At 30.8% G+C, this 42,701-nt stretch carries 35 protein-coding genes; 19 read left to right on the top strand and 16 right to left on the bottom strand.

Annotated features, from left to right (window positions below; translation table 11 throughout):
* Positions 1-685 precede the first annotated feature (685 nt).
* The gene (locus tag B3I31_RS12025; protein WP_280050222.1) at positions 686-1,078 is read left to right on the top strand and encodes a DoxX family protein; all 393 of its coding nucleotides are present in this window, start codon (positions 686-688) and stop codon (positions 1,076-1,078) included.
* Positions 1,079-1,261: 183 nt separating this feature from the next.
* Positions 1,262-2,254 (top strand): OmpA family protein, encoded by a 993-nt coding sequence (locus B3I31_RS12020; protein ID WP_291069913.1) that lies wholly within the window; start codon positions 1,262-1,264, stop codon positions 2,252-2,254.
* A gap of 209 nt (positions 2,255-2,463) precedes the next feature.
* Here B3I31_RS12020 and B3I31_RS12015 read toward each other — a convergent pair whose 3' ends face one another.
* Positions 2,464-4,659 carry a B12-binding domain-containing radical SAM protein gene (locus B3I31_RS12015; protein ID WP_291088068.1) on the bottom strand — a complete coding sequence of 732 codons (2,196 nt, stop codon included), beginning with the start codon at positions 4,657-4,659 and terminating at the stop codon, positions 2,464-2,466.
* Between the two features lie 59 nt (positions 4,660-4,718).
* Entirely contained in the window at positions 4,719-5,669 is a 951-nt protein-coding gene (locus B3I31_RS12010; RefSeq protein ID WP_291053306.1) for a M20/M25/M40 family metallo-hydrolase, read from the bottom strand.
* Between the two features lie 221 nt (positions 5,670-5,890).
* Here B3I31_RS12010 and B3I31_RS12005 point away from each other — a divergent pair, with 221 nt between their 5' ends.
* The 5 genes from B3I31_RS12005 to B3I31_RS11985 all read left to right on the top strand — a co-directional run bounded on the left by B3I31_RS12005 (position 5,891) and on the right by B3I31_RS11985 (position 9,389).
* On the top strand, positions 5,891-6,454 hold the full coding sequence (locus B3I31_RS12005; RefSeq protein WP_291058767.1) for an RNA polymerase sigma factor: 564 nt from the start codon (positions 5,891-5,893) through the stop codon (positions 6,452-6,454).
* Positions 6,447-7,274, top strand: a complete 828-nt coding sequence (locus B3I31_RS12000; RefSeq protein WP_291053312.1) for a hypothetical protein — start codon at positions 6,447-6,449, stop codon at positions 7,272-7,274. Before B3I31_RS12005 ends, B3I31_RS12000 begins: the two co-directional genes overlap by 8 nt.
* Before the next feature lie 22 nt (positions 7,275-7,296).
* Positions 7,297-8,106, top strand: a complete 810-nt coding sequence (locus B3I31_RS11995; protein WP_038330640.1) for a hypothetical protein — start codon at positions 7,297-7,299, stop codon at positions 8,104-8,106.
* Entirely contained in the window at positions 8,103-8,828 is a 726-nt protein-coding gene (locus B3I31_RS11990; RefSeq protein ID WP_291053315.1) for a hypothetical protein, read from the top strand. Before B3I31_RS11995 ends, B3I31_RS11990 begins: the two co-directional genes overlap by 4 nt.
* 96 nt (positions 8,829-8,924) lie before the next feature.
* On the top strand, positions 8,925-9,389 hold the full coding sequence (locus tag B3I31_RS11985; RefSeq protein ID WP_221855763.1) for an OsmC family protein: 465 nt from the start codon (positions 8,925-8,927) through the stop codon (positions 9,387-9,389).
* A gap of 41 nt (positions 9,390-9,430) precedes the next feature.
* On the opposite strand, the gene uvrA is transcribed toward B3I31_RS11985, so the two are convergent.
* A complete protein-coding gene (uvrA, locus tag B3I31_RS11980; protein WP_291058772.1) occupies positions 9,431-12,232 on the bottom strand; it encodes an excinuclease ABC subunit UvrA in 2,802 nt (933 codons plus the stop codon).
* A gap of 151 nt (positions 12,233-12,383) precedes the next feature.
* Complete coding sequence (locus B3I31_RS11975; RefSeq protein WP_291058774.1) at positions 12,384-12,722, bottom strand: hypothetical protein; 339 nt, start codon at positions 12,720-12,722, stop codon at positions 12,384-12,386.
* 154 nt (positions 12,723-12,876) lie between these two features.
* On the opposite strand from B3I31_RS11975, the gene B3I31_RS11970 reads away from it, so the two are divergent.
* Together B3I31_RS11970 and B3I31_RS11965 are read left to right on the top strand one after the other, a co-directional pair.
* Entirely contained in the window at positions 12,877-13,851 is a 975-nt protein-coding gene (locus B3I31_RS11970; protein WP_291058776.1) for a bile acid:sodium symporter family protein, read from the top strand.
* An 85-nt stretch (positions 13,852-13,936) separates the two neighbouring features.
* The gene (locus tag B3I31_RS11965; RefSeq protein ID WP_291078377.1) at positions 13,937-14,923 is read left to right on the top strand and encodes a DUF3810 family protein; all 987 of its coding nucleotides are present in this window, start codon (positions 13,937-13,939) and stop codon (positions 14,921-14,923) included.
* Between the two features lie 32 nt (positions 14,924-14,955).
* Here the strand turns inward: B3I31_RS11965 and B3I31_RS11960 are convergent, their stop codons facing one another.
* Both B3I31_RS11960 and pepT read right to left on the bottom strand, forming a co-directional pair.
* Positions 14,956-15,624 carry a head GIN domain-containing protein gene (locus B3I31_RS11960; protein WP_291058778.1) on the bottom strand — a complete coding sequence of 223 codons (669 nt, stop codon included), beginning with the start codon at positions 15,622-15,624 and terminating at the stop codon, positions 14,956-14,958.
* A gap of 88 nt (positions 15,625-15,712) precedes the next feature.
* A complete protein-coding gene (pepT, locus tag B3I31_RS11955) occupies positions 15,713-16,954 on the bottom strand; it encodes a peptidase T (protein ID WP_115000674.1) in 1,242 nt (413 codons plus the stop codon).
* A 64-nt stretch (positions 16,955-17,018) separates the two neighbouring features.
* On the opposite strand from pepT, the gene B3I31_RS11950 reads away from it, so the two are divergent.
* Positions 17,019-17,885 carry a hydroxymethylglutaryl-CoA lyase gene (locus B3I31_RS11950; protein ID WP_125350348.1) on the top strand — a complete coding sequence of 289 codons (867 nt, stop codon included), beginning with the start codon at positions 17,019-17,021 and terminating at the stop codon, positions 17,883-17,885.
* A gap of 136 nt (positions 17,886-18,021) precedes the next feature.
* Positions 18,022-19,392 carry a peptidylprolyl isomerase gene (locus B3I31_RS11945; RefSeq protein ID WP_286485166.1) on the top strand — a complete coding sequence of 457 codons (1,371 nt, stop codon included), beginning with the start codon at positions 18,022-18,024 and terminating at the stop codon, positions 19,390-19,392.
* 60 nt (positions 19,393-19,452) lie between these two features.
* Here B3I31_RS11945 and B3I31_RS11940 read toward each other — a convergent pair whose 3' ends face one another.
* Positions 19,453-19,995: a lipocalin family protein gene (locus B3I31_RS11940; RefSeq protein ID WP_291046588.1), complete on the bottom strand. Its 543-nt coding sequence runs from the start codon at positions 19,993-19,995 to the stop codon at positions 19,453-19,455.
* Positions 19,996-20,120: 125 nt separating this feature from the next.
* Here B3I31_RS11940 and B3I31_RS11935 point away from each other — a divergent pair, with 125 nt between their 5' ends.
* From B3I31_RS11935 to B3I31_RS11920, 4 genes are read left to right on the top strand one after another with little or no spacing between them, the layout of a single operon-like run.
* Positions 20,121-20,393 carry a DUF2089 family protein gene (locus tag B3I31_RS11935; protein ID WP_038331614.1) on the top strand — a complete coding sequence of 91 codons (273 nt, stop codon included), beginning with the start codon at positions 20,121-20,123 and terminating at the stop codon, positions 20,391-20,393.
* Positions 20,386-20,865, top strand: coding sequence for a PH domain-containing protein (locus B3I31_RS11930; RefSeq protein WP_291053330.1), 480 nt, complete (start codon positions 20,386-20,388; stop codon positions 20,863-20,865). Before B3I31_RS11935 ends, B3I31_RS11930 begins: the two co-directional genes overlap by 8 nt.
* A complete protein-coding gene (locus B3I31_RS11925; protein WP_291053334.1) occupies positions 20,846-21,442 on the top strand; it encodes a hypothetical protein in 597 nt (198 codons plus the stop codon). Before B3I31_RS11930 ends, B3I31_RS11925 begins: the two co-directional genes overlap by 20 nt.
* Positions 21,439-22,365 carry an alpha/beta hydrolase gene (locus tag B3I31_RS11920; protein WP_291046572.1) on the top strand — a complete coding sequence of 309 codons (927 nt, stop codon included), beginning with the start codon at positions 21,439-21,441 and terminating at the stop codon, positions 22,363-22,365. Before B3I31_RS11925 ends, B3I31_RS11920 begins: the two co-directional genes overlap by 4 nt.
* A gap of 374 nt (positions 22,366-22,739) precedes the next feature.
* Here the strand turns inward: B3I31_RS11920 and B3I31_RS11915 are convergent, their stop codons facing one another.
* From B3I31_RS11915 to lipB, 9 genes are all read right to left on the bottom strand, one after another.
* The gene (locus tag B3I31_RS11915) at positions 22,740-23,591 is read right to left on the bottom strand and encodes a carboxylesterase family protein (protein WP_125350343.1); all 852 of its coding nucleotides are present in this window, start codon (positions 23,589-23,591) and stop codon (positions 22,740-22,742) included.
* 103 nt (positions 23,592-23,694) lie between these two features.
* Entirely contained in the window at positions 23,695-25,149 is a 1,455-nt protein-coding gene (locus tag B3I31_RS11910; protein ID WP_221855164.1) for a glycoside hydrolase family 30 protein, read from the bottom strand.
* 5 nt (positions 25,150-25,154) lie between these two features.
* Positions 25,155-25,994, bottom strand: coding sequence for an endonuclease/exonuclease/phosphatase family protein (locus B3I31_RS11905; protein ID WP_221855166.1), 840 nt, complete (start codon positions 25,992-25,994; stop codon positions 25,155-25,157).
* A 93-nt stretch (positions 25,995-26,087) separates the two neighbouring features.
* Entirely contained in the window at positions 26,088-28,334 is a 2,247-nt protein-coding gene (bglX, locus tag B3I31_RS11900) for a beta-glucosidase BglX (RefSeq protein WP_221855167.1), read from the bottom strand.
* Positions 28,335-28,344: 10 nt separating this feature from the next.
* Positions 28,345-29,685: a glucoamylase family protein gene (locus B3I31_RS11895; protein ID WP_221855170.1), complete on the bottom strand. Its 1,341-nt coding sequence runs from the start codon at positions 29,683-29,685 to the stop codon at positions 28,345-28,347.
* Positions 29,685-31,118, bottom strand: a complete 1,434-nt coding sequence (locus B3I31_RS11890; protein ID WP_286495499.1) for a RagB/SusD family nutrient uptake outer membrane protein — start codon at positions 31,116-31,118, stop codon at positions 29,685-29,687. The genes B3I31_RS11895 and B3I31_RS11890 overlap by 1 nt, the downstream gene beginning before the upstream one ends.
* A 19-nt stretch (positions 31,119-31,137) precedes the next feature.
* On the bottom strand, positions 31,138-34,068 hold the full coding sequence (locus B3I31_RS11885; protein ID WP_291046557.1) for a SusC/RagA family TonB-linked outer membrane protein: 2,931 nt from the start codon (positions 34,066-34,068) through the stop codon (positions 31,138-31,140).
* A 178-nt stretch (positions 34,069-34,246) separates the two neighbouring features.
* Entirely contained in the window at positions 34,247-36,964 is a 2,718-nt protein-coding gene (locus tag B3I31_RS11880) for a helix-turn-helix and ligand-binding sensor domain-containing protein (RefSeq protein ID WP_291069938.1), read from the bottom strand.
* A 60-nt stretch (positions 36,965-37,024) separates the two neighbouring features.
* Positions 37,025-37,738 (bottom strand): lipoyl(octanoyl) transferase LipB, encoded by a 714-nt coding sequence (lipB, locus tag B3I31_RS11875; protein WP_125350693.1) that lies wholly within the window; start codon positions 37,736-37,738, stop codon positions 37,025-37,027.
* A gap of 147 nt (positions 37,739-37,885) precedes the next feature.
* On the opposite strand from lipB, the gene B3I31_RS11870 reads away from it, so the two are divergent.
* From B3I31_RS11870 to B3I31_RS11855, 4 genes are all read left to right on the top strand, one after another.
* Positions 37,886-38,506, top strand: coding sequence for a hypothetical protein (locus tag B3I31_RS11870; RefSeq protein ID WP_125350692.1), 621 nt, complete (start codon positions 37,886-37,888; stop codon positions 38,504-38,506).
* A 196-nt stretch (positions 38,507-38,702) separates the two neighbouring features.
* Positions 38,703-40,871, top strand: a complete 2,169-nt coding sequence (locus B3I31_RS11865; RefSeq protein WP_291071330.1) for a S46 family peptidase — start codon at positions 38,703-38,705, stop codon at positions 40,869-40,871.
* A 145-nt stretch (positions 40,872-41,016) separates the two neighbouring features.
* Positions 41,017-42,165: an AI-2E family transporter gene (locus B3I31_RS11860; RefSeq protein ID WP_291046547.1), complete on the top strand. Its 1,149-nt coding sequence runs from the start codon at positions 41,017-41,019 to the stop codon at positions 42,163-42,165.
* Positions 42,166-42,198: 33 nt separating this feature from the next.
* Positions 42,199-42,630 carry a hypothetical protein gene (locus tag B3I31_RS11855; protein WP_219034573.1) on the top strand — a complete coding sequence of 144 codons (432 nt, stop codon included), beginning with the start codon at positions 42,199-42,201 and terminating at the stop codon, positions 42,628-42,630.
* Positions 42,631-42,701: the final 71 nt, after the last annotated feature.

Below are 42,701 nucleotides of genomic sequence, written 5' to 3'. Positions count from 1 at the left end.
TTCATTTTTGTCTTGACACAAAAACGAACCAAAAAAGTCAAGTCTGTGCTTACAAGTCGGTCAATAACGGCTACTCGCTAAATGCTTTAGAACATTCGCATATGAAATGCGAACATAAATCATTTTTAACGCTCTTTACGCCGAATTGACACTCGACTTTTCAGCAATGACGATTTATAAATTCATTGTAAAAAAAGGATTTTGAATATTGAAAAAGGAGTTAAAAATCCGACGATTTAGAATCGAAATGTTTTAATCATAGTAAATAAATCGATATTTTTCAGTTTACTGAACTATACAATTTCTAAAATAAAAAAAACTATGTTTCTATTGTGGTTAGAAAATTAGAGGATTCGGTTCGACACTTCGACACTTCGTAAACTCAGTAACAAGTTTCAATACTCACATCAAATACCGTCACTTCGAGTGATTTTCGAAATGTAATGTAGAAAATTATATCAAGAAGTTAAACGTTTTAAAACAATTTTCATCTTATTCTTCAACATAATAAATGTGACAGCAAGAAAGAAAAAAACGTAAAAAGTTAAGCGTAAAACATAATAAATTAATTCCCTATAAATTTCAAATAAAAAATCTTGATTTTTCACCTATTCAAAACCCATTAAGTGTTAGTTGTACGATTTTTGATTCATTATTGAATAATAACATTCTAAAAATGAATACCATGAAAAATAACACGACACAAAACATCGCACGATATACCTTAGGAGCTTTTTTGATTGGAGCAGGAATTGCTCACTTAACTATAGCTAGAAAAGAATTCAAGACACAAGTACCAAATTGGGTTCCTTTACCCAAAGATGACACAGTTGTGTATTCGGGAATTGCAGAAATAGCCTTGGGTAGTACGATTGTTTTAGCTCCAGATAGTAAAAAAGAAATAGTTGGAAAAATAGCAGCTTGTTTTTTTGGGGCTGTTTTTCCTGGAAACTGGGCTCAATATAAAAACAAAAGAGATGGTTTTGGATTGGATACAGATCAAAAAAGATTAGCACGATTATTCATGCAACCTTTACTAATTATATGGGCTTTGAAATCGACTAAAAATACTAAATAACTTGTTTGAAGTAACCAACTTACGACAATTGAATTATATTAAACAAATTTGAATGAAAGAGGATGACTTTTAATAAAGATCTAAATAGAAGATTAAAATAATTACGTAAATAAATAACTGTATGATAATAATTTATAGTATTTTTATCTCAAATAATACTATAAAATTAATATTTGAACAGCGATGAATAAACTATTTATTGTAGCGATTGCAGCTACTTTGATTGTTTCTTGTAACAACAAAACAGAAGAAAAGAAAACGGATAATGTTATAGTAGATACTAATCAAAAACAAGAAAATACGATTGCTGATAATGGATTTGACATCAGCAAAATTCCATTTTCAACAGCTGATATTGGAGATTTTCCTTTCATAAATCTTCCGCAAGGTTTAAAAGAAATGAACAAACCTTTGGTAAAACAATTTGACATATGTTTTTTTCCTATTAACGGTGTTATGACACCTTTTGAAGGAAAGTTGTATAAAACTTTTGTTTCACCTAAACAAGGAGAAGAATTTTCGCAACATTTCTTTGAAAAAAGTATGGCTGATTATTTACAATCTATCGGGGCTGTTAAAGTGTTTGATGGTGAAATAACCAAAGAAGAATATGAGCGTTACAATAAACAAGATCCGAATAAAGGAGGCGAAGGTGATATGGGATACGCTGGACAAAATATGAAGTTTTGGGTATTACGTACAAAAGATAAAGGAAATGTATATATACAATACCTTTCTAACAATGCTGGTGCTTCGCTTAATGTACTACAAGAAACAGACTTTAAGCAAACTATCACCAAAGTAACAGCAGACGAAATTGCTGAGGATTTGACTAAGAATGGAAAATCTATTTTATATATTAATTTTGATGTTGATCAAGCAAAAATCACGCAAGAAGGTGATGAGATTGTGACTGAAATTGCAAATGCCTTAAAGAAAGATAACACATTAAAAATATCAATTGAAGGGCATACTGATAATTCTGGCGACGCTAAGCATAACAAAAAACTATCTAATGATCGTGCAAATGCTGTAATGCAAAAACTAATTGCTTTAGGTATTGATAAAACACGTTTATCTGCTATAGGATACGGAGCTGAAAAACCATTGGTAGCAAATGATACAGAAGAAAATAAAGCTAAAAATAGACGTGTAGAGTTGGTTAAAGTAAAGTAAAATCTATATATGTTTTAATTTTATTAAACATGAAAAATATTGATACTAATCCGTAGTACATTATTAAAAAAAGTTGCTCCAAACATTATAGAAACTAAAGAACTAGATTCTATACTAAAGAATGTTTAATTCTGATGGTTCTTTAAAATCATTAAATACAAATTCATATCTACCAAAAAAACCTTGAATAATTCAAGGTTTTTTTATGTTTAAACAATCAGTAAAACTGTTTCTTTTAATTTTTCGGCTTGTTTTGAATAAATAAAAATCTCAAAATCGGTTTGTATTTTTTCTTCAAAACTTTGTTTCATTTGTTGATAAGAAACTGCTTTTGGACTTTCTTTCAAGTATTGAACAAAATCAACCAACCATTCGCCAATCTCTTTGTCTACAACAATTTCAAGATAATCTTGTTTGGTATGAAATTGTAAAACAGCATTATCAAAAGTTTTTCCTTTTTTGGTTTTCGTTACAAATTCTATTTGTGGCTTACCTCCTAACCAAACCACTTTTTGCGTTGGTTTATACGTTACAAAAGTTTCATTATTCAAAACTGTTTCGATATAATTTGGTTGAATTGAGGTTCTCGGAACTTTAAAATCAAACCATTCATTCAGTGATAATTCAAAACCAACACCATGCATATAGTTAAACAATGATTTCTTTAATCCATACGAGAACTGATCATGAATTAAACCTGATTTTTCCTCGTGAATCATATCATTATTCGCAAAAGTTCCTAATTCAGTACTATGGTTAATTACTTCATATTTTTCTGGGTTCAACCCAACTGGGCTATGCGCTGTCATCGCAAATTGATGCCAAAATCCTGATTGAAGAATTCCTAATTCGAACATTTGACGCACCATTTCCAAACTATCAATCGTTTCTTGCTTTGTTTGTGTCGGAAAACCATACATCAAATATGCATGTACCATAATTCCAGCTTCGGTAAAATTTCGATTTACAACCGCAACTTGCTCCACTGTTACACCTTTATCAATCAATTTCAACAATCGATCCGAAGCGACTTCTAAACCTCCAGAAACCGCAATACAACCCGAAGCTTTCAACAATCGACACAAATCATATGTAAAACTTTTCTCGAATCTTATATTTGTCCACCATGTTACGGTCAATTTTCTTCGAAGAATTTCTAACGCAACTTCTCGCATTAATGCTGGTGGAGCAGCTTCGTCCACAAAATGGAAACCTGTATTTTGAGTTGTTTCAATCAACTCTTCCATTCGGTCAACAATTTGTTTTGCAGCAATTGGTTCATAAATTTTGATATAATCTAACGAAATATCGCAAAACGTACATTTCCCCCAATAACAACCATGCGCCATTGTCAGCTTATTCCAACGCCCATCACTCCACAAACGATGCATTGGATTAACCACTTCGATGACAGAAATATATTGATCTAATTTGATATCCGTATAATCTGGTGTTCCCACTTCGCTAAATTTATAATCGCGAACAGTTTGATTATTGATATAAGAAACTTGATTATTTTGAAGTGTAAAAGTTCTTTTTAACTCTGAAACTTCAACTTCATTGTTGATATATTTTAACAATTGCTCAGTTGGTGCTTCACCATCATCTAATGTAATAAAATCGAAGAACTCAAATACTCGTGAATCGCTTAAAGAGCGCAATTCTGTATTTGGAAAACCTCCACCCATGTCCACAACAATTTCAGGATAATTTGCTTTAATATATTGCGCACAACGGAAAGCCGAATATAAATTTCCTGGAAAAGGAACCGAAAAACCAATCATTTTTGGAATCGTTTTCTGAATTAATTTCTCTAATTCCGAAAGTGTAATTTTATCAATATAAGTTGGGTCTTTCTGTAATTCTTGATACAATTCATCAAAAGAATTTGCCGATCTTCCTAAACGTTCAGCATAACGAGAAAAACCAAAATTTTCATCAACAGCCTCAATGATTAAATCCGATAAATCTTCTAAATATAGCGTTGCCAAATGCTTCGCTTTATCTTGAAAAGACATCGAACCAAAAGCCCATTCCAAATCTTCAACTTCTGCAAAACGAGAAGCTTCTGGTAAATATCCATCTTGAATAATTGAATCAGCTAAGGTCGAATTTTTTCCTTGTAAAAATCGGATAACAGGATCAATAGTTGCGATATATTCGTCGCTTAACATCACCATTCTTTTACTATTATCACCTAATTCAATCTCTTGATTTTGAATAAATTCAAATAAATTAATTAAACCTTTTCTTGAAAATAATTGTAAGATAACATCTAAACCTAAATCAGCTTGAAAAGTTGAATATGAAAGTGTGTTTAGAAATCCTTTTAAATAAACTGTTCCAGGATATGGTGTATTTAATTGCGTAAAAGGTGGTGTGATTAATAAAAGATCCGTTTTCAATCGTTGAAATTTGTTGCAAAAATACGGATTGAAAAAAAATAATTTTAGATTTTCATCAATTATTTTTCAGTTTTATCAGTGCTTCTAAACGGCATCGTTTCAATTTTGAAACTTCCTTCAATCACAGCTTTTTCGAGATTAAGAATTCCTTTCAACGATTCATAATCTACTTTATCTGCATCGTCAGTTGGTTTATGATAATCGTCGTGACCGCCTGTATGGAAAAATAAAACTGGAATATCTTTCTCATAAAACGAAGTTTGATCCGAACCGCCTCTACCTTCATAACCTGTATAAAATTTAACAAAATCAGTCGGATTAATTTCATTAAAAATTATTTCGAAAGTTGGAGAAGTTCCATAACCTATAATTGAAACGCCAGATTCTTTGTTCAAACGACCAATCATATCCATGTTTAACATCCAATGCACTTTCGATAAATCATACGTTGGATGTTTCACAAAATAACGTGACCCTACCAAACCTAATTCCTCTGCACCAAAAGCAATGAATAGAAAATTAACAGGTTCTGTCACTTTATTTTTACTGTAAAATCTTGCCAATTCTAACAAACCAGCAACGCCAGAAACGTTATCATCAGCACCATTGTGAATCATTCCATAACTATCTTTCGCCAAAGAACTTCCTTGCTTTCCTTCTCCCAAATGGTCGTAATGTGCACCAATCACAATCGTTTTCTCCGCTTTATTATCTAAAAAAGCAATCACATTTTTTGCAGAACGAATACTGTCAACAACTTTTACTTTTTTTACCTTCGCCTCAAATCCTTGAAAATATCCATCTTCTCCTAAAGGTTGAAGTTTATATTTTTTGAATTCTTTTGCAATATATTTTGCAGCTTTCAAATTTTCTTCACTTCCAGTTCCTCTTCCTTTCATTTTGTCATCAGCCAAAAAATAAACGTGTTTTTTAAGATTTTTGACTTCAATTTCTTGCGCAAAAGACTTGGCTCCTACAACCAAAGATAAGATGATAACTATTTTTTTCATATTCAATTTCGACTAACTCTGTGTCTAACAAAAATAGAAAAATAATCAAGAATATAGATGAATAGGATAATTTTAGAAATTTAATTTTACTTATTATCACTGAAAATCAGGGTGAATAATTCAATAATTGTTAAATTTCAAAAACTTTTTTAAAAATTGATGCAACATTCAAAAACTTGCTGCGTCTATACAATAGAAACAACAATGAAACCTTGAAAATTTTGGAGAAAGAAAATTTTTCAATAAATGATAAACAACTATTAGATTGGTGCGAATCTGGTGTAGAGGCTGGCTATACTCAGCTCTATCATCGCTATTCGAAATCAGTTTACAATTCTGTTTATCGTTTGGTCACAGAAGTTTCTGATGCGGAAGATTTAACACAAGAAATTTTTATTTCACTTTTCTCTGATATTCAAAAGTTGAAAAACATCGAAAATTTAGGTGCTTGGTTCAGTAGGGTTGCGATTAATAAATCAATTTCACATTTACGAAAAAACAAAGTTTATTTTTCTGATGTTGATGGAGCAAATATTATTGATAACAGCGAAGAAAGCATGGAAGAAAAACAAATGTTGGATGGTAAAATTGAAGAATTGCAACAAGCAATTGAAGAATTACCAACGGATACAAGAACAATTGTGAATCTATTTCTGTTCGAAGACATGCCGCAAGAAGACATTGCTCAACTTTTGGGATTGAGCCACAACACGGTGAGAAGTAAATATCATCGTGCAAAAAAGAAAATTTACGAAACCTTACAACAAACCGTTTGCAATGAATGATTCTTTAAAAAAACATATCGAAAAAAACAGAGAAGCCTTTGAAAACAAAGAACCTTCTGCAGAATTATGGAAAAGAATTCAGGCTGAGATTCCTAAACAGGAAGAAAAAACTTTGGTAATTGAACAGCCTAAGAAATGGAGAATTCAAAATTGGAGTATTGCTGCTTCTGCGCTTGTTTTATTGAGTGTTGGTGGATATTTTTTATTAAAAAATGATCAAGTAAATTCACCAAAAACAATTGAAATTGTAAAAGAAAAGCAGGTTAAAAAAGTAGAAGAAATTCAACCAGAAATTGTTCATCCAACTGAAATTAAAACTGAACAAAATAAAAAAGAAATTCAGTTTGTAACAATTCAGAAAGAGAAAAAAGTTGAAAAAATTGTTCAACCAAAAGAAGAACTAATTGGTATAGATGAAGCACTTAAAAATGAAATTTTAAGTTCATTAAATGATCAAGAATCAACAAGTAATCGTATTGATGCAATTGCAAAAATAACTGATTTACCAAGTATTGATCACAATTTGAAAGAGAGTTTATACCACTTAGCTTTAAATGACAACAATACAATTGTGCGACTAAATGCACTCGAAGCGCTTGCTTCAAAATTACCTAAATCGGACGTTTCAAAAGAGTTAACAGACATTTTTATGAAACAAGATGATCCGATGGTACAAATGGAATTAATAGGAATGATTGCGCATATCAATAACGATCAAATCGGTTTGAAATTAACAAATAAATTACAAGAAATGGTGTTGGATCCTACAACAAAACCGTTTGTGAAAGACGAAGCGTACGCGGTTCTTTTTAGAAAATAATAATTAACAAAAAAATCAAAAAATGATAAGAAAAATATTTTTGGTAGCTGCATCTTTTATGATGATGTCTACGTACACTTTTGCACAAAATGAATCGAAAAGTGCGAATGAAGATAATTCGAAAACGTACAAATTAGCTGTAAGTAAAGGAAAAATGAACCTTGATCTTGGACGAGTAACAGTAGAAGGTTACAACGGAAACGAAATTGTTTTTTCTACAAAAACAAGATCGCGAGATAATGACGAAAGAGCAAAAGGATTGCGCTCGATCAACTCATTAGGACTTGAGGACAACACTGATTTAGGAATAAATGTTGTAGAAAAAAATGGTATAATCGAGGTAAAACAACTACAACAAATGACACCTCCAAATATCAAAATTTTAGTTCCAAAAGGTGTAACAATTTCATTTAATCATCAATCTCAATTTGGAAGTACCATTACATTCAAAAATATCGAAAACGAAGTTGAAGCAACTGCAAGTTACAACAATGTAGTGTTAGAAAATGTAACAGGACCTGCAACAATCAACACGATTTATGGTTCTATCGATGCTAAATTTAGTCAAAATGTAAAAGGTCCTTTGTCGCTTGTATCTATCTATGGTCACGTGGATGCTTCAATTCCGAAATCATCTAAAGCAAATGTAAAATTAACAACTTCGTTTGGTGATATTTTGATTGCACCTGAATTATCGTTAAAATTAGAAACAGTTGATAAATCATCTGAAATGATAAAAATTAACAATCAAGCAACAGGAACATTAAATGGCGGAGGAACAAGTTTCCTTTTCAGATCAGATTATAGTAAAATATATTTGAGAGCGTTATGAGAACAGTCATTTTATCTTTAGCAGTGGGCTTATTGGCAAATTTATCAATCGCTCAAACAAAAATTCAGAAGAATTTTTCAGTTGAAAAAGGTCAAGAATTAACATTAAAATTTGATTATCCACAAATCGTTAAAATCACAACATGGAAACAAAACGAAGTGAGTATCTCTGGAAATGTTAATATCAATAATGGTAAAAATGACTTGAATTTCAACTTAACTGAAAGCAAAAACAGTCAAGGAAAAACCATCGAAGGTAAAGTTGTAAAACTAGAAGATATTCCACATCAGGTGACAGCGACTTTTGGTAATGAGAAAAAACAATTTCAAACCAAAGAGGACTATCAAAAATATATTGATGCAAATGACATTAAATCCTCTTCGGTTTCTACAGGTGTACAAATGGATATTACATTGGAAATCAAAGTTCCTGAACATATGAAAACGACTATCGAATCAACGTATGGAACAATTGAAGTTATCAATTTTGATGCACCGATTATTGCACAATCAACATATGGAAGTGTAGATGCAACAATGAATGCAAAACAAATTGGAGAAATAAAAGTGGAAACTTTTTTTGGGAAGATGTACACGAATCTAGATTTTGGAATCAAAACTATAAAATCAGATAATTTTCATTCTGTAATTGCAGCAAACGTAGGTAAACAGCCATTGCAAGAATTTTCTTCGAAATATGGAAATGTCTATTTAAGAAAGTAAATAGTAGATAAATTATAACATTTTTTGAAAACACAATTGAGGATTCTCAGTTGTGTTTTTCTTTTAGAAAAGATTATTTTTGATAAAAATTAAGCCTTGAATCATTTATTTAAAGTTGCCCTAAATTGGATTAAGAAAGAGCCTCAAACAGATTCTTCAACCAGAATTTATACAAAAAGTCATCACATTTCGATTGAAGGAAAACCTGATTTAGAAGTTTCTGCTGCGAAAACTTTCAAAGGTGATCCAAACTTATACAATCCCGAAGATTTGCTTTTGAGTAGTTTGACTTCTTGTCATATGATGTCGTATTTATATTGTTGTACACAACATAAAATCGAAGTAATTTCTTACCAAGATCATTCGGAGGCCACATTGCAAATAAATCCTGATGGAAGTGGAAAAATTATAAAAGTAGATTTATTTCCTGAAATCATTATTTCTAATTCATCACAAATCGAGTTGGCGCTTTCACTTCATAAAAAGGCAAACGAATTGTGTTTTATTGCGAATTCGTGCAATTTCCCTGTTTATCATCACCCAAAATGTAACGCAAAATAAAACCGAACTAAACTCGGTTTTAATAATTTATTTTATTTCTGTTATAATTTCTCTTTTAAGAATTGAGCTGTGTAGGACTCTTTTACTTTGACAATTTCTTCTGGTGTACCTTCGGCAACCAAATAACCGCCTTTCTTCCCTCCTTCTGGACCAAGATCAATCACCCAATCGGCAACTTTGATAATATCCATATTATGTTCGATTACAAAAACCGAATGTCCCAAATCAATCAAAGCACGTAATGCTTTAATCAACTTCTGAATATCATGGAAATGCAGACCTGTAGAAGGCTCATCAAAAATAAACAAGGTTTTATTTGTCGTTTCTCCTTTCGTCAAGAAAAAAGCCAGCTTCACACGTTGTGCCTCTCCACCAGAAAGCGTATTCGACGATTGCCCAAGTTTTACATAACCCAAACCAACATCTTGTAATGGTTTCAGCTTTTCGACAATTTTATTTTGTTGATGCGTTGCAAAAAAGTCAATTGCTTCATCAATTGTTAGATTTAAAATATCTGAAATCGATTTTCCTTCGAATTTAACTTCTAAGATTTCTTTCTTGAAACGTTCGCCATGGCAATCTTCACAAACCAGCTCTACATCAGCCATAAACTGCATTTCGATGGTAATTGTCCCTTCTCCTTTACATGCATCACAACGTCCGCCATCTACATTAAACGAAAAATGTTTTGGTTGAAATCCCATCACTTTACTTGCTTTCTGATTGGCAAATAAATTTCGGATATCATCGTAAGCTTTTACATACGTCACAGGATTAGAACGCGAAGATTTCCCGATTGGATTTTGATCGATTAACTCAATTCCTTCCAATTGTTTCAGATCTCCAACTAACTCATCAAAATCACCGATTTTATTTCCAAAAATCTCGAAATGACGCTGAACAGCTGGTGCTAAAATATCTTTCATTAAGGTAGATTTCCCTGAACCCGAAACACCTGTAATAACGGTTAATTCGTTCAGAGGAAATTTAACATCAATATTTTTTAGATTATTTTCTCTTGCTCCAATAATTTTCAAATAATTAGGAGATTTTAGACGTTTTTTAGGAACTTCAATTTCTAATTTTCCGTTCAAATATTTAGATGTTAATGTATCACCTTTTAATAATTCATCATAGGTTCCTTCAAAAACTACTTCACCTCCATTTGTTCCTGCTTCTGGACCAATATCGATGATATAATCAGCAGCTTTCATGATATCTTCATCATGCTCTACCACAATCACTGTATTGCCTAAATCGCGTAAACGATGTAAAATTGTAATAAATTTAGCTGTATCACGCGAATGTAAACCAATCGAAGGCTCGTCTAACACATACATCGAACCAACCAAACTACTTCCCAAAGAAGTTGCTAAATTGATACGTTGTGATTCTCCTCCAGACAACGTATTCGAAGCACGATTTAGCGTTAAATATTCTAAACCAACATCTAACAAAAACGTTAAACGCGACTTAATCTCATATATAATTCGACCCGCAATTTGCTGATCATATTCGTTAAATGTAATACTTGTAAAGAAATCATTCAACTCATTCAAAGGTAAATCAACCAAATCATTAATCGATTTATCCGCAATTTTCACGTAATTCGTTTCCTTACGCAAACGCTTTCCTTTACAAGTTGGACAAGTTGTTTTACCACGATAACGAGACAACATTACACGATATTGAATTTTGTATGTATTCTCCTCAACCATTTTAAAAAAACCATCCAATCCTTCCCAGTCGTTATCTCCATGCCACAAATAGTCTTTTTGCTCTTCGGATAACTCAAAATATGGTTTATGAATTGGAAAATCTACTTTTTGAGAAAGTTTGATAAAATGATTTTTCCACTCGCCCATTTTCTCACCTTTCCAAGCTACAACCGCATCTTCGTAGATTGACAACGATTTATTTGGAACGACAAGATTCTCCTCAACTCCAATTACTTTCCCGTAACCTTCGCAAGTTGGACAAGCTCCATAAGGATTATTGAAACTAAAGAAATGGATAGTTGGTTCATTAAAAATCAAACCATTTGATTCGAATTTATTTGAGAAATATTTTACCGAATTATCTTCTACATTTACAATCGCTATTTCTCCTTTTCCTTCGAAAAAAGCCGTATCGATAGAATCTGCCAAACGATGATAAAAAGATTCTTCGTCCTCTGTTGGCAAAGCGATACGATCAATGACAAGATGAACATCATTTTCGGGTTGAGGTTCGAAATTAAATGAAATTAGATCTTCAATTTTCACTTGATTTCCATCTACACTCAAACGTGTAAACCCTTGTTGTTGAAGAATGTTTAAATGTTCAACAAACGAACGTTCCTCTGGCACAACTAATTTTATTTGAAGAATAAATTTAGTTTCAGCCGCAAAAGTTTTTAGATAATCAATTACATCTGTCACCGAATCCTTTTGAACTAATTCTCCTGTAATTGGCGAATATGTTTTACCGATTCGTGCGTACAACAACTTTAGATAATCGTAAACTTCTGTTGATGTCCCAACTGTAGAACGCGGATTCGTAGAATTTACTTTTTGCTGAATCGCTATTGCTGGCGCTATTCCTTTGATATAATCAACTTGAGGCTTATCCAATTTTCCTAAAAACTGACGTGCATAAGACGATAAACTTTCGACATAACGACGCTGCCCTTCCGCATACAACGTATCAAAAGCCAAAGTAGATTTCCCAGAACCAGACATCCCAGTAATCACGACTAATTTATTTTTTGGAATCGCTAAATCAATGTTTTTTAAGTTGTGCAGTTTTGCACCTTTAATCAGAATAAATTCTTTCGGATCAAGTTGATTGATATCTTTTTTCATCGTGGAGCAAAGTTAAGTTATTTTAGAAAGTTAAACTTAATCGCAACAAAAATTAGTCATAAAATATAACGTATAAAAAAAGAAAAGATTTAGTTAAAATATAAAAGCGCATCAACATGTTGACGCGCTTTTTCAATAAAAAAATAAAAATTTATACCTGAAATAATAAATAATTTTCTTCGTTTAACTCTTGATATCCAACATCGTACACATAAAAAATCGTGCCATTTTTTGATTCATCTACATTTGTAATGTACTTAAAATCAAAGTTTCTCAAACTCAATTCGTTTTTATTTACCGAACGAGCTCCTTCTTCTAATAAAGTTTTTAAGATACGATTATTTTTTCTTAATCTGTTGTTAATATTTCGTACAATTTCTACTTTATCACGGTTAAGATTATTATTATAAGAATTTCGACAAAAATCATTACAAAACTTTTTGTCTTTTCGGCCAAATAGAGTTTGGTTGCACTGTAGACATGTATTCATAAGTAGTTTTTAGTGTTGTATGTACAAATATATAAAAAAAGTTATTCAATTTACAAATACTTAACATTATGTATTTTATCTTTAAATCAAATTCATAAATATTTAGTAAATGTTTATCATCATATTTATTATTTTTGTTTAAATTTTATTGATTTTGAAAATTCTAAATAAATTACCTGATCCATTTATTCTGTTTTTATTCGTTGCCATTATTGTTGCCTATTTTTTCCCCGATATTAGTTTGTGGTCTTACAAAGATTTTAATCTGAACACAGTAATTGATATTGGCGTTATTCTAGTATTCTTTTTTTATGGGCTAAAACTTAATTGGAAAGAAGTTTTCAAGGATTTAGCAAATTGGAAAATGCATGTCTTGATTCAATCTATTACATTTATTTTTTTTCCAATACTTGTTTTGTGTTTTTATCCGTTGGTAAAAAGTTACCCAGTTTATTTTACACTTTATGTCGCTATATTTTATTTAGCCGCATTACCAAGTACCGTTTCTTCGTCAGTTGTAATGGTTTCGATAGCAAAAGGAAACATACCAAGTGCTATTTTTAATGCAAGTATTTCTGGACTAATAGGTATTGTTGTTACACCGCTTTGGATGAGTTTGTTTTTATCAAAAAGTAATGGTGAATTTGATTTATTAGCCACTTTTTTGGATTTGGTTCTTAAAATTATTTTACCTGTTTTTGTCGGTGCACTTTTACAACCTTATTTAGGATTCTTTTATAATAAATATAAAAAGCAATTCGGTAATTTAGATAAACTAACCATTGTACTTATTGTTTACAACAGTTTTAGTCATACTTTTTTGGATGGATTATTTACAAAATTAGGCGTTCTTCCGTTGTTGGCAGTTTTCATAATTGTAGTTGCGTTATTCTTTTTCTTTTTCAAACTTTCAAAATGGATTGCTAAGAAAATGAATTTTAATCGAGAAGATGATATTACCATTCAATTTTGTTCGACTAAAAAATCATTGGTTCATGGCTCAGTAATTGCAGCAGTTATTTTTAAAGGAGATATCGGTATTTATTTGATTCCGATTATGCTTTACCATACTTTTCAGTTAATTTATATCAGTTATATCGCCAATCAATATGCTAAAGAAGTTGAATAAAACTTATCGAAGTATTCTTATTTTTCTATTTCAAATTATTTTATTTTCGATATTATTTTCAATCGAAAGCGTTGATGATTTTATAGTGAATTATCTTACATTTCCAATTTCAGGATTTATTGCAAAAATCACGAATTCAGTTCATTTTCCTGTTGGAGAATTATTTTATTTAATCATTGGAATAATCGGTTTTGTATTGATTTTTAAATTGATTCGAAGTTTTTTCAAATCAAAAGAAAAAGTTTCGCATTCAATTTATCACATTATGATTTTTGTAAATTGTATTTACTTTATTTACACGTTTGCTTGGGGCGTGATGTACAAAAAAGAAACATTAACTATTAACAAAGAAAAAATCGTTATTCAACCTAAAATTCTGAAAGAATTCTATTGCTACGAACTTGATAAAGCAATATCAGCAAGAAATTTAATCGAACACAATGATTCAACAACAACGATAAAATTCAAATCTAATTTAAAAGATTATAACCAAGAATTTTTTGCTTTACAGCACCAAGTAAAAAATGTAAAATGGTTAAAAAATTATCGATTATTAAAAGATGTACATTACAAATTATCTTGGATTTCGGAAATGCAAAATTTTATGGGTATTTTGGGATACTATAATCCTTTTACGGTAGAAGCAAATCTGAATCGATACAATACAAATTTAAAACAACCTGCTACACTTTTCCACGAATATGGGCATCAAATGGGGTTTGCATCAGAAAGTGAAGCTAATTTTTTGGCTTATTATTTAGGTGCAAAATCTAAAAACCCAGAAATTAATTATTCGGTTTATTACAAAAGTATTTACACACTTTTAGGCGCTATTTACAAATCTGATCCGTATTTTGTGAAAATGGAATTGGATAATATGCATTCTAAAATAAAGCAAGACAGAAAAGCCGAATTAAAACATTATTTGAAATATGAAGGTGCTACAAGCGATACTTTTTCTGAATTAAATAATCAGTTTTTGAAGGCAAATAACCAAGAAGGAACGATAAGTTATAGCAAATATGTCGAATTAATTTACTTGTTGTATCAAACAAAAAAAGCAACAAATTAATCGTTGCTTTTCTATTATTGTTAAAGTTTTAATTATTTAAAATTAATCTTTCCGCCAGCTAATTTTTTATGATTACGCTGCGTTGGATTACCATAAATATCAATCACTCCACCTGCTCTAGTTTTTGCATCTACAGATTTCTCTGCTCTCGCTTCTATTACTCCTCCTGCATTTGTTGTTAAACTTGCTGTATCAGAATTTAATGTTTTCGAATAATATTTCCCTCCAGAATTTGCAATTACAGTCTGAAATTCAGTATCACCAGTTAAAATTACTTCTGCACCAGAATTTATTTTGACTTCTAATTTTGAGGTTTCGATTGGTAATTTAATAGATGAACCTTCGTTAGATGTCAAATACAATGCTTGCGATTTTACGACATCACCAGAATAAATGCGAGAACCTTGACTTGCCTGAATTTCATATAATGATTTGTAATAAACCTTAACCGTTGCTTCTCCTCCTTGCATCAATTTGGTTCCTGTCATTTTCAATTTCAGTTCACCTTTGTTATTTTCAACTTGAACATCGCTCGCATTAACTCCATCTACTTTCACTAAGTTTTCGTTTGATGAAATTAATTCAACTGGAATTTTATCATAAACTTTTAAGATATTAAAATCTCCAACATTTATCTCTTCTTGCGCAAATGCAAAAGTTGAACAAAATATAGCGGCTGCTGATAATACGATATTTTTCATAAAAAAAGTTTTCTAATTTGATTTGAAATTACACAAAATTTAAACCAAAAAAGAAAACTTAAGTTATTTTTAAGATATATTGTAAGAATTATTTCGCTCCTTCAGCTGTTAATTCTGCAATACGTACAATAATTTCTGTTGCTTTTTCCATAGATTCTACCGGAACATATTCGTAAGGTCCGTGGAAATTATGACCTCCAGCAAAGATATTAGGACAAGGTAATCCCATAAAAGATAAACGAGCACCATCTGTACCTCCACGAATTGGTTTGATATTTGGCGTAACACCACAGTCTTTCAAAGCTTGTTCTGCGATTTCAACAGATTGGAATTTCTCTTTTACTTTCTCAATCATATTAAAATATTGATCAGAAACTTCTGCTGTAATTACTTCATGATCAAAACGCTCTTGAATATCAGCAGCAATTTGTAAAAATAAAGCTTTACGCGCTTCATATTGCTCCATATCGTGGTCACGGATAATGTAAACCATTTTTGCTTCAGATACATTTCCTGTAATTTTAGCTAAATGAAAGAATCCTTCGCGACCATCAGTTAATTCAGGAACTTCGTCGTTTGGTAATTGCGCAGCAAACTCCATTGCAATATTAGATGCATTAATCATCTTATCTTTTGCATAACCTGGGTGAACAGATTTACCTTTGATTGTAACAATTCCAGATGCAGCATTAAAGTTTTCGTACTCTAATTCTCCAATTTCAGAACCATCCATTGTGTAACCCCATTCAGCACCAAATTTCTCTACATTAAAGAAATCTGCACCGCGACCAACCTCTTCGTCAGGTGTAAATCCAATAGCAATACGTCCATGTTTAATTTCTGGATGAGCAATCAAATATTCTGCAGCTGTTACAATTTCAGCAACACCAGCTTTATCATCAGCACCTAATAATGTTGTACCATCAGTTGTAATGATTGTTTGACCTTTATATTGAGATAATTCAGGGAACTCGTTTGGTGATAAAATCATTGATTCGTTCAATTTGATATCTCCACCATCGTAATTTTCCCAAATTTGAGGTTGTACATTTTCTCCAGAAAAATCTGGCGATGTATCCATATGAGAAACAAAACCAATAGTAGGCACTTCGTGATCAACTGTAGAAGGAACATATCCAAAAACATACCCGTTTTCATCTATTGAAACATCTTCTAAACCGATTTGTTTTAACTCTTCAACCAAATAATTTGCTAAATCCCATTGACGGTCTGTACTTGGAAATTTATCTAAAAAAGCTTCACTTTCAGTGTAAGTTTTAACATATTTCAAAAAGCGTGTTACCAACTTTTCTCTCCATTCTGTTTGCATTGCGTTTTAATTTTTGTCAAAATTACTAAATTATCTACCTTTAAGGCGCAAATAAACCAAAAAAATGAGTGAGCTAACTTTTAAAATTATTGAATGTCCTCGTGATGCAATGCAAGGACGCAAAGATTTTATTCCAACTGATAAGAAAATCGATTACTTAAATCGTTTATTGACTGTTGGTTTTGAAGCGATAGATTGTGGAAGTTTTGTTTCGCCAAAAGCGATTCCACAGATGGCGGACACAAAAGAAGTTTTAGATAATATTGATAAAACCAATTCAAAATCGAAATTATCTGTTGTTGTTGCCAATAAAAGTGGCGCAATGAAAGCTGCAGAACACGAAAAAGTGGATATTATTGGATTTCCTTTTTCTATTTCAGAGAATTTTCAACAATTCAACACGAATAAAAGTCGTGAAGAAGCGTTTGAAATGGTGAAAGAAATCAACCAAATCTCAAATGATAATGGTAAACATATGTTAATTTATCTTTCGATGGCGTTTGGAAACCCTTATGGAGAAACTTGGAATGAAGAAATCGTAAAAGAATGGTCTAAAAAAATGGCGGATATCGGAATTTCTTCAATCAATTTATCAGATACAATTGGTGTTGCAGATGAAAAAACAATTGTTGATTTGTTCCAAAATTTGATTCCTCATTATCCAGAAATTGAATTTGGCGCACATTTTCATACCGTTTATACCGAATGGCATTCCAAAGTACAAGCCGCTTATGATAATGGTTGTCGTCGTTTTGATGGCGCTATAAAAGGTTTGGGCGGATGTCCAATGTCAAAAAGTGATATGGTCGGAAATATGCCAACTGAGAAGTTAATTAGTTTCGCAAATGAGCATAAAGAAAAACATGGTTTGAATCTTTTTGATTTCGAATCTGCTTGGAATGTTTCTTTGCGTACATTTGGCTTAGTTTAATCTTAACAATAAACTAAAAAATCAATTCTTTTGTTAAAGGAAATTAAAATATGTTGGACTTTAACAAAAAAAGTTAAATTTGCTCATCGGTAAGTTTTTTTATCGAGCTTAGAATATTAAAATGAAATTAAAGTATATGAAATTTAAATCGAGTATGATGTTGCTAATTGCAGCATTATTTACGGTAAATACTTTTGCACAAACAGCAAAACCAACACCAAAACGTCTTGCTAAAGTAGATGGTATAGCTGCTGTTGTCGGAGATCAGATTGTTTTAGAGTCTGATGTAGATCGTGACTATTTAATGTCGAAACAACAAGGGATGAAAGTCGAAGACAAATGTGATTTCCTAAATGACATTATGTTAGACAAAATGTTGGTTGATCGTGCAAAACAAGATACTTTAATCAAAGTGACACAAGACGAGGTCACTCGTCAATTAAACAACCAAATCGAAGGTTGGATTGCTCAAGCTGGAGGAGAAAAACAAATTTTAGACTATTTCGGATTCCGTACAATGGCGGAAATGAAAAACGAAACTAAATATATCGTAGAAGATAATATTTATGCACGTAACAAAAGAGAAATGGTTGTAAAAGGTGCTGATGCTACGCCAGAAGAAGTTCGTTTGTTTTTCGAAAAACACCAAGGTGAGTTACCAGACGTAAAAGACGAAGTTTCGATTAGCCATATTGTAACTTATCCTGAAGTTTCGCAAGAAAATCAACAAAAGATTATTGATCAATTAAAAGAAATCAAAAAAGAAATTGAAGAAGGTGCTTCTTTTGCAACGAAAGCAATTTTATATTCAGAAGATCCAGGTTCTGCAAGTAACGGAGGTGAATACAAAAAAGTTTCTCGTGGTAAAATGGTAAAAGAGTTTGATGCGGTGGCGTTTAACTTACAAGAAGGTGAAATTTCTGATCCATTCAAAACTGATTTTGGATATCATATTATTAAGTTAGAAAAACGTCGTGGACAAGAATTAGATTTGCGCCATATCTTGATTACGTTGAAACCAACAGAAGAAGAAATAAAAAAGGCTTATAATAAATTAGATTCTATTCGAGTTTTAATTAACGACGGAAAAATGACATTTAAAGATGCTGCATTAAGATTTTCTGATGATAAATACACAAAATTTAACTCAGGAAATATCATGAACCAAAATTCTGGTGACGATCGTTTCGAGAAAATGGCTTTGCCTCTACCAATGTTTACAGCGATTGCAACATTAAATGAAGGAGATATTTCTCAAGTTTTCGAAGATGATTTTGATAACAGAAAAGCTTTAAGAATCTTAAAAATCAATAAATTTTATCCAGAGCATAAAATCAATTATCAAGATGATTATTATAGAATTCAGAAATTTGCAGTTCAAGATAAAGAACGTACATTGTTGATGGATTGGGTAAAACGTCAAGTTGGTGATGCTTACATTAAAATTGGAAAAGAGTACCAAAGTTGTAATTTCCCGATCGATTGGGAAAAGAAAAACCAAAAATAATAAAACAAAAAACCTCGAGAAATTCTCGAGGCTTTTTTTATGTCTTAAAAATAAATAATCTTATTTCGCAATTGGAACTTGAGAAGGCCAAATTAACTTACTTGGATCAAATCCTACTTTCTTTGCCGAATCAAAAAATCTGTCTTTTACCTTATCCGAAATCTCTTTCTTACGCGATAGAATCCATAACTTTTTATAATCTTCACTTGCAACTAATACATTATTGTAATCTTTATCAAAATCAATTACATATAATTTTTTTGCTAAAATTGGTAAAAACGTTGTCGAGAACAACCCAACATTTTCAATATCTTGCGTAGCAATTCCTTCAATCTTTTCCCATCCTTTTTTCTTCGCATTATATCCGCGTACAATCACTTCCAATTGCCCATTTTCTTCGTTCAAATTAAAACGATGTGTCACATTTGTTTGTCCTTTTTGTGCTTTATTTTCCAAACGTGCAATCTCGTACCAACGTCCTAAAAATCCACCTAAATCAAAATTTTGAGCTGGTTTATATTTTACCTTTTTCCTATTGTGATTAACGATATATGCTGTTGTCCCTAGCGCCAATGCTGCAAGGGCTAATTTCTTAAAATTCATTTTACTAAAACTTAGGTTGCAAATGTATCAATAATATTAAAGTTGAAAAAATATGATTTCAAATTTTGAATTAATTAAACTTTTATTTAACTTTATTAAAATTAATTTTAATATTATTTAACCAAATGAAAAAACTTCCTGTTATATGTCCCAGCTGTGCCGAAGAATTAGCGGTCGAAAAATTAATTTGCAACCATTGCGAAACACAAGTTGTAGGAAACTATGAACTTCCTTTATTTCTGAAACTTACAAATGAAGAACAAGCATTTATTATGCAATTCTTTGTCAACTCAGGAAGTTTAAAAGACATGGCAAAAGAATTTGAAGTCAGCTATCCAACCATGCGAAATAAAGTAGATGATTTGATTAATAAAATAAAAACAATGTCCGATGAATAAAGAATTTTCAGTATCGATGTCGCTATTTTTTAAGGTTACAACTGCTATTTTAATTGTATTATTAATCTTAATTGGAGGAATATTGTTTAAAGAAACAGAAGTATATGTTGCGGTGATTTATGCAATCATTATTTATCCGTTGTTTGCGTATTATTTTTTAATCTCTTTAAATAAAATTAAAGTTGATTTGAATAATATTTATCTTATTTCAAAAGTCAAAACGAGTATTATTCCGATAAATGAAGTGAAAATTATTACAAGAAAATCTCAAAATAATTTGATGATTATAGGTGCACGAGGCATTTATGGTTTGATAGGAAGATCTATGGACAATTATCGATGCAATATAAAAAATCGTACAAAACTTGTTGCTATTGAATTAGAAAATGTAAAATATTTGGTGAGCTGCGATCAGCCAGATGAATTTGTTAACACAATAAATACACTAAAAAATGATAAAGAAACTCCTTAATCCATTTGCATATTTCGATGAAAAAATACTGTTCATTATTGGACTATTTTCGCATTTCCTTTTCACTTATATCGCCAATATTACTGAATCTTTTTTCCCTGATTTTTTAAGCATTAAGAAAAATGGAATTTCTTATTCTTATCTCGATTTGTTGTATCAAAATACGAGAAATTTAGTAATTGCAATCCTCATATTTTACATTTTAGGAAAAATCATCAATAACAGAACACGAATTATAGACATTGTAAACGTTGTTTTAATCTCAAGAATCGCTTATTACATTGTATTCATAACGGATTTTATTCCAATTGTCAACAAAAGTATGGACAAGGTTTTGAAAGGAGTTACAACAAATAATCTCGAAGTTTTGCACGAAGCTCCAACAATGATTGTACTTGTAATTGTAGCTTTTATCGCGATATTTTTCTTGTGTATAATGCTCTATTTTTTATACATAGGTTTCAAAACTGTTACAAACATGAAAAATACAAAACAAGTTTTTGCTTTCATTGCTACCTTGTTATTTATCATTGTTTTAACCACAATATTATCATTATTAATACCACAAAAAATATGAAAAAAGTTTTATTTTTCTTTATACTTATTTGTTCTACAGTTTTTGGTCAATCAAAAAATGATTTCACAGAATCAGATATTCAACTTAACGAAAATCAAGTTAAATTATTTGGAACATTATGTTTACCTCAAAATGCAAAATCTAAAATACCAATTGTTTTATTAATTTCTGGTTCTGGACCAACAGATAGAAATGGAAACAATAATATGATGATTAATAACTCTTTGAAATATTTAGCTCATAGTTTAGCTGAAAAAGGAATTGCATCTATTCGCTATGACAAAAGAGGAATCGGAGAAAGTTCTATTGCTAATTTGGACGAGTCTAAACTTACATTTGATGATTACGTTGAGGACGCAAGGAATTGGATAACTTTCTTAAAAAAAGATAAAAGATTTGGTTCTATTTCAATAGCTGGACACAGCGAAGGTTCATTAATTGGAATGCTTGCATCTTCAAAAAATGTCGACAAATTCATCTCGATTTCTGGTGCAGGAGAATCTATTGACCAAATACTTAAAAAACAATTAAATCTACTTCCTGAACAATTAAAAACCGAATCGTATGCTATTATAGATTCTTTGAAAAATGGAAATACTGTAAATAATATTAATCCTAATTTATCTTCATTATTTCGTAAAAGTGTACAACCTTATTTAATTTCTTGGATTAAATATAATCCTGTAAATGAAATCAATAAATTAACTATTCCTTTTTTAGTGATTCAAGGGGGTATGGATATACAAGTTGATACGGAGAACGCTAAAAACCTATCTCCTAAATCTGCTGTTATTATCAAAGGGATGAATCACGTTTTAAAAAATGTTACTTCAAAAGATGATTTATCTTCTTACAACAACCCAGAACTTCCAATAAATATAGAATTAGTAGAAGTCATTTCTAATTTTATCCTCAAAAACTAACTATAAAAGACAAAGCAAATTGCTTTGTCTTTTTATTTAAGAATTAACAAGCTGTTCCTCCTTCAAAATTTGTAATTGTAGTTTTTTTTATCAAATTTTAGAGTGATTGTCATTGTTCCATTAGCTAAAACTGAATCAGATTCTATATTTTATTTACCTATTATTTCTTGATCTACATCAATTTAAAATAATAATTCTATTCTTAAATTTACAATTCTTATTTGTGATTCGTAACAAAGGAGTTTAAAGATTATACAGATTTTTCATAGTATAAAGTTGGTTAGGTTATTTAGCAAAGAGCAGAAGAAACTTTTGCTCTTTGTTTGTTTTATATTTATAATCATTAAATAATTTATCATGTACTTATATTTTTATTAGTCAACAATTATTCGATTATTTACTTTTTTATTCCCAATTATTGATTGATTAATAAAATTGAAAACTTCGTCTAAATATTGTTTTCTTAATCCAGACCATTCATGTTTTCCTGAATTAGAGAAAATAGCAAAAGATGCCTGACTATATTTTCTATTCAAATCTTCTAAAGTAGCAGAACCATTTAAAGGAAAAAATCCTGGTTGATTATCCAAACAACTTCTGTGTGGCGCATTGTAAGCTGGTACAACATCATCGCTTAAACCATGTACATAAACTGTTGGCAAAACACTCGATTTTGTAACATAACGATTGTCTACAATCGCTCCTGCATAACTTACTAATCCATCAATTTTAACTTGATTGAATTGATTTCCGTACCATAAATCTCTCAAATAATAAGCATTTAGAATAGTCTCCGCTCCTGCACTACTTCCTCCTAAAATTAATTTATTAATCGAGAATTTAAGTTCTTTTGAATTATTTTGAATAAAATTTAGCGCAGTTAAAACATCAAAAGAGGCTTCTTTAAAAATCATCAACTTTTCTTGTTTTGGCAAATCACACCCAAAACCAGCCGAAGAATTTGCCAATAATCTATACGAGATAGAAACAGCTACGAAACCTCTTTCTTGAGCATCTTTCATTCGTTCAATTTCTTCTTTATCCGCTCTTGTTCCTCCTGAAAATCCGCCTCCGTGTACCCAAGCAAATACATTATAGGTTTGATTCTCTTTATAGTTTTTCGGATAATAAATATCAAACGCTAAATTATTTTTTTTATCATATACTATCGTTTTCTGCGCATATGTATAACTTATCATTAAAAATAAGGCAACTAAATATTTCATTTTCTTCTATTTTAAATAAAAATTGCTTGACTTTAACTTCTTACGTTGTCAATTTGTCAAGCAATTTACTATAAATAATTTTCCCTTTAATTATTCTATTTTTTTACGAAATAATGATTGTGCTAATCGAATGTTCTTGCGAATTTACCTCAACAGCTTCTCCTTCTATCCATAAATTATATTGATAAGGTTTATCTGTTTGATTCATCACAACCACCACAACTTTTCCGTCTTTGTTTACAAAGGAAGTTGTCATTAAATCTGAACGATTAGACGATGCCGCAATTCTTTGCGCACCTGGACGAATAAATTTTGAGAATTGACCAATGTAGTAAAACGAATTTGTATACGTAACCTGTCCATTTCTAGTATCACCATGAATTGGTGCAAAACAGAAATTTCCTACGTGATTTGGTCCTCCTTTTTCATCCAACAAAACATTCCAATCTGTCCAAGCAACTGTTCCGGAGTTAAAATCGTTGATCATATTGTAACCATATTTTTCACCCAATGCCCAATTTCCCATTTGATTGTAATCAAATTGTTCTTTACAACCTTCTGTAAAAATTAAATTAACATTCGGGAAAGCTTCGTGAGTTAACGCTACATTATTGAATAAATTCACGCTTCCGTTCCATGTTTCGTACCAGTGAAAACCAACTCCCCAAACATATTTAGCAGCTTCAGAATCATTCAAAATAGTTGAAGCACGTTGATAAATTAAATCACGGTTATGATCCCACACAATAATTTTTTTGTCTTTTAATCCTTTTTGGTGAAAAGTCGGACCTAAATTATTTTTCAAAAAATCACGTTCTTCTTCAGCTGTATAAATACACGATTCCCATGTTTGCGTTGCCATTGGTTCGTTCTGAATAGAAACTCCCCAAATTGGTAAACCAATTTTCTCATAATTCTCGATAAATTTCACAAAATAGTTAGCCCAAGTTTGGTAATATTCAGGTTTCAAAGAACCTCCTTTTAACATACTGTTATTCGTTTTCATCCAAGCTGGCGGACTCCAAGGACTTGCATATAAACGATAGGCATCTTTCATTTCTGCTTTTGCCATTTTAATCATCGGAATTTTATAATTCAAATCATGTGCAATGTCAAAAGTTTTTAACTCATTATCATTATCTTTTACATACGTGTAACTATCGCTCGAAAAATCACTCGAATTTATTGTTGTTCTAATCAACGAATAACCAATTCCTTCTTTTTCGCTATAATAAGCTTTGATAATTTCTTGTTGCGTTTTCTTTGGCAATTTTGCTAAAACTTCTGCTGAAGCATCTGTGATAGCTCCTCCAATTCCTTCAAATTTTTGGAATTTACGTTTTGGATCAATAAAAATTGCAATATCTGTTTCTTTTGGTTGTGGAAACTTTTTTACAGCTAACTTATCTGTCGATTTTGCGATACGTTGATTCGTATTTTTTGCAGTTGTATATATTTCGATTTTCTTGTTCGAAAGTTTAAAATCTTGCGCATTTACGGCAAAATAATTTAACAATAAAGCTGCAATAAGAGGATATTTCAAATGTGATTTTGTCATAATTATTATTGAATTAAAAATTTGGCTAAAATTGGTAAATGATCTGATGGATATTTGAAATCGTAGAAATCATCAATCGTATTGAAACTTTTACACGTTACTTTTGAATTCTTTTTGTAAAAAATGTAATCTAAAATTTCTGTTCCTTTTACATTGAATTTAAAATCTTCCCATGTAAAATCTGGTCCATAAACCATTTGCGCATTTAGACGAGTATCTAAATATTTGTTTTGAATATATTTAACAGATTCATCGTTTTGATTCATATTAAAATCTCCCATAAAAAATGCTGGAACGTTTTTCTTTTCAGTTAACTTTTGAATTAAATTATCAATCATTTCTAACGATTTTTGACGCGCAATTTTTCCATCATTATCAAAATGTGTATTGATTATCCAAAATGTATTTTTCGTTTTTTTATCTTGAAATAATCCGTAAGTGATAATTCTATAATAAGAAGCATCCCAACCTTTCGACATTTTTTCTGGCGTTTCTGATAACCAAAAAGTATGTTGTTCTAAAACTTTATATTGATCTTTTTTATAGAAAATAGCAGAATATTCAGCGTTTTTATCATCATTTCGAGGAGATCCAATAAAATCTAAACTCGAATTATTTTGTTTGATAAAATCTAACTGAGGAACTTGCGCTTCTTGTACACCAACAAAATCAGCATCATAATATTTGATTAAATCAACCAATTTTTGTTTGCGAATATTCCAATGATTTGCGCCATCATCAACAGACGCTAATCTAATATTGTAAGACATAATTGATAAATTTTGTTGTGCAAAACCTATCATTGTCATGATTAAAACTAAACTTAAACTAATATATTTTTTCATGTGTGTGATGTTAAAAAATTCCAAGTAAGCACAACAATACTTACTTGGATGAGAAATAAATTAAATTTCTAACTAAAACTATAAATGAGGAATTTAATCAACTAAAGTAAAACTTGTTTTAAGCGTTGCGTCTGAATTTCCACCAACAAAAATGTCGAAATCTCCTGCTTCTGCAACATAGTTCATATTGATATCGTGGAATTTTAAATCTTCTGAAGTTAATGTAAACGTAATTGTTTTTGTTTCTCCTTTCTTAATCATCACTTTATCAAAACCTTTCAATTCTCGAACTGGACGCGTCACACTTCCTACTAAATCGCGAACATATAATTGTACTACTTCTTCTCCATCGTAGTTTCCTGTATTTTTAACATTTACAGTGACTTTGATTTCATCTTTTCCATTCCTCATCGTTGATTTGTTCAACTTTAAGTTACTATAATCAAACGTTGTATAACTTAAACCATAACCAAATGGATATAAAGGCGAATTCGGAGAATCTGTATAACGAGATTTATATTTTTGCTCCGCATCACTCGCTCCTAAATAAGGTCTACCTGTATTTTTTTGATTGTAATGAATTGGTATTTGACCTACAGAACGAGGAAATGTCATCGGTGTTTTGGCCGAAGGATTGTATTTTCCATACAACACATCTGTAATCGCTAAACCTCCCATTGTTCCTGGATACCATGCGTATAAAATTGCATCCATATTATCATTTTCCCACGAAATTGTCATTGGACGACCAGCCATTAAAACTAAAACAATTGGCTTACCAAGTTTCTTTAATTCTTTTAATAATTCTTTCTGATTTCCTGGTAAATCTATATTTGTTTGAGAAGCAGCTTCACCTGTTTGATTCTCGTTTTCTCCCATAACCGCAACAATTACATCCGAGTTTTTCGCTATATTAATTGCTTCTTGAAAACCATCAGTTTTAAACGAATTAAGTTCTGTTCCTTGTGCGTAAGTAATTTTTGCGTTTTTACCTAAAACATCATTCAAACCTTCCCAAACAGACCACGCTTTTCCATAACGATCTCCACGTGCAGCCCAGTTTCCGATGATATTTTTCTCATCTTTAACTAAAGGTCCAATAACTGCAACTTTTTGAGATTCTTTTAATGGTAAAATTTGTTTATCATTCTTTAATAAAACCATTGATTTACGCGCAACATCACGAGCTTCATTTAAAAACTCTTGTTTCATTACCGTTTCTTTCTCTCGTTTTGCATTTGAATAACGATATGGATCTTCGAAAAGACCTAAATCATATTTAGCTTCTAAAATTCTACGAACCGCAGTATCAATCACATCTTGTTTTACTTTTCCTTCTTTTACTAATTTTGATAAATGATTAAGAAAAGCACCACTCATCATATCCATTTCAATTCCTGCTTCAACCGATTTTAGAGTTGCTTCTTCCAAATCTTTTGCAATTCCATGAGGAACTAATTCCTGAATCGCCGTATAATCTGTTACAACAAACCCTTTATAATTCCACTCTTTACGCAAAATTTGATCGTACAAATATTTACTTGCTGTAGAAGGAACTCCTCCAATTTCGTTGAAAGACGTCATGAAAGATCCAGCACCTGCATCAACAGTCGCTTTGAAAGGCGGCAAAATATAATCTCTTAAGAAACGATCAGAAATTTCTACCGAACCATAATCGCGACCAGCCTGCGCTAAAGCATATCCTGCAAAGTGTTTTGTACACGCTAAAACGGTATTTAAATCATATAAACTTTTACCTTGAAAACCATTAACACGCGCTATTGCAATTTTACTTCCTAAGAAAGTATCTTCACCTGCACCTTCAGAAACACGTCCCCAACGAGGATCAAAACCGATATCAACCATCGGAGCAAAAGTCCAATGAACTCCGCCAGCAGCTGTTTCTTCAGCAGCAATTCGAGCCGATTTTTCAATTGCTTTTAAATCCCAAGAAGAAGCTTCACCAAGTGGAATTGGAAAAATAGTTTCATAACCATGAATTACATCGTATCCAAAAATTAATGGAATTCCAAGACGTGTTTCTTCAACAGCAATTTTTTGTAATTTTTTGGTAATATCTGTTGTCGTAGCGTTAAATACAGACCCCATCATACCTTGTTTCGTGTATTTTATATAATTTTTATCAATTGCAGAGCCTGTAACATCACCTCCATCATAGGTATATTGTACCATCTGACCCACTTTGTCATCAATCGTCATTTGACTCATCACATAATCAATAAACTCTGATTTCGATTTCGATTTATCAAACTTTATTTTTTGCGCATAAGTATTGAATGCTAATCCTAAGAAAGCAATTGAATAAATTAGTTTTTTCATTTTTTTGATTTTAATTCGAGGCTGTTGTTTTGAATTTCAATTTGTCTAAACCTCTTTGTACATCTTCATTTTGCATAAACAATTTCCACAATAATCCAGAGCGATAATTCTCTATCATTGGTGTAATTGTTCCTTGATCTATCGCCAAATATTTCGTAATCACTCGATCATTTTTTACATCAACCGCATCATACGGACCTGCTACTCCAATCAAGCTTTTGTTTTGTTTTTCGTAAATAAACTTCAAGAAATCCATAGATTCTTTCGGTGCATATGGGAAAGACGATAACGCAGCTGTAGGCGTAATTACATTATTGTCATTTAATGGAGAGTGTGCTGTATAACCTTCTGTTCCATCTCGATTGAAGGTATAACTTGCCGTTAATCCCCACATATTTTTTTTGTACTTCTTGAAACTTTCCGTTTTTTGTTGATTGTAGATGTAATGAATCTTTGCTTGATTTTTCACTACTTTTCCATAATCAATACCAATTCCATCTATTAAATTGTTCGGATTAAGTCCAATAAATGAATATTGTGCCCAAAATAAAGGTCCAACATTTTTATTAGCTCCGTTATGCTTTACAATCAATGGAACTCCGTATGCAGAATCATTTGATTTTATATCACCATTTCTCGTCCAACCATTGTAATAAACTTCTGAATTGATAGAATGTTTTGGAGAAGCCGCAGCAATAACATACGTAATCATGGTTTCATCAAATCCTTTTAAAGGAAAATTGATTTTCCATTCGTAATTTGGAGACCAATGCCAGTACAACACATTTTCTCCTCGTGTATAAAAATTGAAATCGATTTCTTTCCAAAGTTGATCAGCTAATTGCGAAATCTCTATTTCTTTCTCATTTTTAGAATCTTTGAAATACTCTTTCAAACAAATTAAACCCTGAGCAAGAAATGCAGTTTCTACCAAATCACCTCCGTTATCGTATGTACTAAAAGCTTTTACTTTTCCTGTTTCGCCATTTAACCAATGTGGCCAAGCTCCATGAAAACGATTTGCATTTTGTAAAAATTTCAATCCTGTTAAAATTCGTTCAGTTGCTTCTTTTCTTGGAATAAATTCGCGATCAATACCAACAATTAAACTCATTAATCCAAATCCTGTTCCTCCTGTTGTAATGATATTTGAATCATTTTCTGGATAAAAACCATCAGGATGAAAACGTTCACGAGCTAATTTTGAATGAGGTTCAGCGTAATCCCAAAAATATTGAATCGTCTGTTTTTGAACTTTATCTAACAGCTTATTTTCTTGTTTTGTTTGAGCAAAAGCACTTGCGCCACATAAAAAAGCGCAAGTAACTATTGTTTTATTTAATTTAATCATTACCAACCTGGGTTTTGAGTCATTGTTGGAGTTTGAATAATTTGTCCATTTGGAATTGGGAACAATTCATGTTTTCCAGTAACGAAAGTTTTACCATTTTTCGCCATCATCTCTTTTGCTTGACCAGTACGAACTAAATCAAACCAACGATCATGCTCAAATGCTAACTCCAAACGTCTTTCATTCCAAATTTTTAATCGTAATTGATCTTTAGACATACTTGCTATTGGAGCTAATTTTACACGTGTTCTAACACGATTAAGAGGTGTTAAAGCATCTTGCCCAATTTCATTTGCTGCTTCAGCTTGAATTAATAAAACTTCAGAAAAACGAATTACACGAATGTTTTTGTCTCCATCCGCAGAACCAAGATTCGCACTTGAATACGCTTTTTCGTTATACATCGGGTTTTCTACAGAAGTTGGAACTAAACGACCGTCATATAAAGTTTCACCTCTAAAAATGATTGTTGCATCACGACGAATAGCATCTCCTTCAGCATTAAAAGCATCTAATAAATTTTGAGAAGGAACATTGAATCCCCATCCCCAACCTCCAGTACCACGAGCTCCTTGAGTTTCTGAATATTGTTGAACGCCATGCGCAACAGCATCTCCACGAGCTTGGATTTCAAATAAAGACTCTTTACCATTCTCAGTTTCTTTTCTCCAAGTTGTTGCGTAATCACTTTCTAAATCATAAATACCAGAATTAACAACGGTTGTAGCCATATCGTACGCTTGTTGATTTTTTCCTTGGTATAAATATACCTTTGCCAATAAAGCTTGAGCAGCTCCTTTTGTTGCACGTCCTAAATCTTTTGCAGCATATTCATTTTTAGTAGGAAGTTTTGATATTGCATCTAATAAATCTGCTTCAATGTATGCATAAACTTCTGCTTTTGGTTTACGTACTGAATAAGACGCCGGAACATCTAACTCCTGTATCACAGTATCTCCAAACATACGAACCAAATAGAAATAAGAAACAGCTCTCAAAAATTTTGCTTCCCCAATTAATCTATTTTTTTCTGCATCTGTGATTGATGATTCTGTCGTATATTTTATAGAATATGACGCTCTACCAATTGTTTTATAAAAACGTTTCCACATAGCTTCGATAGAACCAGTTGTAGAACTATGTAATAATTCGTCTAAATCTCTTTTATCTCCACCATTATCTGTAGAGGAACTTCCTTTATCTGCATTATCAGAAATCATTTCAGTAACTCCTAACCAAGAGAATGCATAATCCCAATCTGTAAACATTCCGTAAATACCATTCACATATTTTTCTGGAGATTGAGAAGCTTGATCATCAATAGCTATATTTTCTTGAGAATCTACATTCAAAAAATCACTTGTACATGAACTTAATGTTCCGATTGAAAGAATAGAAGCTAATGTTACTATTTTAAATATATTTTTTTTCATTTTTTTAAAATTTTCTAGATTAGAATTCTACGTTTAATCCAACTAAAAATGTTCTAACATTTGGATATGCAGAGAAATCCATACCTGTCGTTCCATAAGGACTTCCATCATAACGTTTTCCTTTTACATTATCTAAAGTTAATTCCGGTGTAAATCCTGAATACTTCGTAATCATGAATACATTTTGTGCACTAACATATAATCTTAGGTTTCTGATAAAATCAATTTTATCTCTAAAATTATATCCTATTGTCATGTTACTTAATTTGAAATAATTACCTTTTTCTAAATAGTAAGAAGAAGCAACTTGATCACGCTCCGCTCCTGGATGAGAATTTGTACTACCAGCTCCTGTCCAACGATCGTTAAACATATCAACTGTTATATTTTCCCCTCCTAAACGTGTATTTTTGATACCATTGTAAATCTTGTTACCTCCAGCTCCGTAACCGCTAATCGTTAAATCGAAATTTTTATATTCTAAACTAACATTGATTCCGTAGTTATATTTTGGAATATATGATCCCATGAATTTTTTATCACGATCATCAATAACTCCATCTCCATTTTGGTCTTTGTAGCGTAAATGTCCTGGACGAGCACTTGATAAATGAGCATTGCTATTTATTTCATCTTGTGTTTGCCAAACACCTTCTACTTCATATAACCAGAAAGAACCAAGTGGTTGACCAGCTTCTAAACGTTTTGCAATTTGTCCATTTCCTAAAGAACCTCCTGTCATTCCAGAATATCCTTCTTTCACAGATTTCACTTCATTTTCATTGTAGTTAAAGTTACCACCTATCGAATATCTAAATCCTCCAGCTGTTTCATTACGATAATTCAAAGCAATTTCAAAACCTTGATTTACTACTTTTGCAGCATGGTCATAAAAATCTTTTTCATAAGGAGACGATCCTATTTGTTTAATATTTAAGATGGCATTTTTCGTGGTCTTGTTGTAGTAATCTAAACTTCCTGATAATTTACCTTTCAATAACTCGAAATCTAGACCAGCACTCCATTCATCTACAATTTCCCATGAAATATCATAAGCTGGAGATCCGATATAAGCTCCATAAATTAAATCTTGACCTGGTCCAAAAACATAATTCGCATTATCACTACCTGTTGAAGTAGAAATTGTTGTATAATTGTATGGCACATCTGCATTACCTAAGCGTCCCCAACCTCCGCGAAGTTTTAAGAAAGAAATTACATTACTATCTTTTAAGAACTCTTCGTTAGAAATATTCCAAGCAGCAGAAACTGATGGGAAAGTTCCCCAATATTTTTCGTTTTGTTTAAATTGACTTGAGCCATCTCTACGAATAATTCCAGAAACGTAGTATTTATTTGCGTAATTATATTGTAAACGCGCAAAATAAGAAGCATAAGCAATTGGAGTGTAATTATTTTGATCCATTGCAGCCTTGTATTGTCCAGAAGCATGATGAGCTGACCAATATTGTTCTTTATCAGGAACATCATATACTGTGATATCTGAATATTGACCAATACCCATTTTTTCAGCAGAAACTCCCGCAACAACATTGAACGAATGATCTCCAAATTTGCGATCAAATGTTACAAAATTTTCCCATGACCATCTAAATGTTTCTACATTATTTAGATTTAGAGAGTTATTCATATAAGTTGAACTTGCTGGATTTTTCGCTTTTAAATCTTCAAATTCAGCAGCAGTTCTAATTGGATTACCTGCAATCCATCTTTCTTTAATTGGATTAAATTCTCTGTATTTGTACCAATATTTTGTTCCTCCAGCACGAGAAGTTACAGTTAAACCTTTTGCTAATTTTAGTTCAGCTTCAATATTTCCTTGAAGCGTAGTAGAATTAGCTTTTTGATTATCATAGAATAAAGTAGACATTGGATTACCATGAGAGTTCAAATTACTTGTCACCTCTCCTGGTTTTGCAACGTATGTTACTTCTCCTGTAGTTGTATTAAAAATAGGTAAACCCCATCTTCCGTTATCATATTTTACAGGAACTAATGGTGACTGACGGTAAGCTGTATCAAATGCTCCATATGGTTTAGGAACTTCTCTAGAAAATGTAGCGCTAACGTTTTGTTTAATCTTTAAAACTCCATCAAACAATTTGTAATCGTTGTTACTACGAACAGTTGTTCTTTTGAAGTTATTTCCTTCTAAAATTCCTTTCTCTTCGAAATTATTAATACTGAACATGTAATTAATATTTTCTCCAGCACCAGCCAACGAAACATTATTACTAACTAACTGTCCTGTGGTTAACATTTCATCAAACCAATTCGTGTTATATTGTTGATTTGTAGAAATCAAAGAACCTCCTGTTGCTTTTCTTTGCTCGTTAAAATAAGTTATGTACTGATTAGCATCAGCCATATCTACCATATTCATAGTATTTCTTACTCCAATATATGAATCATAGTTAACTCTTATCTTTCCTGTTTTACCACGTTTAGTTGTTACAACAACAACACCGTTTGCACCACGAACTCCATAAATAGCTGAAGATCCTGCATCTTTTAAAACATCAATTTTTTCAATGTCATTTGGATTAATATTATTAATATTTGGAACAATTAACCCATCCACAACATACAAAGGAGCTTTACCTCCCAAAGCTGTACCCATTCCACGAACCAAAACAGTTGGTGTACCTCCTGGAGTATCCGTATTAATAATATTAACACCAGCTAATTTACCCTGCAAAGACTGCATGGCAGTTGTACTTGCAATTTGCGTAATGTCTTTAGCATTAGCTGATGAAACAGCTGATGTAAGATCTGATTTCTTAACAGTACCATATCCAACCACAACGGCTTGATCTAGTATAATAGAATCACTTTCAAAAGGATCTCCTATCTGTATAGAATCGTTAGTAACTTGGGCATTTACACAGAAAGACCCGAGAATAAATAATGGAAGAAAATATTTTTTCATTCTATTTCAATAAATGGTTATTTCAAAAATAGAATGTTTTAACACTTGATTAACAAGTAATAATTTTAGTTAGAATAATTTTCTAAAAAAATAAAATATATAATACTAAATACCAAATAATTATAAATCATTACATTTACAACATGATGTAGTTATGATGTAATTTATTTTCCGATATTTAAAAATTAATCATATACTTATTTAGGTTTATTTCAGAAGGAATTTGCATTTTTTTGCGTAATCTATATCGTTGTAGTTCTACTGATCGATAATTAAGGTGCATTAAAGGAGCAATCTCTTTGGTTGATAAATTCATTCGAAGGAATACACACAGTTTTAAGTCTTTCGCAGTTAAATTAGAATACTTGTCAGCTAATCTCTTAATAAAATCTTGGTGAATTTCCTGAATATTTAATTCGAAATTTTGCCATTCATTTCTGTTGTAACTATATTCCGAAAACGTTTTCTCAAATTTCTTTTTTAACTTTTTATTGATTTCATTCATTTCCAATTGAGAAAACAATTGATTAATTTCTAGGATCATAGCACGTTGATTAGCTAATTTCAAAGCTTGTCCTGCCAATTCTGTAGATTTTGTTTGTAAAGAAGTTTCTAAATGTTGTTTTTCTTTATGATGATTCAATTCTTTCAACTCTTGTTGATGTTTCATTTCCATCAAATTCAATTCATATTCAAATTGCTTTTGTTTAATTCTGAAACTTTGTTTCAACTTCATTCTGTTATACTTATAAATAGCCAAAATCGATCCAACAATTAATAAAATATAAAATAATATCATCAAATTTGATAAATACCAAATCTTTTTAACCCGAAAATCAAAATGATTCAACTCAACAAAATTTCCATCTTTTAAAGCATAAATTGACAATTGATATGAACCACTTTCTAATTGTTTATAATTAATTATTGGCTGATTAAGTGGTTGAATTTTAGAGTTATTTAATTGATAATATAATTGATAATTCGCAAAATCATCATTCAAAATTGAAACATAAAAATCTATATAATTATTTGAATACTCTATATTAGGTTCATTATTCAAAACCGTTTGATTGATTTTTGCTTTAATTTTAATCTTTGGTAATTCACGACGTATAGATTTTAAATCATATTTCAATAATCCGTTTTCGAGGTTAATATATAAAAACTGATCGTTGATTTTAGCCGTTAAATTGTCATCAACCAATTTTCCATCATACAATTTTTTTGGAATTAAATAATGAATCAATTTATTCTGTTCCACTTTAGAATAATACAGAATATTATCCGCTTCAACTAAATAACGATTCTCCTTTAAATAACGAATTCGATTAATATTCTTTAATTTTGAATCTAAATTCTCATCAGAAAATAAATTTTTATTTATATCATAACGGACTAAATGTTGATCGTCAATCAGTACAAAAACCTTGTTATCTTCGAGAATAGTTTGCGGATTAACTAATTTTTTATGTTGGTAAAATATCTCCTTACCTGTTCTATTTTTAAGATCAAATAAATATAAACCACCATTTTTTCCAGTTCCTAAAATTTTATTTTCGACAATAACAAAATCAATAATAGGAATAGTTAAACTAGAAACTTTAGTAGATTCTTTATGAGAACCTTGTATATATTCATTGATTCCCGTAAAAGATGATTGATATAATTTATTTCCATTTTTGATCAATTTAAAACCTCCATTTGTAGAAGAAATCTTATTCAATAGTCCTGAATAAATGTAAGTTCCCCAACTATCCGAAACATAAATTGTATTATCAATATTTGTTATATTCCAAATTAAACCTTTTTCGAGAACTGAATTTGTTTGGTTTGAAGTATTTGAATAATTATAAAATCCATGATTTGTTCCCAGCAAAATATTATCCTTATAAAAGTCGAACGAAAAAACATTTCCTAAATGACCATTGTAATCATATAAAAGTTGAGTTTTGTTTTTCAATTCTATTTTCGAAATACCTTTGTCCGTTCCAAGCCAAGCATTTCCTTTAGAATCTATTCTTATATTTTGGATTGTATTACTGATTAACCCAGAGTTTTGATTGTAATTTTTGTAAGAATTAGTTTTTAAATCATATACATAAATCCCATTATTTGATGTTCCAATGATTAATTTATCTTCTAATCGAATCATTTTTAACACTAAATAATTCTTTAGCATTTTATTGAATTCCACATTGAACTCTTGTAAACCAGCTGTTTTGTTGTACTTGAAAATTCCTTCTGTTAATGTACCAACTAAATAATCATTATCATATTTTTCTATTCCATGAATTACAATTGATTTACCTTTTTCAATTTCAAATAACGGCTCAAAATGTCCATTATTAAATTCGAAAATACCTTTAGAAATAGTCGCTACTAACATTTTACCTTTCACCAGATAAACGTAAGAAGAAAGCGCAGGTAATTTGTATCGTTTAACTGTTTTACCATCAAATTGAAAAAGATAATTGAACGATTGAAAATAAATAGAACGATTATGATAAAATATTTTCCAGATTTCTTCTTGTTCTAATCCTTCAAAACTTTTGAATTTATCTGAAATTGAAATGTAAACTTTCTTTCCTTCAATCGTTTTCCAATATCCAAAATTATTTAATGCACCTGAATACAATACATTATTCATTGTAAAAACAGAACGTATAATTGTTAAGCTATTTGGCGAATATTTTTCCCAAAAATTACCGTCATATTCTAAGATATTTCTATTGTTCGCAAAATATACTTTTCCTTGCTTGTTATTTTCTGTAATATCCCAAATAGGCGATTCGCCCAAATATTCGCTTTTAGAATAATTCGAAATAATTGGCGCAAACGATTGAGATTTGCTATAAGTGGAAACAAGTAAAAATAGAATAAATAAGCTTCTCATTGTGCAATAAAAAAGACCGTAAAAACGGTCTTTAAAAATAGATTATATTTTTGAATTATCTTATTTAAATTCTACATCAAAAACTTCTGCAAAATGTTTTTTTGTAAACGCTTTCACTTCGTTCATATCTACCTGATGTCCAAGTTCTCTTTCCAATGAAGCAACAGCTTTATCCTGAATTCCACATGGAACGATGTATTCAAAATAACGCAAATCTGTATTCACATTTAGTGCAAAACCATGCATCGTTACCCAACGTGAAGCCTTAACACCCATTGCACAAATTTTTCGAGCAAAAGGTCGACCTACATCCAACCAAACGCCAGTTTCTCCTTGAGAACGCTCACCTTTTAGTCCATATTCGGCAATAGTTTTGATAATCACTTCCTCCAAATTGCGCATATACAAATGAATATCTGGCTTGAAGTTATCCAAATCCATAATAGGATAACCAACTAATTGTTGCGGTCCATGATAGGTAATATCTCCACCACGATTCGTTTTCACAAAAGTTGCATTTATTTCGTTTAATTTATCACTCGAAGCTAACATATTTTCTAAATGTCCACTTTTTCCAAGTGTATAAACATGCGGATGTTCTACAAAAAGTAAATGATTTTTAGTGTTTTTAAAATCTGAACTTCCCTCCTTTTCTTGCGCTCTGTTATATTGTTTTACGGCTATATTTTCTGCTAAAAGACTTTCTTGATAATCCCAAATTTCTTGGTAATCTCTGTTAATTCCTAAATCTTGGAATTCGACAATTTGTTTCATTTCACAATGTGTTTCGAATGTCAAATTTACGAAAGAATCAGTTAATAATTAATTTTAGCTTAGCTATTCTTTAAATCGTTTCATCTAACAAAATTGCATATATAAATTGTTTAAAGTAATTTCGAATTCATAAATAATTTATTTTTTATGAAAACAATTCTATTAATCACACTAATGATTAGTTCTCTTGTTATAAACGCTCAAGAATATTCTTTTGCCAAAGATTTTGTTGCTGGAAAAGTTACATTAAATGATCTATCTGAATTAAATGGAGAGCTTAAATGGACTCCAAGTCATGATAGTGACTTAAAATTTAGAAAAACGAAAGATGATAAAGTGATAAAATACAATCCGAATGAAATTATTGGTTTTACAATTGATAAAATGAGTTTTGTCTCTTTAAAAAATCTTGTTGTTTACTCTGATAATTATGCTTTGATAGGACAAACTACGAAAATTAAAGAATCTTTTGCGCAAGTCGTTTCTAAAGGAAAATTTAATATTTACTTAATTACTATAGCAGGGTATAATCCAATTAGTAGAACTAGAGAAGATTATCTCAACTTTATTTTTCAGGATGCAAATAATCTAAACAATAAACTTATTGCTTATCCTTATTTAATCAGAATGAAAGACAAAAAATATGAAAAAGCGAAAGCGGATTTGTATATTTTATTTAAAGACTATCCTGAAGTAATAGAAAAAATCAAAAGTTTTAGTAAAGAAAATAGTTTTTTAGAAATAATAGAAATGATTGGTAAAATTTAATAAATAAAAACATTCAGTCACTTTTAATCACCTATATTGTTGGTTCAATTGATCTTAATAAAATCGAAGTTTATGAATAAATTATTCTTTAAAACCTCACTAATAATAATGGTTTTAAGCAATTCATTAACGATTGAATAAAAATCTTTATCTTTGGAATTCTAAGAAATCGGTAGAATAAAATAATCAAATAAAAATGAAGAAACTATTCGTTAAAGGATCTATTTTAATGGCTTTGTTTGCAAACTTTAGCGTTTTTGCACAACAAAGTGGTGGAATGTGGATTCCGACAGAATTGAATGAAAAGGAAATGAAAGACATGGGATTGAAAATCTCATCAAAAGACATTTTCAGTACAGGAGATAAAAGTATCAACAATGCAGTTGCTCACTTTGGTGGCGGTTGTACTTCTGAAGTTATTTCTCCAAATGGTTTATTATTAACGAATCATCACTGTGGTTATGGAGAAATCCAAGCACATTCATCTTTAGAAAATGATTATTTAACAGATGGTTTTTGGGCTAAAGAGTTGAAAGACGAATTACCAAACGAAGGTTTAACAGCGACTTTTATTGTAGACATTAAAGATGTAACTACTGCAATTTTAGCTGGTGTTAACGATAATATGTCGGAGGAAGATCGTAACAAAATCATCAAGAAAAATATTGAAGATTTTAATGCAAAAACTAAAACAGAAGCTTATCGTTCAGTATTTATCAAACCTTTTTACAAAGGAAATAAATATTACCAATTTACGACAGAAACATACAAAGATGTTCGTTTAGTTGGTGCGCCACCTTCTGCAATTGGAAAATATGGAAATGATACAGACAACTGGGTTTGGCCACGTCATACAGGAGATTTCTCGATGTTTAGAATTTATGCAGATAAAAACAACAAACCTGCAGATTATTCACCAGACAATGTTCCGTACAAACCAAAACATTTCTTACCAATTAATATTTCGGGAATTAGTGAGGACGATTTCACGTTTGTATATGGTTTCCCAGGTACGACGGACGAATATTTACCAGCTTCTTCTATCCAGCAAATAAAAGATGTAATTGATCCTGCGCGTATCAATGTGCGTACAATTGCATTATCTCATATTGATAAAAAAATGCGTGAAGACGATGCAACTCGTATCGCTTATGCGTCTAAACAAGCGCGTATTTCGAATGCACATAAAAAATGGATTGGCGAAGTTTTAGGATTAAACCGTTCGAAAGCTGTAGAAATACGTCAACAATATGAACAAGAATTCATGAATCGTATTGCGAAAAATCCGAAATTAAAAGGTGAATATTCGAATATTATTTCTGAATTAAATCAAGTTAATAAAGCAAATCAAGATTACAATTTAGCGTACACAATGTATTCTGAAACGTTTTTCTCAAATTCAGAAACATTCAGAATGGCGTTAACATTGAACAATATTTTGAATGCGGTTGGACAAAAAAATTACGCAGAAACAAAAGCTAAAGCGTTGAATACAGTTGCGTCTATGCACAAGGATTATAATCCAGAATTGGATAAAACAATTTCTTCTGATTTAGCAGATAATTATTTCAAAGTTGTTCCTCAAAATTTATTACCAACTACAACTGCTGCAAATATCAAAACAGCTTTAGGAAATTCGGTAATCAACGGAACGAAAAAAATTAATGGTCAATCTGTTTTAGGAAATATCAAAACTTTGGCTGAAAATGATGCTGAGTTTATCAAAGCCTTAAAAGAAGATGCCTTAATTGCTCAAATTCGTTTAATTTTAGATGCAAATCAAACGAAAGTAACGCCTACATATTTAGCGAATCAAGATAAAATCAACAAGTTGATGCGTACGTATATGAAAGCGCAAATGGATGTATTTACAGACAAGAAAATCTTCCCAGATGCAAATTCAACTTTACGTGTAACTTACGGAAAAGTTGATGGTTACCAACCTCGCGATGCGGTTTATTACGAACCTGTAACGCACATGGAAGGTGTAATGGAAAAATATATTCCGGGAGATTATGAGTATGATTTACCAAAACAAATGTTAAGTTTATACGATAAAAAAGATTACGGAAAATACGCCGATAAAAACGGAAAATTACCTGTAAACTTTATTGCAACAAACCATACAACTGGTGGTAATTCTGGTTCTCCTGCATTGAATGCAAAAGGAGAATTAATCGGATTGAATTTTGACCGTGTTTGGGAAGGAACAATGTCAGATTTAAATTATGATCCAGAGATTTGTCGTAATATTATGGTGGACTCTCGTTATATTTTGTGGGTAGTTGACAAGTATGCTAATGCGCAACGTTTGATTGATGAAATGACTATCGTTGACGAAAGCAAAAATGCAAAGAAAAAATAATATTTTTCACTATATTCTGAAAACCACGTTTTTATAACGTGGTTTTTTTATTGAAATAAACGTAAGATTCAAATAAAGTCTTAAGAAATAAAACTATATTTATACAACTTATCTAAAAAATTGTCAAAATAAAACACTCATAATTATGGAAGTCATTAGAAAATGGCCTTTTTATTTAAAACTAACTTGCACATTATTGTCAATCATTTGTTTAACATTTATTTCAATAATAGGTAAAGGAATTTTAGTTCCATTAATATTAGGCTTCTTAATTTCAATATTATTAGCACCCGTTTGTTCATTTTTCGAAAGATATTTACGCATTCCACGTGTTATTTCAAGTATCATTACCACCTTGCTTTTTGCAGCATTTATCTTAGGAATTTTCTATTTGATTGCTATACAAATGGCTGAAATAGCAAATGAATGGCCTACGTTTCAGAAACAAATCATAGAAGCATTTATGAATTTGCAAGATTGGATTCACCATACCTTTGGTGTTAATTCGCATGCGCAAATGGAATATTTGACAAAGAATGTCAAAACGACTATCGAAACGAGTACAATTGTAATCGAAAAAGTAATTTCTATTGTTTCATCGATGGCTGTTACAGTCTTGTTCACTTTTTTATACATTGTTTTCTTGTTGATTTATCGTCGTCATTTAGTAAAATTCTTATATTACGCATTCAATTCAAATACACACGACCAGGTTTATAACGTCATTACATCTATTCAAAAAATGGTCAAACAATATTTGATTGGCTTATTTTTACAAATGTTAGTCGTATCAATTTTATCTTTTATTGCATTTTCTATCCTTGGACTTAAATACAAATTTGTTTTAGCTATTTTAACTGGTGTTCTAAATGTTGTTCCCTATGTAGGAATTGTTATTTCATTAATTATAACGCTAATAATCACATTTGCCACAATGTCAGCTTCAAAATTGTTCTTTGTTTTAATTGCATTTATTGCAATTCATGCAATTGATGGAAATGTAGTGATGCCAAAAATTGTAGGTTCTAAAGTAAAAATTAATTCTTTGATTGTGATTATTGGATTAGTAATTGGAGAAATGACGTGGGGAATTATGGGCATGCTATTATCGATTCCAATACTTGCGTTGATGAAAATTGTTTTTGATAATGTGACTGAATTAAAACCTTGGGGTTATCTTTTGGGTGATGAAGATTCTACAGAAATTGATGATGATTTAAATACATTTTTAGCCAAAAAGAAAGCTAAAAAATCAAAGAAAAAAACAAAGATGTTGGACGAGAATTTGGAATAGTCTGATTTCTATTTTACATAATTATCGCTATTTATGAAATATAATTTATTGTTCATTTTTAGTTTATTGATTTTCAGTATTTCTTGCGAAAAGAAGTTAGAAAAAGAAGTAAATAAAAAATATATGTATAATACGATGTCAATTGATGATAGAAATTTATCTATAAGAATTTATGATTACTCTGATTCAATAGAATTTATAACATGGAAGAATATCAATGATTATACAACAAAATCATTCAAAATTTCTAAGAACGATAAAAAAGCATTGGAAGAGAATATTTATAAAATAGTTACAACTCCATATGAAAATGAAATATTTTGCACAGACTATGTGGGGAAAATAAATATTAGTATGTCCAATCATAATAGCACTTATTCTATTAATCTAAATTCTGTTTGTGATTGGAAAACATTTAATGAAGAAACTAAGAATATTTCTAAAATAATAGATCGTTATAAATAAAATTTTATTTTATCAAATAGGATGAGAAACTGAAATAAATTCAGTTTGACAATACAAAAAAAGTCTATAAC

The sequence above is a fragment of the Empedobacter sp. UBA3475 genome, from assembly GCF_002378465.1.
Classification (GTDB): domain Bacteria; phylum Bacteroidota; class Bacteroidia; order Flavobacteriales; family Weeksellaceae; genus Empedobacter; species Empedobacter falsenii_B.
Note: the sequence above shows the minus strand (reverse complement) of the source record. Positions and strands in the feature narration are given on the sequence as shown.

Bases quoted from the DNA above. Each gene is read 5' to 3' on its own strand.
- B3I31_RS12025 (WP_280050222.1), top strand. From the start codon at position 686: ATGAAAAATAACACGACACAAAACATCGCACGATATACCTTAGGAGCT.
- B3I31_RS12020 (WP_291069913.1), top strand. From the start codon at position 1,262: ATGAATAAACTATTTATTGTAGCGATTGCAGCTACTTTGATTGTTTCT.
- B3I31_RS12010 (WP_291053306.1), bottom strand. From the start codon at position 5,669: ATGAAAAAAATAGTTATCATCTTATCTTTGGTTGTAGGAGCCAAGTCT.
- B3I31_RS12000 (WP_291053312.1), top strand. From the start codon at position 6,447: ATGAATGATTCTTTAAAAAAACATATCGAAAAAAACAGAGAAGCCTTT.
- B3I31_RS11995 (WP_038330640.1), top strand. From the start codon at position 7,297: ATGATAAGAAAAATATTTTTGGTAGCTGCATCTTTTATGATGATGTCT.
- B3I31_RS11990 (WP_291053315.1), top strand. From the start codon at position 8,103: ATGAGAACAGTCATTTTATCTTTAGCAGTGGGCTTATTGGCAAATTTA.
- uvrA (WP_291058772.1), bottom strand. From the start codon at position 12,232: ATGAAAAAAGATATCAATCAACTTGATCCGAAAGAATTTATTCTGATT.
- B3I31_RS11975 (WP_291058774.1), bottom strand. From the start codon at position 12,722: ATGAATACATGTCTACAGTGCAACCAAACTCTATTTGGCCGAAAAGAC.
- B3I31_RS11960 (WP_291058778.1), bottom strand. From the start codon at position 15,624: ATGAAAAATATCGTATTATCAGCAGCCGCTATATTTTGTTCAACTTTT.
- pepT (WP_115000674.1), bottom strand. From the start codon at position 16,954: ATGCAAACAGAATGGAGAGAAAAGTTGGTAACACGCTTTTTGAAATAT.
- B3I31_RS11950 (WP_125350348.1), top strand. From the start codon at position 17,019: ATGAGTGAGCTAACTTTTAAAATTATTGAATGTCCTCGTGATGCAATG.
- B3I31_RS11945 (WP_286485166.1), top strand. From the start codon at position 18,022: ATGAAATTTAAATCGAGTATGATGTTGCTAATTGCAGCATTATTTACG.
- B3I31_RS11940 (WP_291046588.1), bottom strand. From the start codon at position 19,995: ATGAATTTTAAGAAATTAGCCCTTGCAGCATTGGCGCTAGGGACAACA.
- B3I31_RS11935 (WP_038331614.1), top strand. From the start codon at position 20,121: ATGAAAAAACTTCCTGTTATATGTCCCAGCTGTGCCGAAGAATTAGCG.
- B3I31_RS11930 (WP_291053330.1), top strand. From the start codon at position 20,386: ATGAATAAAGAATTTTCAGTATCGATGTCGCTATTTTTTAAGGTTACA.
- B3I31_RS11925 (WP_291053334.1), top strand. From the start codon at position 20,846: ATGATAAAGAAACTCCTTAATCCATTTGCATATTTCGATGAAAAAATA.
- B3I31_RS11920 (WP_291046572.1), top strand. From the start codon at position 21,439: ATGAAAAAAGTTTTATTTTTCTTTATACTTATTTGTTCTACAGTTTTT.
- B3I31_RS11915 (WP_125350343.1), bottom strand. From the start codon at position 23,591: ATGAAATATTTAGTTGCCTTATTTTTAATGATAAGTTATACATATGCG.
- B3I31_RS11910 (WP_221855164.1), bottom strand. From the start codon at position 25,149: ATGACAAAATCACATTTGAAATATCCTCTTATTGCAGCTTTATTGTTA.
- B3I31_RS11905 (WP_221855166.1), bottom strand. From the start codon at position 25,994: ATGAAAAAATATATTAGTTTAAGTTTAGTTTTAATCATGACAATGATA.
- bglX (WP_221855167.1), bottom strand. From the start codon at position 28,334: ATGAAAAAACTAATTTATTCAATTGCTTTCTTAGGATTAGCATTCAAT.
- B3I31_RS11895 (WP_221855170.1), bottom strand. From the start codon at position 29,685: ATGATTAAATTAAATAAAACAATAGTTACTTGCGCTTTTTTATGTGGC.
- B3I31_RS11890 (WP_286495499.1), bottom strand. From the start codon at position 31,118: ATGAAAAAAAATATATTTAAAATAGTAACATTAGCTTCTATTCTTTCA.
- B3I31_RS11885 (WP_291046557.1), bottom strand. From the start codon at position 34,068: ATGAAAAAATATTTTCTTCCATTATTTATTCTCGGGTCTTTCTGTGTA.
- B3I31_RS11880 (WP_291069938.1), bottom strand. From the start codon at position 36,964: ATGAGAAGCTTATTTATTCTATTTTTACTTGTTTCCACTTATAGCAAA.
- lipB (WP_125350693.1), bottom strand. From the start codon at position 37,738: ATGAAACAAATTGTCGAATTCCAAGATTTAGGAATTAACAGAGATTAC.
- B3I31_RS11870 (WP_125350692.1), top strand. From the start codon at position 37,886: ATGAAAACAATTCTATTAATCACACTAATGATTAGTTCTCTTGTTATA.
- B3I31_RS11865 (WP_291071330.1), top strand. From the start codon at position 38,703: ATGAAGAAACTATTCGTTAAAGGATCTATTTTAATGGCTTTGTTTGCA.
- B3I31_RS11860 (WP_291046547.1), top strand. From the start codon at position 41,017: ATGGAAGTCATTAGAAAATGGCCTTTTTATTTAAAACTAACTTGCACA.
- B3I31_RS11855 (WP_219034573.1), top strand. From the start codon at position 42,199: ATGAAATATAATTTATTGTTCATTTTTAGTTTATTGATTTTCAGTATT.